Origin of the sequence: Kitasatospora sp. NPDC090308 (genome assembly GCF_044769485.1) — a bacterium.
GTDB classification, from domain to species: domain Bacteria; phylum Actinomycetota; class Actinomycetes; order Streptomycetales; family Streptomycetaceae; genus Kitasatospora; species Kitasatospora fiedleri.
In genome coordinates this window covers 1-56,776 of the sequence record NZ_JBIVXY010000014.1, presented here as the reverse complement: position 1 = coordinate 56,776, position 56,776 = coordinate 1, and the positions used below count along the sequence as shown (strand labels likewise).

At 74.9% G+C, this 56,776-nt stretch carries 46 protein-coding genes, 1 tRNA gene and 1 pseudogene; 30 read left to right on the top strand and 18 right to left on the bottom strand.

Annotation, left to right across the window (positions count from 1 at the left end; genetic code table 11):
• Positions 1-251: 251 nt before the first annotated feature.
• From ACIQVD_RS26770 to ACIQVD_RS26745, 6 genes are all read left to right on the top strand, one after another.
• Positions 252-1,442 (top strand): ROK family transcriptional regulator, encoded by a 1,191-nt coding sequence (locus ACIQVD_RS26770; protein ID WP_402291952.1) that lies wholly within the window; start codon positions 252-254, stop codon positions 1,440-1,442.
• Between the two features lie 98 nt (positions 1,443-1,540).
• Positions 1,541-2,914, top strand: a complete 1,374-nt coding sequence (locus tag ACIQVD_RS26765) for an ABC transporter substrate-binding protein (protein WP_400692386.1) — start codon at positions 1,541-1,543, stop codon at positions 2,912-2,914.
• Position 2,915: 1 nt separating this feature from the next.
• Positions 2,916-3,872, top strand: coding sequence for a carbohydrate ABC transporter permease (locus tag ACIQVD_RS26760; protein ID WP_400692388.1), 957 nt, complete (start codon positions 2,916-2,918; stop codon positions 3,870-3,872).
• Positions 3,873-3,876: 4 nt separating this feature from the next.
• The gene (locus tag ACIQVD_RS26755; protein WP_400692390.1) at positions 3,877-4,770 is read left to right on the top strand and encodes a carbohydrate ABC transporter permease; all 894 of its coding nucleotides are present in this window, start codon (positions 3,877-3,879) and stop codon (positions 4,768-4,770) included.
• Between the two features lie 8 nt (positions 4,771-4,778).
• A complete protein-coding gene (locus tag ACIQVD_RS26750; RefSeq protein ID WP_402292013.1) occupies positions 4,779-6,059 on the top strand; it encodes a 6-phospho-beta-glucosidase in 1,281 nt (426 codons plus the stop codon).
• A gap of 61 nt (positions 6,060-6,120) precedes the next feature.
• On the top strand, positions 6,121-7,140 hold the full coding sequence (locus ACIQVD_RS26745) for an N-acetylglucosamine kinase (protein WP_400692393.1): 1,020 nt from the start codon (positions 6,121-6,123) through the stop codon (positions 7,138-7,140).
• 219 nt (positions 7,141-7,359) lie between these two features.
• Here the strand turns inward: ACIQVD_RS26745 and ACIQVD_RS26740 are convergent, their stop codons facing one another.
• From ACIQVD_RS26740 to ACIQVD_RS26715, 6 genes are all read right to left on the bottom strand, one after another.
• A complete protein-coding gene (locus tag ACIQVD_RS26740) occupies positions 7,360-9,990 on the bottom strand; it encodes a hypothetical protein (protein WP_402291951.1) in 2,631 nt (876 codons plus the stop codon).
• A 92-nt stretch (positions 9,991-10,082) separates the two neighbouring features.
• On the bottom strand, positions 10,083-11,159 hold the full coding sequence (locus ACIQVD_RS26735) for a UDP-N-acetylmuramate dehydrogenase (RefSeq protein WP_402291950.1): 1,077 nt from the start codon (positions 11,157-11,159) through the stop codon (positions 10,083-10,085).
• On the bottom strand, positions 11,156-12,250 hold the full coding sequence (locus ACIQVD_RS26730) for a serine hydrolase domain-containing protein (RefSeq protein ID WP_402291949.1): 1,095 nt from the start codon (positions 12,248-12,250) through the stop codon (positions 11,156-11,158). The genes ACIQVD_RS26735 and ACIQVD_RS26730 overlap by 4 nt, the downstream gene beginning before the upstream one ends.
• A complete protein-coding gene (locus tag ACIQVD_RS26725; RefSeq protein ID WP_402291948.1) occupies positions 12,247-13,539 on the bottom strand; it encodes a UDP-N-acetylglucosamine 1-carboxyvinyltransferase in 1,293 nt (430 codons plus the stop codon). The genes ACIQVD_RS26730 and ACIQVD_RS26725 overlap by 4 nt, the downstream gene beginning before the upstream one ends.
• Positions 13,540-13,541: 2 nt before the next feature.
• Positions 13,542-14,282 (bottom strand): hypothetical protein, encoded by a 741-nt coding sequence (locus ACIQVD_RS26720; RefSeq protein ID WP_400692408.1) that lies wholly within the window; start codon positions 14,280-14,282, stop codon positions 13,542-13,544.
• Positions 14,283-14,542: 260 nt separating this feature from the next.
• Entirely contained in the window at positions 14,543-15,859 is a 1,317-nt protein-coding gene (locus ACIQVD_RS26715) for a helix-turn-helix domain-containing protein (RefSeq protein ID WP_402291947.1), read from the bottom strand.
• Positions 15,860-16,067: 208 nt separating this feature from the next.
• Between ACIQVD_RS26715 and ACIQVD_RS26710 the strand changes: the two are divergent.
• From ACIQVD_RS26710 to ACIQVD_RS26700, 3 genes and pseudogenes are all read left to right on the top strand, one after another.
• Positions 16,068-16,832, top strand: a pseudogene (locus tag ACIQVD_RS26710) (protein phosphatase 2C domain-containing protein); the annotation flags it as partial.
• A 939-nt stretch (positions 16,833-17,771) separates the two neighbouring features.
• On the top strand, positions 17,772-18,299 hold the full coding sequence (locus ACIQVD_RS26705) for a hypothetical protein (RefSeq protein ID WP_402291946.1): 528 nt from the start codon (positions 17,772-17,774) through the stop codon (positions 18,297-18,299).
• A gap of 176 nt (positions 18,300-18,475) precedes the next feature.
• Positions 18,476-19,012 carry a hypothetical protein gene (locus ACIQVD_RS26700; RefSeq protein ID WP_402291945.1) on the top strand — a complete coding sequence of 179 codons (537 nt, stop codon included), beginning with the start codon at positions 18,476-18,478 and terminating at the stop codon, positions 19,010-19,012.
• A 6-nt stretch (positions 19,013-19,018) separates the two neighbouring features.
• Here ACIQVD_RS26700 and ACIQVD_RS26695 read toward each other — a convergent pair whose 3' ends face one another.
• Together ACIQVD_RS26695 and ACIQVD_RS26690 are read right to left on the bottom strand one after the other, a co-directional pair.
• Complete coding sequence (locus ACIQVD_RS26695; RefSeq protein WP_402291944.1) at positions 19,019-19,711, bottom strand: transposase family protein; 693 nt, start codon at positions 19,709-19,711, stop codon at positions 19,019-19,021.
• A gap of 523 nt (positions 19,712-20,234) precedes the next feature.
• On the bottom strand, positions 20,235-21,068 hold the full coding sequence (locus tag ACIQVD_RS26690) for an alpha/beta fold hydrolase (RefSeq protein ID WP_402291943.1): 834 nt from the start codon (positions 21,066-21,068) through the stop codon (positions 20,235-20,237).
• Between the two features lie 106 nt (positions 21,069-21,174).
• On the opposite strand from ACIQVD_RS26690, the gene ACIQVD_RS26685 reads away from it, so the two are divergent.
• Positions 21,175-21,618, top strand: a complete 444-nt coding sequence (locus tag ACIQVD_RS26685) for a MarR family winged helix-turn-helix transcriptional regulator (RefSeq protein WP_400692425.1) — start codon at positions 21,175-21,177, stop codon at positions 21,616-21,618.
• Positions 21,619-21,805: 187 nt separating this feature from the next.
• On the top strand, positions 21,806-22,420 hold the full coding sequence (locus tag ACIQVD_RS26680) for a hypothetical protein (protein WP_402291942.1): 615 nt from the start codon (positions 21,806-21,808) through the stop codon (positions 22,418-22,420).
• Positions 22,421-22,539: 119 nt separating this feature from the next.
• On the opposite strand, the gene ACIQVD_RS26675 is transcribed toward ACIQVD_RS26680, so the two are convergent.
• Positions 22,540-23,112: a nucleosidase gene (locus ACIQVD_RS26675; protein ID WP_400692431.1), complete on the bottom strand. Its 573-nt coding sequence runs from the start codon at positions 23,110-23,112 to the stop codon at positions 22,540-22,542.
• A 705-nt stretch (positions 23,113-23,817) separates the two neighbouring features.
• On the opposite strand from ACIQVD_RS26675, the gene ACIQVD_RS26670 reads away from it, so the two are divergent.
• From ACIQVD_RS26670 to ACIQVD_RS26625, 10 genes are all read left to right on the top strand, one after another.
• The gene (locus ACIQVD_RS26670) at positions 23,818-25,101 is read left to right on the top strand and encodes a hypothetical protein (RefSeq protein WP_402291941.1); all 1,284 of its coding nucleotides are present in this window, start codon (positions 23,818-23,820) and stop codon (positions 25,099-25,101) included.
• Positions 25,102-25,116: 15 nt separating this feature from the next.
• Complete coding sequence (locus ACIQVD_RS26665) at positions 25,117-26,097, top strand: glutamate ABC transporter substrate-binding protein (protein ID WP_402291940.1); 981 nt, start codon at positions 25,117-25,119, stop codon at positions 26,095-26,097.
• 320 nt (positions 26,098-26,417) lie between these two features.
• Positions 26,418-27,776 carry a hypothetical protein gene (locus tag ACIQVD_RS26660; RefSeq protein ID WP_400692518.1) on the top strand — a complete coding sequence of 453 codons (1,359 nt, stop codon included), beginning with the start codon at positions 26,418-26,420 and terminating at the stop codon, positions 27,774-27,776.
• Complete coding sequence (locus ACIQVD_RS26655; protein WP_402291939.1) at positions 27,769-30,225, top strand: tetratricopeptide repeat protein; 2,457 nt, start codon at positions 27,769-27,771, stop codon at positions 30,223-30,225. The genes ACIQVD_RS26660 and ACIQVD_RS26655 overlap by 8 nt, the downstream gene beginning before the upstream one ends.
• 2 nt (positions 30,226-30,227) lie before the next feature.
• A complete protein-coding gene (locus ACIQVD_RS26650; RefSeq protein ID WP_402291938.1) occupies positions 30,228-31,517 on the top strand; it encodes a PP2C family serine/threonine-protein phosphatase in 1,290 nt (429 codons plus the stop codon).
• A 38-nt stretch (positions 31,518-31,555) separates the two neighbouring features.
• Complete coding sequence (locus ACIQVD_RS26645) at positions 31,556-32,884, top strand: VWA domain-containing protein (RefSeq protein ID WP_402291937.1); 1,329 nt, start codon at positions 31,556-31,558, stop codon at positions 32,882-32,884.
• Between the two features lie 43 nt (positions 32,885-32,927).
• Entirely contained in the window at positions 32,928-34,433 is a 1,506-nt protein-coding gene (locus ACIQVD_RS26640) for an FHA domain-containing protein (RefSeq protein WP_402291936.1), read from the top strand.
• A 202-nt stretch (positions 34,434-34,635) separates the two neighbouring features.
• Positions 34,636-35,553 (top strand): ABC transporter ATP-binding protein, encoded by a 918-nt coding sequence (locus tag ACIQVD_RS26635; RefSeq protein WP_400692447.1) that lies wholly within the window; start codon positions 34,636-34,638, stop codon positions 35,551-35,553.
• Positions 35,550-36,680: an ABC transporter permease gene (locus tag ACIQVD_RS26630; RefSeq protein ID WP_402291934.1), complete on the top strand. Its 1,131-nt coding sequence runs from the start codon at positions 35,550-35,552 to the stop codon at positions 36,678-36,680. Before ACIQVD_RS26635 ends, ACIQVD_RS26630 begins: the two co-directional genes overlap by 4 nt.
• Before the next feature lie 81 nt (positions 36,681-36,761).
• Positions 36,762-37,172, top strand: a complete 411-nt coding sequence (locus tag ACIQVD_RS26625; protein WP_400692452.1) for a globin — start codon at positions 36,762-36,764, stop codon at positions 37,170-37,172.
• A 66-nt stretch (positions 37,173-37,238) separates the two neighbouring features.
• Here ACIQVD_RS26625 and ACIQVD_RS26620 read toward each other — a convergent pair whose 3' ends face one another.
• The 5 genes from ACIQVD_RS26620 to ACIQVD_RS26600 all read right to left on the bottom strand — a co-directional run bounded on the left by ACIQVD_RS26620 (position 37,239) and on the right by ACIQVD_RS26600 (position 42,748).
• Positions 37,239-37,931: a hypothetical protein gene (locus tag ACIQVD_RS26620; protein ID WP_402291933.1), complete on the bottom strand. Its 693-nt coding sequence runs from the start codon at positions 37,929-37,931 to the stop codon at positions 37,239-37,241.
• Between the two features lie 44 nt (positions 37,932-37,975).
• A complete protein-coding gene (locus ACIQVD_RS26615) occupies positions 37,976-38,419 on the bottom strand; it encodes a thioesterase family protein (RefSeq protein WP_100840325.1) in 444 nt (147 codons plus the stop codon).
• 115 nt (positions 38,420-38,534) lie between these two features.
• Positions 38,535-40,199 carry an energy-dependent translational throttle protein EttA gene (gene ettA / locus ACIQVD_RS26610; protein WP_400692457.1) on the bottom strand — a complete coding sequence of 555 codons (1,665 nt, stop codon included), beginning with the start codon at positions 40,197-40,199 and terminating at the stop codon, positions 38,535-38,537.
• 213 nt (positions 40,200-40,412) lie between these two features.
• Positions 40,413-41,846, bottom strand: coding sequence for a Cys-Gln thioester bond-forming surface protein (locus ACIQVD_RS26605; RefSeq protein WP_402291932.1), 1,434 nt, complete (start codon positions 41,844-41,846; stop codon positions 40,413-40,415).
• Between the two features lie 272 nt (positions 41,847-42,118).
• Complete coding sequence (locus ACIQVD_RS26600) at positions 42,119-42,748, bottom strand: single-stranded DNA-binding protein (protein ID WP_402291931.1); 630 nt, start codon at positions 42,746-42,748, stop codon at positions 42,119-42,121.
• 749 nt (positions 42,749-43,497) lie between these two features.
• On the opposite strand from ACIQVD_RS26600, the gene ACIQVD_RS26595 reads away from it, so the two are divergent.
• Positions 43,498-43,570, top strand: a tRNA-Arg gene (locus ACIQVD_RS26595).
• Positions 43,571-43,676: 106 nt separating this feature from the next.
• On the opposite strand, the gene ACIQVD_RS26590 is transcribed toward ACIQVD_RS26595, so the two are convergent.
• Positions 43,677-44,291: a TetR/AcrR family transcriptional regulator gene (locus ACIQVD_RS26590; protein ID WP_100840328.1), complete on the bottom strand. Its 615-nt coding sequence runs from the start codon at positions 44,289-44,291 to the stop codon at positions 43,677-43,679.
• Positions 44,292-44,341: 50 nt separating this feature from the next.
• On the opposite strand from ACIQVD_RS26590, the gene ACIQVD_RS26585 reads away from it, so the two are divergent.
• The 3 genes from ACIQVD_RS26585 (at position 44,342) to ACIQVD_RS26575 (ending at position 46,602) form a co-directional block, all read left to right on the top strand.
• Positions 44,342-44,902, top strand: a complete 561-nt coding sequence (locus tag ACIQVD_RS26585; protein ID WP_400692465.1) for a GNAT family N-acetyltransferase — start codon at positions 44,342-44,344, stop codon at positions 44,900-44,902.
• Between the two features lie 161 nt (positions 44,903-45,063).
• Positions 45,064-45,900 (top strand): enoyl-CoA hydratase/isomerase family protein, encoded by an 837-nt coding sequence (locus tag ACIQVD_RS26580; protein ID WP_402291930.1) that lies wholly within the window; start codon positions 45,064-45,066, stop codon positions 45,898-45,900.
• 84 nt (positions 45,901-45,984) lie between these two features.
• Positions 45,985-46,602: a hypothetical protein gene (locus ACIQVD_RS26575; RefSeq protein ID WP_402291929.1), complete on the top strand. Its 618-nt coding sequence runs from the start codon at positions 45,985-45,987 to the stop codon at positions 46,600-46,602.
• 94 nt (positions 46,603-46,696) lie between these two features.
• Here ACIQVD_RS26575 and ACIQVD_RS26570 read toward each other — a convergent pair whose 3' ends face one another.
• Positions 46,697-47,914 carry an acyl-CoA dehydrogenase family protein gene (locus ACIQVD_RS26570; RefSeq protein WP_400692471.1) on the bottom strand — a complete coding sequence of 406 codons (1,218 nt, stop codon included), beginning with the start codon at positions 47,912-47,914 and terminating at the stop codon, positions 46,697-46,699.
• A gap of 155 nt (positions 47,915-48,069) precedes the next feature.
• Here ACIQVD_RS26570 and ACIQVD_RS26565 point away from each other — a divergent pair, with 155 nt between their 5' ends.
• Both ACIQVD_RS26565 and ACIQVD_RS26560 read left to right on the top strand, forming a co-directional pair.
• Positions 48,070-48,726 carry a TetR family transcriptional regulator gene (locus tag ACIQVD_RS26565; RefSeq protein ID WP_400692474.1) on the top strand — a complete coding sequence of 219 codons (657 nt, stop codon included), beginning with the start codon at positions 48,070-48,072 and terminating at the stop codon, positions 48,724-48,726.
• 105 nt (positions 48,727-48,831) lie between these two features.
• Complete coding sequence (locus tag ACIQVD_RS26560; protein WP_402291928.1) at positions 48,832-50,040, top strand: glycoside hydrolase family 5 protein; 1,209 nt, start codon at positions 48,832-48,834, stop codon at positions 50,038-50,040.
• A gap of 73 nt (positions 50,041-50,113) precedes the next feature.
• Here the strand turns inward: ACIQVD_RS26560 and ACIQVD_RS26555 are convergent, their stop codons facing one another.
• Positions 50,114-52,141: a M3 family metallopeptidase gene (locus tag ACIQVD_RS26555; protein ID WP_400692480.1), complete on the bottom strand. Its 2,028-nt coding sequence runs from the start codon at positions 52,139-52,141 to the stop codon at positions 50,114-50,116.
• A gap of 319 nt (positions 52,142-52,460) precedes the next feature.
• Here ACIQVD_RS26555 and ACIQVD_RS26550 point away from each other — a divergent pair, with 319 nt between their 5' ends.
• On the top strand, positions 52,461-54,149 hold the full coding sequence (locus ACIQVD_RS26550; RefSeq protein ID WP_400692483.1) for a bifunctional 3'-5' exonuclease/DNA polymerase: 1,689 nt from the start codon (positions 52,461-52,463) through the stop codon (positions 54,147-54,149).
• A 15-nt stretch (positions 54,150-54,164) separates the two neighbouring features.
• Here the strand turns inward: ACIQVD_RS26550 and ACIQVD_RS26545 are convergent, their stop codons facing one another.
• On the bottom strand, positions 54,165-55,346 hold the full coding sequence (locus tag ACIQVD_RS26545) for a PP2C family protein-serine/threonine phosphatase (RefSeq protein WP_400692486.1): 1,182 nt from the start codon (positions 55,344-55,346) through the stop codon (positions 54,165-54,167).
• Between the two features lie 347 nt (positions 55,347-55,693).
• Here ACIQVD_RS26545 and ACIQVD_RS26540 point away from each other — a divergent pair, with 347 nt between their 5' ends.
• Positions 55,694-55,912, top strand: a complete 219-nt coding sequence (locus ACIQVD_RS26540; RefSeq protein ID WP_400692489.1) for a heavy-metal-associated domain-containing protein — start codon at positions 55,694-55,696, stop codon at positions 55,910-55,912.
• Between the two features lie 100 nt (positions 55,913-56,012).
• Positions 56,013-56,776 (top strand): cation transporter (locus tag ACIQVD_RS26535; protein WP_402291927.1); only part of this gene is annotated, 764 nt, incomplete at its 3' end.

Below are 56,776 nucleotides of genomic sequence, written 5' to 3'. Positions count from 1 at the left end.
GTTAATACACCGCGGCCGGCCCGGGCCGGGGGGGGGGCGGGCCCGGGGGGGGGGGGGGGGGGGGGGTGGTTCTCCCCGCGCCCCCGCCCCCGTCCCTTTTCCCCTTCCCCGCTCCGCCCGCGCCCGCTGCCCGCGCGCCGTCCGCGCGCCGCAGTCAACGAACAGGTCACGGACCGTTGACATCCACGGCTCGCGATTGGAAACTTTCCTAACAGTTGGCCGCAACCGCGTACGCAGAGGAGGATCGGGCCGTGACCACCCGAAAGACACCCCGTTCCCCGCTGGCCGGTACGCCGAGCCTGCTGCGGGCCATCAACGATCGTGCCGCGCTGGAGCTGCTGCTCGCGAACGGCCCGCTGTCCCGCACCCAGATCGGAAGCCTGACGGGGCTTTCGAAGCCGACCGCCTCGCAGCTGCTGGCCCGGCTGGAGGCGGTGGGGCTGGTGGTGCCGGTGGGCACGACCGCCGGCGGGCCGGGGCCGAACGCCCAGCTGTACCAGGTGAATCCGGCCGCGGGCTACGTCGCGGGCGTGGATGTGACCAGCACGACGGTGCGGGTCGCGGTCGCGGACGTCACCGGGACGACGCTGGCCGAGCACCGGGTGCCGACCAAGGGCTGGCCCGCGGCGGAGACGGTGGCGCGGGTCGCCGAGGCGGTCGCCGAGACGGTGCGCCGGGCGCAGCTCGCGCCGGGCTGCCTGCGCGAGGTGGTGGTCGGGATCGGTGGCGCGCCGGACCCGGTGACCGGGAAGCTGCGGTACGCCTCGCACCTGCCGGGCTGGCACTCGCCGCGGCTGGTGGAGGAGCTGGAGCAGGCCCTGGGCGCGCCGGTGTCGATCGAGAACGACGTGAACCTGGCCGCGGTCGCGGAACAGGCCGGCGGGGCGGCGGCGGGGTGCGAGGACTTCGTGCTGCTGTGGGCCGAGGAGGGCATCGGCGCGGCGATCGTGATCGCGGGCCGGCTGCACCGGGGTTTCACCGGGGGCGCGGGCGAGGTCGGCTACATGCCGGTGCCGGACGCCCCGGTGTCGTTGAGCTCCCGCCGGAAGGTGACCGGCGGGTTCCAGGACCTGGCCGGTGAGCCCGCGGTGCTGGCGCTGGCCCGCCGGCACGGGCTGCGCGGCGCCGACGCGGCGCAGGCGGTGGCCGGGGCCCTGGGCAGTGCCGAGGGCGAGGCCTTCCTGGCCGAGCTGGCCGAGCGGCTGGCGGTCGGGCTGGCGGTGATCGCCTCGGTGGTGGACCCGGAGCTGGTGGTGCTCTCCGGGGGGACGCCGACCGCGGGCGGTGAACGCCTGCGGGAGCTGGTCCAGGAGGCCCTGGGCCGGATGTCCATCCCGCGGCCGGAGGTGCGGCTGTCGGCCGTGCCGGGGTCGCCCGTCCTGACCGGCGCGCTGCAGCGCGCGCTGGCGAGCACCCGGGACGTCCTGTTCAGCACCCACTGACGCACTGACGCACGTTCGCACCCACTCCCCTTCCCCCCACGCGGGGTCGCCGGGCCCTGCCGCCCTGCCCTCGCCCCCTCCCCCAGGAGCGCCCTTCCGTGGACACGACCCGCAGATCCCCGCTCGCCCGCCGCCCGCTGGCCCGCCGCCCGCTGGCCGCGCTCACCGCGGCGGTCTGCACGACGCTGCTGGCCGCCGCCTGCACCGGCACCAACTCCGGTGGCGGGCAGGACGGTTCGGCGTCCGGCCAGGACGTGACGATCACCTTCTGGCACGGCTGGAGCCAGGACAACGAGGTGAAGGCGATCAACGACAACGTCGCCGCCTTCGAGAAGCTGCACCCCAACATCCACGTCAAGGTGGTCGGGAACATCGCCGACGACAAGGCCCAGCAGGCGCTGCGGGCCGGCGGCCCGGACGCCCCGGACGTGGTGTCCTCGTTCTCCACCGACAACGTGGGCCGGTTCTGCGCCTCGCACGTCTGGGCCGACCTCGGGCCGATGCTGCGGAAGGACGGCGTCGACCCGGCGAAGACCTTCCCGGCGGCGATGCTGGAGTACAGCCGCTACCAGGGCGACCAGTGCGCGCTGCCGCTGCTCGGCGACGCCTACGGCCTGTACTACAACAAGACCGCGTTCGCGGCGGCGGGCATCACCGCGCCGCCGAAGACCTTCGGCGAGTTCGCCGAGGACGCCGCCAAGCTGACCGTCCCGGACGGCGACTCGTTCAAGCAGCTGGGCTTCATGCCGAACTACCACGGCTACGAGACGGCGATCGCGCACTACCTCGGCCAGTACGGCAGCACGTACTTCGGACCGGACGGCAGGTCGAACGTGGCCACCGACCCGACCGTGACCGCGGCGCTCACCTGGCAGAAGCAACTCGTCGACAGGCTCGGCGGGTTCGACAAGCTGGAGAAGTACCGGACCGGGTTCGGCGACGAGTTCAGCGCCAAGAACCCGTTCACCACCGGGCAGGTCGCGATGAGCCTGGACGGCGAGTGGCGCACCGCCTCGCTGGCCGAGGACAAGCCGGACTTCGAGTGGGCCACCGCTCCGTTCCCGGTGCCGGACGACCAGGCGGCGGCCTACGGGCGCGGCTACCAGACCGGCACCATCGTCGGCATCGCCAACGGCTCGAAGAAGCAGACCGCGGCCTGGACCTTCGTCAAGTACCTGACCACCGACACCGACGCGGTGGTGTCCTTCGCCAACGCGATCCACAACGTGCCCAGCACCCTCGCCGCGCTGGACTCGCCGAAGCTGGACGCGGACCCGAACTTCCGCACCTTCGTCGACATCGCCAAGAACCCGAACTCCTCCACCACCCCGGCGAGCATCAACGGCGGCGCGTACCAGGTGTCGCTGCAGAACCTCAGCTACGCGGTGGAGTCCGGGCAGCAGACCGACCTCGGGGCGGGCCTGACGGCCACCGCCAAGGAGATCGACGACGCCGTCACCCAGGCGAAGTGACATGGCGACCGTGAGCTCCGCCCTCCCGCCGGCGCTGCGCCGCAAGCGCCGGCGGGAGCGGGCCAGGACACTGGCCTTCCTCTCCCCGTGGCTGGTCGGGTTCGGGTTCTTCTTCCTGTACCCGCTGGTGTCGACGGTCTACTTCTCGTTCACCAGCTACGACGGGTTCCTCCCGCCGACCTTCGCCGGGCTGCGGAACTGGGACTACGTCTTCGACAAGTACCCCTTCTTCTGGAAGGGCCTGGGCAACACCCTCTGGCTGGTCGCGGTGATGGTCTCGCTGCGGGTGGTGTTCGGGCTCGGCGTCGGGCTGCTGATCACCAAGGTGAAGTCCGGCGCCGGGTTCTTCCGCACCGCCTTCTACCTGCCGTACCTGGCCCCGCCGGTGGCCGCGACGATGGCGTTCGCGTTCCTGCTGAACCCGGGCACCGGGCCGGTCAACCACCTGCTGGGCGAGCTCGGCCTGCCGCAGCCCGGCTGGTTCACCGACCCGTCCTGGTCCAAGCCCGCCCTGACGCTGCTGGCGATCTGGGGCGTCGGCGACCTGATGGTGATCTTCATGGCGGCGCTGCTGGACGTGCCGACCGAGCAGTACGAGGCCGCCGAACTGGACGGCGCCGGGAGCCTCCAGCGCTTCCGGTACGTGACGCTGCCGAACATCTCGCCGATCGTGGTGTTCGCGGTGGTCACCGGCGTGATCCAGACCATGCAGTACTACACCCAGGCGATCGTCGCCGGGAAGGTCGCCTCCGGCGTGATCGGCGGCTCCGGCCAGCAGTTCGAGCCCGGCTACCCGGCCGGCTCCACCTGGACGCTGCCGCAGATGGTCTACAACCTCGGCTTCCAGCGCTTCGACTACGGCTCCTCCTGCGTCGTCGCACTCATCCTGTTCGCCCTCTCGATGGCGTTCACCGGCGTCCTGCTGCGCCGCAAGTCCGGTTTCCTGGCGGAGGACTGACCCCATGGCACTCGCTTCCACCCTCCCCCGCCGGCGCCCGCTGCCGGCCCCCGCCGCCGCCCGGGCCGCCCGCCGCCGCGCCGCCCTGCACTGGGTCGCGGTGCACTCCACCGCGATCGCCGCCGCGCTGTTCTTCCTGCTGCCGTTCGTGTTCGTCTTCCTCACCTCGGTGATGACCGACCACCAGGCGCTCACCTCCGACCTGTGGCCGCAGCACTGGCAGTGGTCGAACTACCGCAAGGTCTGGGACACCCCCGGCTTCCTCACCTGGTGGCGCAACACCCTGCTGTACGCGGGCGTCGGCACCGTGCTGACCGTGCTCTCCAGCCTGCCGGTGGCGTACGCGCTGGCCCGGTTCCGGTTCCGGGGCCGCAACCTGGCGCTGATGGCGGTGGTCGCGATGATGATGCTGCCGCCACAGGTCACGGTGATCCCGATGTACCTGTTCTGGGCCAAGCAGCTGCACCTGACCGGCACGCTGTGGCCGCTGATCGTCCCGATGGCGTTCGGCGACGCCTTCACCGTCTTCCTGCTGCGCCAGTTCCTGCTGACCATCCCCAAGGAGTACGTCGAGGCCGCCCGGATCGACGGCTGCGGCGAACTGCGCACCCTGCTGCGGGTGGTGCTGCCGATGGCCAGGCCGGCGATCGCCGCCGTCGCGCTGTTCCAGTTCTTCTCCTGCTGGAACGACTACTTCGGCCCGCAGGTCTACGCCTCCGAGAACCCGGGCGCCTGGACCCTCAGCTACGGCCTGGAGTCCTTCAAGGGCGCCCACCACACCAACTGGAACCTCACCATGGCGGCGACGCTGCTGGTGATGGCACCGGTGATCGTTCTGTTCTTCTTCGCGCAACGCGCCTTCGTCGAAGGCGTCACACTGACAGGGGTCAAGGGCTGATGTCCGCACTGAAGTTGGCAATCGTCGGCGGCGGTTCCACCTACACGCCGGAACTGATCGACGGGTTCGCGCGGCTGCGCGACACCCTGCCGATCCGCGAGCTGGTGCTGATCGACCCGGCGGCCGACCGGCTGGAGCTGATCGCCGGCCTGGCCCGCCGGATCTTCGCCAGGCAGGGCCACGGCGCCACCGTCACCACCGCCACCGACGTCACCGCGGGCGTCCGGGACGCCGACGCGGTGCTGCTCCAGCTGCGGGTCGGCGGGCAGGCGGCCCGCGACAAGGACGAGACCTGGCCGCTGGAGTGCGGCTGCGTCGGCCAGGAGACCACCGGCGCGGGCGGCCTCGCCAAGGCGCTGCGCACCGTCCCGGTGGTGCTGGACATCGCCGAGCAGGTCCGCCGCACCAACCCGGACGCCTGGATCGTCGACTTCACCAACCCGGTCGGCATCGTCACCCGCGCCCTGCAGACCGCCGGGCACAAGGCCGTCGGCCTGTGCAACGTGGCGATCGGCTTCCAGCGCAAGTTCGCCGCCCACCTGGGCGTCGACCCGGAGCTGGTGCGCCTGGACCACGTCGGCCTGAACCACCTGACCTGGGAGCGCGGCGTCACCCTGCTCGACGCCCCCGGCGCCGCCACCGGCCGCGAGGTGCTGCCGCAGCTGCTCGCCGAGCACGGCCCGGAGATCGCCGCCGACCTGCACCTGCCGCTGCCGGTGGTCCGCCGGCTCGGCGTCGTCCCCTCCTACTACCTGCGGTACTTCTACCAGCACGACGTGGTGGTCGAGGAGCTGAAGGTCAAGGGCTCCCGGGCCGCCGAGGTCGCCGCGATCGAGAAGCAGCTGCTGGAGATGTACGCCGACCCGGCCCTGGACACCAAGCCCGAGCTGCTCGGCAAGCGCGGCGGCGCGTTCTACTCCGAGGCCGCGGTGCAGCTGATCGCCTCGCTGCTGGGCACCGACGGCCGCACCACCGTCCAGGTGGTCAACACCCGCAACGACGGCGTGCTGCCGTTCCTGCCCGACGACGCGGTGATCGAGGTCCCGGCCGAGGTCGACGCCGCCGGGGTCCGCCCGCTGCCCCAGCGCCCGGTCGAACCGCTCTACGCGGGCCTGATCGCCAACGTCACCGCGTACGAGCACCTGGCGCTGGACGCCGCGCTGCACGGCGGCCGGGACCGGGTCTTCGACGCGCTGCTCGCCCACCCGCTGGTCGGGCAGATCGAACTCGCCGACCAGCTCACCGACCGGCTGCTGGCCCACAACCGCGACCACCTGAGCTGGGCGTGACCGGCACCATGGCGGAGTACCACCGCACCACCACCGAGCACCACCACGGGGGGACCGGCCGATGAGCCACTCCGCACACCTGCCCGGCGTCCTCGCCATCGACGCCGGCAACAGCAAGACCGACCTGGCCCTGGTCGGCGCCGACGGCACGGTGCTGGCCACCGCCCGCGGCGGCGGCTTCCAGCCGCAGCACACCGGCCCGGAGGCGGCCGTCGCCGCGCTCGCCCCGCTGGTCGACGACCTGGCCCGGCAGGCCGGCGTCGAACCGCGCCCCGACGGGCGGCCGCTGACCGACCACGTCAGCGCCTGCCTGGCCAACGCGGACCTGCCGATCGAGGAGCAGCAGCTGCACGAGGCGATATCCGGCCACGGCTGGGGCGCCTCCGCGCACGTCGCCAACGACACCTTCGGCCTGCTGCGGGCCGGCACCGACGGGCCGCTGGGCGTCGCGGTGGTCTGCGGCGCGGGCATCAACTGCGTCGGCCTGCGGCCCGACGGGCGCACCGCCCGCTGGCCCGCGCTCGGCCAGCTCACCGGCGACTGGGGCGGCGGCGGCGGGCTCGCCGCCGAGGCGATGTGGCACGCGGCCCGGGCCGAGGACGGCCGCGGCCCGGCCACCCTGCTCTCCCCCATGATCGGCGCGCACTTCGGACTGGCCGGGGCCAACGCCTTCGCCGAGGCCATGCACCTGGGCCGGATCGACCGGGCCCGGCTGCACGAGGTCGCCCGGGTGCTGTTCGCGGCCGGCACCGCGGGCGACCCGGTCGCGCTCGACCTGATCGACCGCCAGGCCGACGAGGTGGCCCGGCTCGCGGTGATCGCGCTGACCAGGCTGGACCTGCTCGACCGGCCGGTGCCGGTGGTGCTCGGCGGCGGGGTGCTGGCCTCCCGGCAGCCGCTGCTGCTCGACAACCTGACCGCCCGGCTGGCCGCGGACGCCCCGCTCGCCGAACCGCGCGTGGTGGTCGCCCCACCGGTGCTCGGCGCGGCCCTGCTGGGCCTGGACCACCTGGGCGCCGACCCCGCCGCGCACCGCCGGCTGCGGGACGGGTACCCGACCGCCCACCCGATAGCGGCCTGACCGGCCGGACCGGCCGGACCGGTCGGACCGGCCGGACCGGTCGGACCGGCCGGACCGGTCGGACCGGTCGGACCGGTCGGACCGGTCGGACCGGTCGGCGGCGGCCCGGGCGCCGCCCCCGCGACCGCCGCCGGCGGGAACGGTCGAGGCACCGCACATGCCCCGACCGCTCCCGCCGGCGGTTCCGTCCTCCCGCAGGGCGCGGATCGGCTCCGCGGGTCAGCTCCGGCGGGTGCGCTCCCGTCGGACGTGCCCCCGTCGGGCGGCCAGCAGCACCGCGCCGCCGATCAGCAGCAGCACCGCGACCACACCCGCGGCGGCGGCCGGCGCACCGGTGCCGGGCAGCTCGGGGCCGTGGTGGTCGTCGTGGTGCGGGGGCTTCGGTGTCGGGCTCGGGCTCGGGCTGGGGCTGGGGCTGGGGCTGGGGGCGTCGACGGTGACGGTGGCGCTCGCCGTGTTGTCGGACGGGTCGGTGTCGGTCTGGTCGAGGCCGGTCAGCGTCGCGGTGTTGGTGTGGGTGCCGGGCGCGGTGGCGCGGGCGGTGAGGGTGAGCCGGGCCTGCGCGCCGACGGCCAGGTCGCCGATCGTCCAGCGGCCGGTGGCCGCCGCGTACCCGCCGGTGTCGGGCTCGGCGCGGACCGGTTCCAGGCCGGGCGGGAGCAGGTCGGTGAGGACCAGGCCGGTGGCGGGCGCGGGGCCGTCGTTGGCGGCGGTGACGGTGAACACCACCTGCCCGCCGAGCCCGGGGCGCGGGTGGTCGACGCTCTTGCCGACCACGATGTCGGTGTCGGTGAGCGGCCGGACGGTGGCGCTCGCGGTGTTGTTCGCCGTCACCGGGTCGTCCTGGTCGGCGGCCGTGACGGTGGCGGTGTCGGTGGCGGGCGCGGCGGCGTCCAACCGGACCGACAGGGTGAGCCGCACGGAGCCGCCGACGGGCAGCGCGGGCACCGTCCAGCGTCCGGTGGCCGGGTCGTAGGCGGTGCCGGGGGCGGCGGTCGGGGTGAGCAGCGTGGTACCGGCGGGGACGGGGTTGTCGACGACGGCGTTGGTCGCGTCGGCCGGGCCGTCGTTGCGCAGGGTGACGGTGAAGGTGGTGGTGGAGCCGACCGGCAGCACCTGCGGGTCGGCGTCCACGGTGACGGCGAGGTCGGCGACCGCGACCACCGGGACGACCGCGGTGGACGGGGCGGCCTCGACGGACTGCCCGATCGGGGAGACCGCGGTGGCGGTGGCGGTGTTGCTGAACGAGCCGGCCGCCAGGTCCTGTTCGGTGACGGTGTGGCTGCCGGTGCAGACCACCGAGCCGCCGGGCTCCACCACCGAGGCCGGGCAGGCCAGGTCGGTGATCCCCGGGTCCTGGACCACCAGGGTGGAGAGGGTGGAGCCGCCGGTGTCGGTGGCGGTGAAGGTGTAGTCGACCACCTGGCCGACGGTGTGCGGGCCGGGGGTGACGGCCCGCTTGTCGAGGGTCAGCGCCGAGACCAGCGGCACGGTGACGGTGACCGGCCCGGCGGCGACCGGGTCGCCGATGGCCGGGGTCGCGGCGGCGGTCGCGGTGTTGACGACCCGTCCGGCGGCGACGTCCTGTTCGGTGACGGTGTGGCTGCCGGTGCACACCACGGTCGAACCGGGCGCGGGCGCGGGCGGCAGGGTGGTGGCCGGGCAGCTCACCGGGGCCAGCCGGTCGTCGCTGACGGTCAGCGAACCCACCTCCACCGCACCGGCGTTGGTGACCACGTACTGGTACGGGATCACCGTCCCGGCGGTGATCACCGCGGGCAGCGGCGGGCCGGTCCGGTCGACCTGCTTGACCAGGTCGAGCGCGCCCAGCGGCAGGATCGAGGAGGCCGTGACGTTGCGGATCAGGTGGACGTCGGTGGAGCCGCCGGTGGAGGCGCTGAACCCGAACTTGTAGGTGGACGGCAGTCCGGCCGGGGCCGGCCGGTCCAGCACCCGGTGCCAGCCGGTGCCGTCCTGGAAGTCGATCTGGACGATCACCCGGGGGTCGGGCGCGGGCGTGATCTGCACGTTGACGGTGCGCTTGGCGACCGCCGGGTCGGTGGTGCCGAACGGCGCGCCCAGGCTGCCGGGCAGCGTGGTCGCGGCCCGCGGCGGGGCACCGGCCGGTGCCTCGGTGGTGGACGCCAGGTAGCAGTAGCCGGAGATGCCGGCGCCCGGGCCGCGCAGGGTGACCGCGTTCGGCGCGACCGGGCCGTCCTGCTTCACCGGCGACTGCTGGCCGGTCGGGCAGTCCGCGCCGCGGTTCTCGCCGTCGTTGTAGAAGTTGCCGTACATGTCCAGGCCCACGCCCAGGTAGCCGCCGACCACGCCGGGGCTGAGGTTGCGCTGCGCGTAGCCGAGGCTGCCGCCGTCCGCGCCCTTGGAGTCCAGCGGGGTCGCGCCGTCCACCAGGTAGAACCCGATGCCGTCGCCGGGCTGCGCGTTGCCGCCGTACTGGTACTGCTCGAAGGTCACCGACAGGCCCGCCGAGGCGGGCACCGGGCGGCGGTACAGCATCGAGCCGCCGACGAACCCGGCCGCGTCGTTGAGCTGGAGGTAGCCGGGCGTCACCCCGGGCACCGGCGCGGCCGGGGTGCCGCCGGCCGGGCAGGACGGGACGGGCGCGGTGCCCGGCGCGGGCGTGCTCCCGGGGGGCGCGCCGGTCAGGCAGGTGTCGCCCAGCGGCTCCCAGGACGGGTCGGCGATCGAGGCGCCCGCGAAGGTCTCGTCGACGATCACCGTCCCGCCGGTCGGCGGGTCCGCCGCCGCCCGCGGCCCGGCCACCAACGGCCCCGCCGCCAGCAGCAGCGCCAGCATCCCCCGCGCCACCCCGCGCACCCGTCCCGCCATCCGCTCTCCCACCGCACCTCGCGCCCCGTCCGCCCCGGTCGGGGCCGCACGAGCCTAGGCACCCGGCCCGCCCCCGCCCGCCCAGTGCGCCATCAGTGGGCGCGCCGAGCCGCGCCGGGCCGGGGACTCCCGTCCGGGGAGGCGCCGCCGACCGCGACGGGTTCGGGGTGCAGCACGACTCCGGTGGCCGCCTCGACCCGGGCCGCGAGGTCGGCCAGGACGCGGGTGAACCCGCTCGCGGTGGCGCCGTCGTGGGCGGTGAGGGTGAGGGCCCGGTGCGGCGAGCAGCGGATTCCGTCGGCGATCCGGTGGCCGGGGCGGCAGCCGACGAGTTCGAGCAGCCAGCCCGCGCTCGCCCGCAGCCGCCCGTCGCCGTCGGGGTGGACGGGGCAGCCGGCCGCCGACCAGCGGGCGGCCGCGACGGCGGTGACGGGCGGGTTGAGGAAGACCGAGCCGACCTGGCGGGCGTCGTGGCCGTGCGGGTCGAGCAGCAGGCCGCGGCGGCGGCGGTCGGCCAGGACGGCGCGGGTGACCTCGGCGACGGGCGGACGGTCGCCGGGACGGGCCCCGAGTTCCTCGGCGAGCGGACGGTGGGCGACGGGGGCGGCGGGGCCGCGGGTGAGGCGGACGGTGACGGTGAGGACGGTCCAGCGGCCGGGGTCGTCCTTGAAGCGGCTGTGCCGGTGGCGCAGGCGGCAGGCCCGGGCGGGCAGGGTCCGCAGCAGGCCGGTGTCCCAGTCCCAGGCGGTCAGGTGGTCGAGGACGTCGGAGAGCTGCTGCCCGTAGGCCCCGGTGTTCTGGACGGGGGCGGCGCCGACGGTGCCCGGCACCCCGGCCAGGCACTCGATCCCGGCCAGCCGCTCGGCGGCGGCCCAGGCGGTGAGGTCGGCGAGCGGGTGCCCGGCCTGCACCGCCGCCAGGACGGTGCCGTCGTCCTGCTCCTCCGCGGTGATGCCCCGGGTGTCGAGCACCGCGACGGTGCCGGCGTGCCCGGCGTCGGCGGCGACGACGTTGCTGCCGTGGCCGAGCACGAGCGGGCGGCGCTCTCCCCGGTGGTGGACGGTGCGGACCAGTTCCGGCCAGTGGCCGGGGTCGCGGAGCCGCAGCGGCTCCGCGATCGGGCCGCCGAGTCGCAGGGTGGTCAGGTCGGCGAGCGTGCTGCCGGTCACGGGGCGGCCTCCCGGGGGTCGGCGTCGACCGCGGCCAGGGCGAGGGCGCGCAGCGGGGCGAGGCGGGTGCGGTTGTCCCGGTGGTGGTAGACGGCGTTGGTGCACAGGGCCAGGTAGCGGCCGGTCGCCGGGGAGAGGTAGAGGCTGGTGCCGGTGAAGCCGTGGTGGTGGGCGGTCCGGCCGTCCCCGGTGACGGTCCAGGCCAGGCCGCGGTGCAGCCCGTCCCCGATCGCGGCGGCCGGGCGCAGGCTCACGGCCAGCCAGCGGCCGAGCGTCCCGCCGTCGGCGTGGGAGCGCAGCAGGGCGGCGGCGAAGGCGGCGAGGTCGGCGGGGGTGCTGAAGACACCGGCGTGTCCGGCGACCCCGCCGAGCAGGGCGGCGTTGTCGTCGTGCGGGATGCCCCACAGGCGGGGGGCGCCGGGCAGGCGGCGCTCGGTCGGGGCGAGGCGGGCGGAGCGGGTGAGCGGGCCGTAGGCGGTGGCGGCCAGGCCGAGGGCGTTCCACCGGCTCGCGGCGAGGTCGTCCAGGCGGCGGCCGAGGACGTGCGCGAGGGCCAGGCCGAGCAGGACGAATCCCCGGTTGATGTAGCGGTGCTCGGTTCCGGGCTCGGCGATCAGCGGTTCGGCGCAGAGCAGTTCGGCGAGCGGCTCGGTGCGGCCCCGGTACTGGTCGAGGCGGGTGTCGGCGCGCAGTCCGGAGGTGTGGGTGAGGATCTGCCGGGGCGTCACCCGCCCGCCCGGGGCGTCCGCGCCGATTCCCGGCAGCAGGTCGCGGACGGGGGTGTCCAGGGTGAGGGGCGGCCGGAGCGAACTGCCGGTCACCGTCCAGGTGGCCAGGACCTTCGTCAGCGAGGCGACGTCGTACACGGTGTCCGGTCCGGGCGGGGCGTCCCCGCACTCGGGGGCGACGACGCCCGCGGTCAGGTAGCCGGGCGCGGTGTCGGCGGTCCCGTGGGCGATGACGCCGCCGGGGACGGTGCCGTCGGCGGTCAGCAGGTCGAGCTGTTCGTGCAGGGCGGCGAGCACGGCCGGCTCGAACGGTGTCGGGGCGGTCCGGGTCGGGGCGGTCCCGCTGGGGTCGAGTGGGATCACGGGCACTCCTGATCAGTCGTCAATTCGGCTCCGAGGAGGGAGAGTTTGGTCAGCAGTTCGCCGTACCCGCGCCGCAGGTGGTACAGGCCCCGGACCGTGGAGGTGCCGTCGGCGGCCAGGGCTGCGAGCACCAGGGCGGTCGCCGCCCGGATGTCGTCCCCGGTCACGTCGGCGGCCCTGAGCGGGGTGCGGCCGCGGACGGTGATCACCGGACCGTCGGCCCCGACACCGGCGCCCAGGGCGGCCAGCGGGGCGAGGTGGCTGTCGCGCCGGGGGTAGACCCGCTCCTCGATCCGCGAGGTGCCGTCGGCCTGGGTGAGGTAGGCGGTCAACTGGGGCTGCACGTCGGTCGGGTAGCCGGGGTGGGGGCCGGTGGCCAGCCGGACGGGGCGCGGCCCGGCCGGTGCGGTGACGACCGTCCCGCCGTCGAGGGGGTCGAGGCGGAGACCGGCGTCGGCGAACGCCGCCAGCAGCCCGTCGGGGAACGCGGCGGCGGGGAAGCGGGCGAGGTGGACGGTGCCGCCGGTGATCGCGGCGGCCAGCGCGAGCGTCGCGGCCTCCAGCCGGTCCGGCGGGACGGTGAACTCCCCGCCCGCGATCCGGTCCGCGCCGGTGACGTGCAGGGCGGCGCGGCCCTGCCACTCGATGCCGACCCCGGAGCGGGCCAACAGTGCGGCGGTGTGGGTGACTTCGGGTTCCACGCTGGGGTTGAGGACGGTGGAGGTGCCCCGGGTGCGGGCGGCCAGCAGCGCCGCGGTGACCGTGGCGCCCAGGCTCGGCCCCCAGCCGCCCGTCCCCGCGTCGGTGACGAACGGCCGGCGGTGGCCCGAGGTCCGCGCCCGCACCAGGCCGCCGTCCAGTTCGACCTCGGCCCCGGCCGCCGCCATCGCCGCGAGGTGCCGGTCGATCCGGCGGACGCAGAAGGCGTCGCCGCCGGGGACGGGGAAGGTGACCCGTCCGGCCCGGGCCAGGAGCGCGCCGGCCAGGACCGCGGTGGTCCGGATGCGCCGCCCGAGGCGGTCGGGGACGACCGGCAGGTAGACGTCGGCGGGGCGGGTGGTGAACGCGTCGCCGCTGACGGCGGTGCGGGTTCCGGTGCGGTTCAGGATCTCGGCCACCACTCCGGTGTCCAGGATCGCGGGCGCACCGTGCAGGGTGAGCGGTTCGTCGGCGAGGAGCGCGGCGGCGTACAGGTGCAGGGCGGTGTTCTTGCTGCCCTGCACGGGCACGGTGCCGGCGAGACGGCGGCCGCCGGTGATGTGCACGGCGCTCGCGTCGGTGGTGGGCACGGTCACCTTCCCTGGCTGCCGACGGGGAAGAAGCCCCCGATCTGGGTCCGGGGGTGGAGCAGGGTGTGTGCGCCGATCAGGGTGGCGGGCTGGAGCACGGTGCCGGCGGGAACGATCACGCCGTCGCCGATCACCGCGCCGAACTTGGTCTGGCCGGTGTGCACCCGGTGCCCGTCGAGACGGGCGCACACCTCCTCGGTGGCCGGTTCGGTGACCGGGCCGGAGGTGGTGCGCAGGCCCGTGGTGGAGACGAACGCGCCGATGTTGACGCCGGTGCCGAGCACGGAGTCGCCGACGAAGCCGGCGTGCTTCATGAAGACGCCGCCGACCAGCAGCGAGCGGGTGACCTCGGCGCCGAACCCGATCCGGCAGCCGGGGCCGACCACGGTGTTGTCGCGCACCCGGGCCCCGGCCCCGACCACCGCGCCGGGACAGACCAGTACGGGTCCGGTGACGTGGGCGCCCGCGGCGACGACGGCCCCGGCGGCCACGATCACCCGGCCCCGGACGGTCGCGCCGGGCTCGACCGTCCCGGCGGTCTCCGGCAGCGGGACGCCCAGCCGTCCGGCCAGCAGTTCGGCGACGGCCGGCTTGATGTCGAACACCGTGGGGCAGCGGCGCAGCAGGTCCCGCACGACCGGGTCGGTGACCCGTGCGGTGTCGATGTAGTAGGCGGGGGCGATGCGGTGGTCGATGCGGTCCGGGGCGGTGGCGGTCGTGGGCGCGTCGGTGAGCCGGGACACGGCCGGTCTCCTCTCGGGCGAACGAGTGGAAGGTGAGGCGTTCCCCAGTGAACCCCCGGGCCGGCGGCCGGTTCCGCAGCCCGGCTACGGGCCGTGGTCCGGCTGCGGGTCGGTCGGCTGCGGGTCGGTCCGGCTGCGGGCCGTAGCCGGGCTACGGATCGGCCTGGTCGGCGCCGCTGCTCCGGCGGGGGGCCGGTCGGCCGTGACCCGTGGTCCGGCTGCGGGTCGGCCGGCTGCCAGCCGGGGCTCCGGCCGCGGGTTCAGGCGGTCGGCACGCCCGCGCGGGCGGCGAAGTCGCGGATGCCGGGGAGGGTGCGGTCGTGCCGGAGCAGGCCGGTGGCGAGGGCGCGGACCGCGCTGCGGCGGACCTCCTGCGGGGCGGCCTGCTCGGCGGCCAGCAGGGCCCGGTAGCAGCGTTCGGGCTTGCCCCACTGGTCGAACGCGCGGGCCACGTCGACGAAGAAGCGGGCCTGCCGCTCGGCGGTCGGCAGGGCGGCCGGGTCGATCGTGGCGGCCAGGGCGATCGCCTTGCCCGCGTCGCCCAACTCGTAGTGCACGGACAGTTCGTGGAGGGCGACGCCCCGGACGCCGTCCACCTGGCCGGAGGCCCGGCCGGCCGCCGCCGCGCTGTCGGCGGCCTCCCGGATCAGGGCGTGCGCGTAGGAGCGGTCGCCGGACTTCGCGGCGGTGTAGGCCGCGGTGGCGTACAGGTCGCCGCGGGCGGCCAGCCGGGCGCGTTCGGGCACCGTGCGGTCCGCGCGCAGGTCCTCGGCCGCGACCACCGCGATGTCCGTCGCGCGGGCCAGGCCGCCCTGCCGGCGCCAGGCGCTGGAGACCATCCGCTGGGCCTCGGCGACGACCAGCGGGTCGCCGCCCAGCCGGGCGGCGGTCAGCGCGCGGTCGGCGGTGACGGCGACCAGGTTGTCCGTGCCGACCTTGATGCACAGCCGCACCGCGAGGTTGTAGAGCCGGGCGACGTTCCGGGCCCGCTCCTCGGACCTGCCGACCAGTTCGGCGGCGGCGATCCGGCCGGGCAGCGCGCGGGCCAGGTCCTCGTACCGCGCCGCCCTGAACTCCTGACGCGAGGTCAGCAGGTCGACCGCGACGGTCTCCCGGGTCGGCTCGCGGTGGGGCGCCGGGACCCGCCCCGCCCCGTACAGGAGGAGGTCCTCCAGCCCGTTCAGCGGCGTCCGCTGCTCGGCGTGCGCGGCCTGCGGGCCGATGGCGGGGGCGAAGAGGGCGGCAGCCGCCAGGGTCAGGAACGGGCGGCGTCGCACATCGTCCTCCTCGGCAGCGGAAGTGCTCGTCAGCGTAACGGAGGCGCTCTTCCGGGTACGTGATCGCGGCCGACCGGCGGCGGGCTGCGGCAGCGCGATCAGCTCGGACAGCTCGGCGCCCAGCGCCCCGGCCAGCCGCTGGAGCAGCGTCAGGTCCTTGACCTGCTGCATGTCCCGTTCGACCTGGGACATCCAGTCCTCGCTGCGGCCGAGTTCGGCCGCGAGCCGGATCTGCGTCCAGCCCAGGCCGGCCCGGCGCTGCGCGATGAACCTGCCGAACGTGACCCCGCTGCCCCGCACGTCGCCTCCCGGAGCGTGTCCCCCCTCGTCGAGAACCGCCAACGTACCGGCGGACGGGCACCCGACCCGCCGGAACCCGCGGGGTTTCCCGGGGACTCTTTGCGGAAAGGGCGCGGCCTCCCGTGGCCGGCCCGGGATTGGCCTTCACCTTCGGGGAAGGGCCGGCATCGGTGGGGCCGGCCGGACGGGCCGGTGCGAGGAGGGCGGGATGGAGCTGCTGACCGTCGGGGCGTGCGCCCGGGCGGCCCGGCTGTCGCCGAAGGCGCTGCGGCTGTACGACGAGCCGGGGTTGCTGCGGCCGGTCGAGGTCGATCCGGTGACGGGCTACCGGCGGTACGCGCCGGGGCAGTTGGAGCGGGCCCGGCTGGTGCTGTGGTTGCGCCGGCTGGTGCTGGAGCTGGCGCCCACCCGGGCGGCCGAGGAGGTCGCCCGGTACTGGGAGCGGGTGCGGGCGGAGACCGAGGCCCGCCGGGAGCTCGCCGCACTCCTCGTCGACCATCTTCCGGGAGAGCGGGACGACATGACGGGGAGATGACGGAGAGGGACAGGGTGAACGGGACGGGTGCGCTGCGGATCCGGTACGCGGCCCGTTCGGACGCGGGGCTGGTCCGGGAGCGCAACGAGGACGCCGCGTACCCGGGGCCGGGGCTGGTCGCGGTCGCGGACGGGATGGGCCCGGAGGGCGGGGGCGGCCTGGCGAGCACGGCCGCGATCGTCGCACTGCGCGAACTGGATTTGCCTGCCCGGGAGTTGCCCGCCGGGGAGCTGCCGAACGCGTTGGAGGACGCGCTGGCCGGGGTCGGCGGAAAGGTGGGGGCGGCGGCCCGGCCGCCCGGCGCGGGGACGACGCTGACGGCGGTGCTGCGGTCGGGCGCGGCTAGCGCTGGTGCACATCGGCGACAGCCGGGCCTACCTGTTGCGCGGCGGCGAGCTGTACCTGGCCACCCACGACCACACCCCGGTGCAGTCACTGAGTCTTTTCAGGGCGGCCACCGATTGAGTGACGGCCGGGTGCTCGGGATGAGGGCAGAACGAACGAGGCCTCCGGCCGGTTGATCGACAGGATGGTCCAGCGCATCCGGGCGCTGGCCACGGGTGCGGGGGCGGAGCACGCCGCGCCCGGCCAGCCCCGGACCGGCAGGCCGCGACGGCGGCCGGGTTGCTGCCCGCACCCGGCCGCCGGGCCCGGGTGGGCGTGACCCGGGCCCAGCAGGGGCGGTTGGGAGAGCATGACGCACCCTTCCACCCCTTGCCCTCCTGCTTCGCGGCGGCCCGGCCTGGGCTCCGGGCTGACCGCCCTGCTGCCCACTGGCGAGCTCGCTGATCCTGCCGCATCCGCCGGCCACCGCGCGGCCGAGCAGCTCCTGCTGCTGCGCGAGGCGGCGGTGCCGGTGCCGGTGCTCGCCGCCGCAGTGGAGCTCCTCGCCCTGCTGGCCGACAGCGATGACGCGGTGCCCCCCAGGCCTCGGCCCAGGTCGCGGCCAGACTGCGCGCCGCCACCGAGCAGGGCGCAGCCGACCCGCTCCGCTGAGGCGGAGCCGATGAAATTGTGGCGGTGCGCAGCCCGCCGACACAGGCCGGCGGGCCGGCCCCGGGTCAGATCAGGCAGGGTCCGGAGCGGGCATCCGAGCAATGCCGTTGCTTTTGCGCGCGTGTTATCGGCGGTAGACCGTCGACCAGGACGATCGCGATTGCTCCTAGTGCCTTTCGGTGCCTGTGGCGCGGCCCTCCACCGCCTTGTGGCCTGGTCCGCGTCTCGGGCACCACGCGTTCGGACAGCTCTCACGGTCCTGCCAGCCCCAGGTGTTCCGCACTCACGACACGCACAGGGTAGGCAACCACCTGCCAGCCAACCGTCTGTTGCTGGCGAAATCGCTGGTCACTGGGCAGCCGGGCACGACAGGATGCCGTCATGGATGCCGCATTCACCCTGGCTTGGCAGCACTCCGTCGGCCTCGTCTTCCCCGAGAACCTGCCCAGGGCTGCTGCCGAGCTGATGGCCGAGGGCCAGGACTCCCCGGCCCTGCGGGACCTGGCCGGACGGAGCGGCAACGAGGACACCGCCGAACTCCAGGGCTTGCTTCAGGAGGCCATGGGCGAACTCTGCGTCCCGGTCCCGGACGGCGAAACGGCTGAGCGGTGTCTGCTCCACCATCTGGCAGCCCGGCTGACCGCTGGAGACATCACCCCCAAGGACGTGGCCGCCACCCTCTGGTACGGCATCGCGGACACCGGAACCGACCTGGAGTCGCAGTTCGCCAGGGCAGCCACCGAGGAGGACTACCTCGACGCTATGGAGACCAACCAGCCCGAAGCGTTCCGCTCCTGGGAAAATGCACTGCGAGCTGCCGCCATCACCCTGGCAGCGGCCGAGAACAATCCGCTCAAGGCGGTGGAGATCCAGCCGGACCGAGCCCTCCCGGGGGCTGATGCCAAATGACACCTTCCAGGTTTGCTTTCGGGCCCGACGGCACCTGAGCCGGAGCTGCGGTAGCAGCGTGGGACAGGACGGCGGCCGGGCCGGGCAGACCGACCAGCCCTTCCCCGGGCAACACCCGAAACCAACCGAACGGACCCCACCGTGACCCACCACACCAAGCGGGGGTTGGGAGGGGCATGGACTCACTGTGCTTCGGCCCGCCCCGCCTCGACCACTACCCGGACGAGGACGGGCAGCAGGATCTCCAACTCGGCCACCAGGCCGCCTTGGACGCCCTGTACGAGGTGGACGAGCGGGAGGAACGGGCGCTGGAGCGGGCCCGGCAGGCCGGGCAGAAGGCCGCCCGCTGGCTGCGGGAGCCGGCCGGGCGGCAGGCCCAGCACGCCCACGTCCAGGCGCTCCTGAACGCCGCCGAAGCCGTGGAGGTGGCCAGCGGGGCGGCGGTGGTCCCGGGCGGGGACGGCGAGGCCCTGGACGGGCTGTACCGCTCCTGGCTGCTCGCCCCGGCCGTGATCGGCCCGGCCTACAACCACGACGCCGACCAGGACCGCCAAACGCTGCCGGAACTGAGCGAGGCGGAGCGGGTGGCGGCGGTGGCGGTGTGCGCGCTGGCCGCCTCGATGCCGGGCACGGTCCTGGGGTACTGTCCGCCCGAACTCGACACCCTCACCAGCGCTCTGGAAGCCGCCGTGCGCACCACACACAGGAATTGAGCCTTTTCAGCGTTGCAGCTCGAGGGTGAGGACTGCTTTGGCTGCTGACGTCAGCCAGTTCGGGCTGCAGCGTGCGTGTCGGAAGATTCGCCAGCGTTTGACTGTGGCCACGCCGCGTTCGACGGGGTACCGGAGTCGGGCGTGGGCCCGGTTCAACGACCGCTGTGCGGGGCCGAGTTCCTTGCGGGGCGGGCGTCTGGTCGGCACGGCGAAGGTGCCGCCGGCGCCGGTGTACGCCATGTCGGCCAGGGCCGGGACGCGGAGCCGGACACAGGTCTGCACGATGCGGCGGGTGCGGACGGCGGTCAGGTCGTGGGTGCGACCGGGCAGAGCTCGCGAGAGCCACACGAGTCTGCCCGTCGGATCGGTGATGACCTGCAGGTTCACGCCGTGGCGGCGGTGCTTTCCCGAGTAGTCGGCACGGCCGTCGCCGACGCGGTCGCACTCGGCGAGGGTGCCGTCGACAAGGACGTACTCCGCATCGGTCTCGCGCAGGGCGCGGGTCAGGCCGGGTGCCCTGCGAGCAAGGAGGTCGGTGACCTGGTGGACGTAGGCGCGGGCGGTGCCGACCCTGCTCCGGAAGCCGGCCGCGATCTGGGCGAGCGTGTCGTGCTTGCGCAGATAGACCAGCGCGACCAGGGCGCGTTGCGAAGGACGGAGCTTGCACCGGCGGTCACCCTCCCGGGTGACGATCAGCATGGTGACCCACTCGACGAGCGCGTGCGGCAGGACAGGTAACCACCAGGGCTCCCCGGCAACAGAGTTGAGACGTCAGATACCTCGCTCAACTGCCCGGGAGTCCTGTCCGTTCTTCCTTGCCCCACGACCGCGGACCGTCACCCGATCGGTAACCGCTCTGAAAACGCTCACTGGTGGACGACGGTCGGCTCACCCTGGCGGAGGCCGCCTCGCACCCGCAACGCACGCTTCTGGTAAGGGCGTTGAACGGCCCCGGAGACAACCGGCCGGACGTGTCGCTGCACACCGCCCGGGTCGGCGACCGCTACCTGCCCTGCTCGGACGGCCTGTCCCGGACCGTTCCCGAGGAGGCCCTGCACACCGCCCTGAGCGCGATCGCCGCACCCGAGCAGGCCGTGCAGCAGCTGATCGCGCTGGCCGACCGGGCGGGCGGGCCGGACGACATCGCCTGCGCGATCGCCGACGTGGCGGCGGAGCCGGTGGGCTGGGACGGCGGGCTGGGACGGCGAGTTGGGGCGGCGGGTCAACTCGCTTGCGGGAGGAGCTGCTTGAGGCGGGCGGCCCAGGCCCGGGGGTGGCTGGTGTTGCCGTTGTGGCCGCCGGGCAGCAGCTCGACCGGGGTGTCGAGCAGGGCGCCGAGGGCCTGGGCGCAGCGGCGGTCGAAGACGGCGGGCGGGGTGGTGCGGCCGGCGGCGGGCACGATCCGGGTGGTGGTGGCCCGGACGGCGGCGAGGTCGAGGACGTCCTCGACCACGGCGGTGAAGTCGTGCCGGACGAGCCGGTCGAAGCCGGCCGCCCGCCGGGCGTCGACCGGCTGCGGGGTGAGGCCGGGCTCGGCGTCGGCGGCGGTCGGGTCGATGCCGAGCACCCGGGCGATCTCGGGGAGGGTCGCGGTGAGGCCGCCGCGCCGGTACAGCTCCTGGAGTGCGAGGAGTTCGCGCCGGTGGCGGGCGGCCTCGGCGGGGGCCAGCAGGCCGGGCGCGACGGGTTCGTGGGCGATCAGGGTGTGCAGCAGTCCGGGCCACCGGGCGGCGAGGTGCAGGCCGATCACGGCACCGAAGCTGCAGCCGAGCATCAGCGCGGGCCCGTCGGCGACCGCCTCCAGCAGCCGCCGGACGTCGTCGGCGTGCTCGGCCAGGCTCGCGCCGCGCCCGGGGTGGTCGAGGCGGCTGCGGGACAGGCCGCGCCGGTCGTAGGTGAGCACGGTGTAGGTGTCGGCCAGGTGCGGGACGAGGTCGACGGTGCGGTCGGCGTCGCCCTCGCCGCTCTGGGCGATCAGCAGCAGCGGACCGGTGCCCTCGGTGCGGTGGTGCAGGACGGCGCCGGGTACGGCGAGCGTGCCGGTGACGACGGACATCGGGTCCCCCTCCGCGGCGGTCGGTCCGCCGCTCTTCCCCTCACCGTAATCCATCGAACTAGATACATCAAGATGGATACATCTAGTTCGATGTACCATCGGGCCCGTGGATGGAGTCGAACTGTTCCTACTGGGCCGCACCCTGATGAAGATCGGCGAGGACGCCCTGCCCGAGCCCCCCGGCGGCAACGGCCGCCACCCCGGCAGCACCCGCAACACCCTGGTCGCGGCCAGCGACGTCGCCGCCCACCCCGGCACCACCGTCGGCGAGATCGCCGCCCGCACCGGGCTGCCGCAGAGCCAGATCTCCACCGCGGTGGCCCGCCTCAAGGAGGCGGGCGCGGTCCGCACCGACCCGGACCCGGCCGACCGGCGGCGCACCCTGGTCCGCCCCGCCGAACGCCCCTCCGCCCGGGTCGCCGCCGTCCGCGCCACCGGCGTCGAGGAGGCGCTCGCCGCCGCGCTCGGCCCGGACGCCGGACCCGAGCGGCTCGCCGAGGTCACCGCGGCGCTGACCGTCCTGGCCCGGCACCTGTCGGTGCGCGGCTGACCGGGGCCCGCGCGCACCGGGCCCGCGCACCGGGCCCGGGAACGGGGCCTCCGCAGCGGCTTCCGCACAGGTGACGGTACGTCACCGCGCCGACGAGTTCCCTGGTCCGGTATCGGTTGAGTGAACATCCGGCCGCGGTGCCGGGGATGCCCGTTCTGTCCGTTGAACCCGCCCGGTGGGGTTGTTAGTGTCGCGCGCTCACAGCGCGTCCGACGGGGGCGTGCGCCTGGAGTACCGGGAGCAGCGCCAGATGGCGATCCGCAAGTCCACGATGCAGGAGCAGGTCGCCGCGGCGATCGCCGCGATCGAGCCCAACGACCGTCCGGTGACGACCTTCCACACGGTCACCGGCCCGAGCCCGTGGCTGACCCAGCAGTTCGGTCTGATCGGCCAGCTGTTCGTGAAGTACTACTTCGTGACGCTGACCCAGCGGGTCGTCGTCATCCACCGCGCCTCCCGGGTCAGCAACCGTCCGCTGGAGCTGCTGCACGTCATCCCGCTCGACCAGGCCCGCGCCTCGATCAGCGACGTGCGCCGGAACGCGCTCTGGAGCTCGCTGCGCTTCCTGATCCCGGGCGAGCCGCAGCCGACCCGCCTGAACATCCACCGCTACTGGCGGACCGAGATGGACGCCTTCACCGGCGGCCTGCTCGGCGGCGGCCCCGGCGTCCCCGGCCAGTACCCGCCGGCCCAGGCCCCCGGCCAGTACCAGCCGGTCCCCGGCCAGGCCCCGTACCCGCAGGCTCCGGCCCAGGCCCCGGGCCAGTACCCGGCGCCGGGTGCCAACCCGTACCAGAGCTGATCCGCGCCGGTGAGCCGGTAACCGCTCACGCCGCCGGGGCGCCCGTCCGACCGTCGAACGGTCCGGACGGGCGCCCCGGCGTTTTCGCGGGTCCGCCGGGCGAACGGGGTGTCGGGGCGTCAGCCGAGGTGGGCGCGGGCCCAGTCGGCGAGCAGGCGGGCGCAGTCGTCGACGGACTCCTGCCAGCTGCGGACCGCGCCGTCCCCGGCCTCGTCGCTGACGTGCTTGATCAGCCGGACGGGGAGCTGGGCGCGGCGGGCGACGGTGGCGACCGCGTAGCCCTCCATGTCGACCAGGTCGGCGCTGCGGGCCAGCAGGTCGCGGTCGGCGTCGGCGGAGACGAAGCGGTCGCCGGTGGCGAGCACCGGGCCGGCCGGGGCGAGGTCGATCGGGCCGTCCATCCGGTGGCCGGTGAGCTGTTCCAGCAGCGGGGTGTCGAGGTCGTGCTGGAGCACCCGGCCGATCTCGTGCGTCCCGGCCAGGCCGGGCCGCAGGGCGCCCGCAGTGCCCAGGTTGACGACGGCGGCGGGCCGCTCACCGCCGCCCAGCAGGCCGGCCAGCGCGGCCGCCGCGTTGAGCTTGCCCATGCCGGTGAGCAGCACCGGCAGGCCGCCGTCGAAGTGCGCGGCCTCCTCGGGCAGGGCGACGACGAGCAGCGGGCGGTCGGGGGTGACGGTTCCGGTCAGGCGCATGACGCCCAGCTTACGAGGGCGCCGGGACGGTCGGACCGGGGCTACGGGGCGAGGGCGACCCGGCCGGGACGGGACGGGACGAGGCCAAGGTGAACAAACTAGGGCCAGGGTGACCGGGACAGCAGGACAACAGGGTCGGAAGAGACCGGGGCCGGGACGGCCGGGCCGAGGACGGCTGAACGAGAACGGCCGGGACGGCGGGACGGAGACGGCCAGGCCGAGGGTGGTGGGACTCCGGCCGGGGAGGGCCCAGTCGTAGCTGCGGGACCAGACGAAGTCGGGTCCGGAGCGGCGAAGTCGGAGGAACGGGAACGGCCAGGCCCGGACGCCGGAATCGGAACGGCGAGGCCGGGACGGCCGGGACGGCCGGGACGGCCGGGACGAGGCTACGGGGCCGGAGCGACCGGATCGGGGTGAGGACGGCCCGGCCCGGGCGGCAGGATCGGGCGAGGTCGGGGCCGGTGGGGCACAGATCGGTCACCGCCCGGCGAACTCCAGACCAACTCCGGCCCGGGGGCCGCCGGGCGTGGTGATACTGCCCGGAGACGGGGCCGGTGGAGCCGAGGGGGAACGGTGGCCGCACAGACACAGGGGGGCGTCCTCGCGCCGCCGCCCGGCCGTCCGCCGGGAGCGGTGCCGGGCCGGGGGCCGGGCGGGGGGCCGGGGCGGTCGTTCGGGTCACTGTCCGGGTCGCTGTCCGGGTCGTTGGCGCGGCTGCGGCTGGCCGCCTGGACTCCGCCGGGGCGCCTGCGCACGGCGGGGGCGGTGCTGGTGGCGCTGGCGCTGCTGTTCGGGATCACGGCGGCCTGGCAGTCCGCCGACCGGGCGGCCGCGGCGCGGCAGTTGGCGTCCCGCAGTGAGCCGCTCAGTCAGGACGCGGCGGAGCTGTACCGTTCGCTGGCCGACGCCGACGCCACCGCCGCCGCGGGCTTCCTGATGGCCGCGGCCGAGCCGCCCGAGGTGCGCAAGCGCTACCAGGACGACCTGGCGACCGCGTCCCGGCTGATCCCGCAGGCCGCCGCGCGCAGCGGCACCTCGTCCGACGCGCAGCGCCGGCTGGCCGAGCTGGGCCAGCAACTGCCGCGCTACGCGGGCCTGGTGGAGACCGCCCGGGCGATCAACCGGGAGGGCCTGCCGCTCGGCGGCGCGTACCTGCGCTACGCCTCCGACTACCTGCAGAAGACCGTGCTGCCGAACGCGCAGCAGCTGGCCGACACCGAGGCCGCCGCGCTGGACGGCGACTACGACGCGGCCGCCGCCGTGCCCTGGGCGGCGCTGGTGCTGGGGGTGCTGCTGCTGGGCGCACTGGGCCGCTACCAGGTGGTGCTGTTCCGGCGCACCAACCGGGTGTTCAACCCCGGGCTGTTGGCCGCCTCGGCGGCGGTGCTGGTCGCGCTGGTGTGGACGGTCGGCGGCACCGCGGCGGCCGGCAGCGGCCTGCACGAGGCCCGCACCCAGGGCATCGACCCGCTGCGCCGGTTGAACCAGGTCCGGGTGGTGGCGTTGCAGGCGCACACCGCGGAGAACCTCAACCTGGTCTCGCGCGGCGCCACCGAGGCGTACAACGACCGCTGGGAGGAACTGACGCGGACCCTGGCCGGCCCGGCCGACAGCGCCGGTTCGGCGGTCGGGCTGCTCGTCGCGCCGCCGGACCGGGCCCGGCGGCAACTGACCGACGCCCAGCACCGGTTCGACGAGTGGCAGCAGCGGCACGCGGCCGCCGCCGAGCTGGACGCGGGCGGCGACTACGAGGGGACGCTGCGCACGACCCTGGCCCCGGGCCGGGACGACACCGCGGAGGCCGCGTTCAACGCCACCGAGCAGCAGTGGGAGCAGGCCGGACGGGCCGAGCAGGCCGCGTTCGACTCCGCCGCGGGCGGCGTCGACGGGGGGCTGGCCGTCCAGGCGGTGGCGGCGGCGCTGCTGGCCGCGCTGGCGGCCGGCGGCACGGTGCGCGGCATCGGGCGCCGACTGGCCGAGTACCGGTAACGGGGGGAGCGAAGGATGCGCAGGGCGAGGACCGGAACACTGGTCGCGGTCGCGGCACTGGTGGCGGGCCTGCTGGGCGCCGGCGGTCCGGCCGCCGGGGCGGGCGGCGGCGCGGGCGGGGGCACACCGGCCCGGGCGGCGGACGTCGCGGTGAAGGTCGCCGCTGACGTCGCGGGTGCCGCTGGCATCGCGGGCGTCGCGGGCGTCGCGGCGGACGACTGCGACACCGGGGCGTCGCTGCCGCCCGGGCAGCGGGTCGGGGCGAAGATCCAGGAGATCCGCAAGCGCGGCCGGCTGGTGGTCGGCGTCGACCAGAGCGCCTACAACTGGGGCTACCGCGACTCGCAGACCGGCAAGATCGAGGGCTTCGACATCGACCTGGCCCGCGCCGTCGCCAAGTCGGTGCTCGGCGACCCGGGCAAGGTGGTGCTGAAGACCATCTCCACCGCCGACCGGATCAACGTGCTCAAGGACCACCAGGTCGACCTGATCGCCCGGGCGATGACCGTCACCTGCGAGCGGAAGAAGCAGATCGCCTTCTCCGCCCCGTACTTCAAGGTCTCCCAGCGGGTGGTGGCGCCGAAGGCCGCGCACGCCACCAGCGTGGCGCAGGCGCTCGGCGGCAAGCGGGTGTGCGCGGCGCTGAACTCCTCCTCGCACACCGAGCTGAAGGCGGACCCGCACGGCGCCGCCTCGGTCGTCACGCCCGACAACCAGTTGGACTGCCTGGTGCTGATGGAACTCGGCGAGGCGGACGCCACCCTGTCGGACAGTTCGCTGGCGGCGGCGATGGTCGCCCAGGACCAGACCATGGAGCTGGCCGGGGAGTCCTTCCTGCCCACGTACATGGGCGTGGGCATGAACCAGGACGACACCGACCTGATCGCCTGGGTCAACCAGGTGCTGGTCGAGTGGCGCGGCGGCGGCTGGCAGGCCAGTTACGACACCTGGCTGCGGCCCAGCATGGGGGTGCCCGACCCGTACCGGCCGTGGTGACCACCGAGGCTCGGGCCGGTGCTCGGGCCGGTGCTCGGGCCGGTGCTCCGGTCAGGACGCGGGCCGGTGCTCGGACGGCCCGGACGGCCCGGGTGACGGCGGTGGCGGTGGCGGTGACCGCGGCGGTGGCGGCGGGACGGAACCGGACCGGTTCCCCTTCCCGGACCGGGAATCCGGGGGACCGGCGTCCGTGCGGTGCCGGGCGTCGGGGAGACTGGCGGCCCACGGGCCGTCGCTCCGACCGCCCCAGGACCGACGCCCCGTCACCACGACCGTGGCCGAGAGGAGGAACCGCGTTGGCTGGAACGACCCGCCCGGTGATGAACCGTGAGGAGGTCGATCGCGCGCTGGCCCGGCTGGGTGCCGAGCGCGACGCGGTCGAAGCGGCACTGCTGGCGCTCCAGGACCACCCGGGGCTGCGGCTGTTGACCGGTGCCGAGCTGTCCGGGCGCACCCGGGAGCGCTGGGAGGTCGCCGAGGGCGGCGTCGCCCTGCTGTGGGCGCTGTTCGACCGCTACGCGGAGGCGCTGGCCTCCGCCCGCGCGGTGCGCTCCCGGCGCACCCGGCCGACCGCCGCCGAACTCGCCGAGCTCGCCGAGCTGCTCTCCGGCCGCTCGGTGACCGTCTCCGGCGGGCGGCTGCCCCACCCGTCGGGTCAACTCGGCTCCTCGGCCCGGCTGGTGGAGCAGGTCACGCTCGCCGAACTGCTGGATCGGATGAACGGCTGGTACGCGGTGGTGGTCGAGGTGGTGAGCGCCGTCGACGCGGTCTGGTCGGCGCTGCCCGCCCGGATCGACCTGCTGCTGGCCGAACTCGGCCGGGTCCAGATGCTCGCGGTCTCGGTCGGGGTGCGCCCCGGCGGGCACCCGCTGGCCGACGACCTCGCCGACCTGGCCCACCACCTGGGCGCGCTGCGCGCCCAGGTGGTGGCCGACCCACTCGCGCTGTGGCGTCCCAGCCGGGTGCCCGCGCAGCGCGGCCGGGCCGACGAGGGCACCACCTGGGCCTCCCCCATCGGCGTCGTCGACACCGCCGGGTTCGACCGGATGGGGCGCCGACTGGACGACATACGCGTCGAGTTGGAAGGGCTGCTGCGGCTGCGCGACGAGTCCCACGAGCGGCTCCAGCAGGTCGCCGACCTGCTCCAGCGCGCCGACCTGACGCTCGCCGAGGCCCGCCGGGCCCGCGGCGAGGTGCTGGCGAAGATCGCCTCGACCGAGGTGCCCGCCGTGCCCGGCCCGCACTCCGGGCTGCGCGAGGCGATCGGGCAGGCCGTCGAGTTCCAGCAGACCGGCCAGTGGTACCGGCTCGGCCCGCTGCTGGACGCGCTGGAGGACGCCGCCGCCAAGGAACTCGGCCGGGCCCGGCAGTCGCTCACCGAGGTCGCCCAGCCGCTCGCCGTCCGGGCCGAGCTGCGCGGACGGCTGGAGGCGTACAAGGCGATGGCCGCCCGGCTCGGCCTGGCCGAGGACCCCGAGGTGGTCGAGCGCTTCGAGAAGGCGCGCTGGCTGCTCTGGAGCGCCCCGTGCGACCTGCGGGCGGCGGCCGAGGCGGTCGGCCGCTTCCAGCAGGCGCTGCGCGCGTCCGAACGGCAGTCGCCACCGCAGGCGCGTCAGGAACCGGAAACGCCGTCGCCGCAGGTCCAGGACACCGAGCAGGGGGAGGACACCGATGGCTGACGCATGCGCCCGCACGGGCTGCGCCGGGGAGATCGACGCCGACGGGTACTGCACCGAGTGCGGCCTCGCCCCCGAACGGGGCACCACCCCCTCGGCGGCCTCCGTCGCCCCCGCTCCCGGTGGTCCGTGCGGGCGCGGCGACTGCCCGGGCACCGTCGACCCGGACGGCTACTGCGACGAGTGCGGCCTCGCCGCCGCACATGCCGTGAAAGCACCCGCCCCGCTCCCCGGGCCGCGCAGCGGTTCCACCCCGTCCGGCCCGGCGTCCTCCGGCCCGGTGTCCCCCGGTCCGGCCCCGTCCGGCTCCGCGCCGTCCGGCCCGGGTGCCTCGGGTGCCTCGCGCGGTTCGGCCGGCCGGTCCCGGTCGAGCCGTTCGGCGCGCGGCGGTTCGGTGTCGGTGCGCAGTTCGCGGGGCGGCACGGGCACCGCCCGGCGCGGCAACCTGGGGGCGGGCCTGGTGGCGATCGCCCCGGTGCCGGCCGCGGACCCGGCGCGGGCGGTGCTGGCGAACCCGGAGGTGCCGGAGCGCAAGCGCTTCTGCTCGCGCTGCGACCAGCCGGTGGGCCGGGAGAAGGACGGGCGGCCGGGCCGCCCGGAGGGCTTCTGCACCAAGTGCGGCACCCCGTACTCGTTCAGCCCGAAGCTGGGGCGCGGCGACCTGGTGGGCGGCCAGTACGAGGTGATGGGCTGCCTGGCGCACGGCGGCCTGGGCTGGATCTACCTGGCGGTGGACCGCCGGGTGAACGACCGCTGGGTGGTGCTCAAGGGCCTGCTGGACACCGGGGACGAGGACGCGCTGGCGGTGGCGATCGCCGAGCGGCGGTTCCTGGCCGAGGTCGACCACCCGAACATCGTCCGGATCATCAACTTCGTCGAGCACCCGGACGCCCGGACCGGCGTCGCCGACGGCTACATCGTGATGGAGTACGTCGGCGGCAAGTCGCTGAAGGACATCGCCGACGAGCGCCGCGCCGCGGACGGGCGGCGCGAGCCGCTGCCGGTCGAGCAGGCGCTGGCGTACGCGCTGGCGGCGCTGCCCGCGCTCGGGTACCTGCACGCCCGCGGGCTGGTGTACTGCGACTTCAAGCTGGACAACGTGATCCAGTCGGACGACATGCTCAAGATCATCGACCTGGGCGCGGTCCGCCGGCACGACGACGACGGCCCGATCTACGGCACCGTCGGCTACCAGGCCCCGGAGATCGCCACCGCCGGCCCCTCGCCCTCCTCCGACCTGTACACGGTGGCCCGCACGCTGGCCGTGCTGACCTTCGACTTCCACGGCTACACCGACCACTGGCGGCACGAACTGCCGGGCCCGGACGAGGTGGAGGTGTTCGCCCGCTACGAGTCCTTCCACCGCCTGCTGGTGCGCGCCACCGATCCGGACCCGGCCCGCCGGTTCGGCTCCGCCGAGGAGATGGCGGGGCAGCTGATCGGTGTGCTGCGCGAGGTGCTGAGCCTGCAGGACGGGCAGGCCAGGCCCGCGCCCTCCACCCTGTTCGGGCCGGAACTGCGGGTGGTCGACACCGAGTTGGCCGAGCGTCCGCCGCAGGCCCGGGCCGCCGCGCTGGCGCTGCCCGCGCCGCTGGCCGACCCGGCCGACCCGAACGCGGGCCTGCTGGCGGCGCTGCCCGCCGCGCCCGCCGAGGCGCTGGCCGTGCTCCGGGCGGCCGGCGCCGGCTCGACCGAGCTGCGGCTGCGGGAGCTGCGCACCCACTTGGAGCTCGGCGACGCCGCGGCCGCCGCCGGGGTGCTGGCCGCCCTGGAGGCCGAGCACCCCGGCGAGTGGCGGGTGGTGTGGCACCGGGGGCTGACCGCGCTCGCCGCCGACCGGGCCGCCGAGGCCCGCGACTCCTTCGAGGCGCTGTACGACGCGTTCCCCGGCGAGAGCGCGCCCAAGCTGGCGCTCGCGGTCTGCGCCGAGCTGCTCGGCGACACCGCGGCCGCCGCCGGGTACTACGCCCTGGTCGGCACCGTGGACCGGTCCTTCGTGAGCGCCGCGTTCGGGCTGGCCCGGGTCCGGCTCGCGGACGGCGACCGGGCGGGCGCGGTCGCCGCGCTGGAGGCCGTGCCGGAGAGCTCCGCGCACTGGACCGCCGCCCGGATCGGCGCGGTCCGGGCCCGGCTGCGCGGCCGGGCCGCCACCGAGCCGCTGGCCGCCGAGCTCGCCGAAAGCTCCGACCGGCTGGCGGCGCTGACCCTGGACGCCCGGCGGCACGAGGAACTCGCCGTCGAGGTACTGGACTCGGCGCTGAACTGGGTGCTGGCGGGGGCCGCCGGGAAGCCCGCCACGCTGACCGTGCTGGGACATCCCGCCGCGGAACGGGAACTGAGGCTCGCCCTGGAACACTCCTACCGAATGTTGGCGCGGTTGTCCGACCGGGCCGAGACGAGGATCGAGTGGGTGGAACGGGCCAACCGGGCCCGCCCCAGGACATGGGTGTGAGCATGCCGCAGCAGACCGAGTGCCCGAACTGTGCCGAACCGCTGGGGCCCCAGGACGCCTTCTGCGGGGCCTGCGGCACCGCCCTGACCGGACCGCCGACCCTGCGCGACCTGCCCGTCGTGCCCAGCTGCCCGCACTGCGGCTCCGCCGAGCTCGCGGACGGCTGGTGCCAGCGCTGCGGGCAGGCCCAGCCGCGCGAACGCGACCACCAGGAGCTGGAGTTGACCGGTGTCGCGGCGGTCTCCGACCGCGGCCTGCGGCACCACCGCAACGAGGACGCGTTCACCGTCGCCGCCGCCGAGGGCCCGGACGGGGCGTCCGCCGTGCTCGCCGTGGTCTGCGACGGGGTGTCCTCCTCGTCCCGCCCGGACGAGGCGTCCGCCGCCGCCGTCACCGCCGCCGCCGACTCGCTGGTCGCCGCGCTGGCGGTCGGCCGCGAGCCCGGACAGGCGATGCGCGAGGCGATCGGCGCCGCCAACCGGGCCGTCACCGCGCTCGCCCACGACGGCACCGCCCCCGACGGCCGGCACAGCAACGCGCCGGCCTGCACCTACGTGAGCGCGGTCAGCTCCGGCGGCCTGGTCACCATCGGCTGGGTCGGCGACACCCGCGCCTACTGGATCCCGGACGACCGCGAGTCCGCCGAGCCGTACCGGCTCACCGAGGACGACTCCTGGGCGGCCCGGATGGTCGCCGCCAACCTGATGGCCGAGGCCGAGGCGTACGCCGACCCGCGCGCCCACGCCATCACCGGCTGGCTCGGCGCCGACGCCGAGGACCTCGACCCGCACACCGTCAGCTTCACCCCGCACGTCCCCGGGGTGCTGCTGATCTGCACCGACGGCCTGTGGAACTACGCCGAGGCCGCCACCGACCTGGCGTTCTTCGTCCGGACCGACGCCCGCACCGAACCGCTGGCCACCGCCCAGGAGCTGGTGCGGTTCGCGGTCGAGCGCGGCGGGCACGACAACATCACCGTCGCGGTGCTGCCGATCGACCCGCCGACCGCGCCCGCCGTCCACGACGCCACCCTGCTCGACGTGCCGCTGCCGCGCGCCGCCGACCCGGACGCCACCGTCCCGCTGCGCCCGGTCGCCGCCGCGGTTCCGGCGGCCCCCGCCGCACCGCCGGCCGCACCGCCCGCACCCGTCGCCCCGCCCGCGCCCGTCACCCCGCCGGCCGCACCGCCCGCACCCGTCGTCCCGCCGCTGCCCGCCGCCGCGCCGACCGCCACCGTGCCCGATGCCGCCGCGCCGGCCGGGGCGCCGGGTGCCGGACCGGCCGGGAACTGACCTTCCGACCCTCCGCGCCCTCGACAGGAGCTCTCCGCATGGCCTCGTTGTCCAAGCCAGACGCGCCCCGGTTCGACGTCGACGTCTTCCAGAACGAGTACCTCGCCCAGGGCGCCCGGGAGGTCAACGCCATCGTCACGGTGACCGCGACCGGCGGCGGTACCTCCGGCGGGCGCCCGATCGGCGTCTCCGGGCCGGACGCCGCCGTGGTCCTGGTGATCGACTGCTCCGGCTCCATGGAGCACCCGGACGGCAAGATGCGGCACGCCCGCGAGGCCACCGCCGCCGCCATCGACGAGCTCCGCGACGGCGTCGCCTTCGCGGTGGTCGCCGGCACCCACGAGGCGGGTGACGTCTACCCGGGCGACGGCCGGCTCGCCGTCGCCGACCGGTCCACCCGCGAGCAGGCCAAGGACGCGCTGCGCCGGCTCAGGCCGTCCGGCGGCACGGCGATCGGCAGCTGGATCACCAAGGCGCGACAGCTGTTCGCCTCCCGCCCGGAGGCGTCCATCCGGCACGCCGTCCTGCTCACCGACGGGCGCAACGAGCACGAGCGGCCCGCCGACCTGCAACACGCCCTGGACGCCGCCTCCGGGTACTTCACCGCCGACTGCCGCGGCGTCGGCACCGACTGGGAGGTAGCCGAGCTGCGGAAGATATCCTCCGCGCTGCTCGGCACCGTCGACATCGTCGCCGAGTCCTCCGGCCTGGCCGAGGACTTCCGCGCGATGATGTCCGCCACCATGGGCAAGCAGGTCGCCGACGTCGCCCTGCGGGTGTGGACACCGGCGAACGCCCGGGTGAAGTTCGTCAAGCAGGCCGCCCCCGCCGTCGAGGACCTCACCGGCCGCCGCACCGACGCGGGCACCCGGGCCGGGGACTACCCGACCGGTTCCTGGGGCGACGAGTCCCGCGACTACCACGTGTGCGTGGAGGTCCCGGCCGCCGCCGTCGACAGCGAGATGCTGGCCGCCCGGATCAGCCTGGTCCTGCCGCACCCCGACGGCACCGCCGAGGTGCTCGGCCAGGGGCTGGTGCGCGCCGTGTGGACGGACGACCTGGCCTCCTCGACCCGGATCAACCCGCAGGTCGCGCACTACACCGGGCAGGCCGAGCTGGCCGACGCCATCCGCGGCGGCCTGGAGGCCCACCGGGCGGGCGACTTGGACCGCGCCACCGCCGAGCTGGGAGCCGCCGTCCGGCTCGCATACGCCAGCGGCAACGAGGGCACCCTCAAGCTGCTGCGGAAGGTGGTGGACGTGGTCGACGAACGGGAGGGTACCGTTCGGTTCCGTAAGAACGTGAGCGAGGCCGACTCGATGACACTCGAGACCCGGTCGACCAAGACCGTGCGCGTGAAGAAGTGAGCCGGACACCCGCCGGACCCGAACCTGCTGGAGTGGGGACCTGATGCCGATCTGCCCTAGGGGACACGAGTCACAGGCCGAGGACTGGTGCGACTACTGCGGCTTCCCGATGACGCCGCCGCCCGGCCTGGCGATCCCCGGTTTTCCGAACGGTCCGGCCCAGCCCGGCGCCCAGGGCCAGCCCGGTGCCCAGGGCCAGCCCGCCGGCGGCCAGCACCGCCCCGGCGGCCCCGCCGCGCCGCCGTCGGCCCCGCCCGCGTACACCTCCTCCGGCTACCCGCCGGTCGGCCCGGGCAGCACCCCGCCGTCCGGCACCCCGGCCGGTGGCGGCGGCTACTTCGAGCCGCGCCGCACCCAGACGCCGCCCGCCGGCACGCCCACCGGGCCCGCCGCGGGCGCCCCCGGCGGGCCCGGTGCCCCCGGCCCGTACGGCGCTCCGCCACCGCCCCCGGCCACCACCGGCCTGGTCACCTGCCCGATCTGCCGCAGCCCGCAGACCGGCCGGTACTGCGAGGAGTGCGGCTACGACTACAACCTGGCCACCTCCGCCCGCCCGCCGGGCACCGCGCCCGCCCCGCAGCAGCAGCATCACCACCAGCAACAGCAGCAGCAGGGCTACGGCTTCCCGCCGCCCGCCGCCGCGCCCCCGGCCCCGCCGACCGGGTTCGACCCGCCGGCCCCGCCGCAGTCGCCGTACGAGCGTCCGCAGCCGCAGCCGCAGCAGCACCAGCAGCCGTACGAGCAGCAGCGGGCCCCGTACGAGCAGCCGCACGCCCAGCAGCAGCCGTCGCAGTCACAGCAGTCACAGCAGTCGCCGCAGTCGCTGTACGAGCGTCCCCAGCAGCAGCACCAGCAGCCGCAGCAGCACGCCCCGCAGCAGCACCAGCAGCCGTCGCCGTACGAGCGGCCCGGCTACCCGGGTGCGCAGGCCGCCCAGGCCGCGGCCTCCGCGCCGTCCGCGCCGTCGTTCGACAAGCCCTCGGCCGCGGGGTTCCCGGACGTCGACTACGAGCGCACCGGCCCGGTGTACGCCGAGCCGTCCGCTCCCCCGGCGGGCCACCGCTCGCAGCCCGGCCCGGACTCCGGGACGTCGTTCCGGCTCACCCCGCCCGGGCAGCCGGGCGGCGCGCCGCAGCAGCGGTCCACCTGGTTCGCCGTGGTGGCGCCCGACCACGACTACTTCACCGACATGATGACCCGCAGCGGCCCGGAGGCGGCCGGCCTGTACTTCCCGCAGTACACCTCGGAGCGGCGGATCCCGCTGACCGGCCGCGGCCAGCTGCGGATCGGGCGGCGCAGCCAGCAGCGCGGCACCGTGCCGGAGATCGACCTGTCGGTCGCCCCGGAGGACCCGGGCGCCTCGCACCACCACGCCCTGCTGGCCGAGCAGCCGGACGGCAGCTGGGTGGTGGTCGACCAGGACTCCACCAACGGCACCACCATGAACGGCAGTCCGGACACCCTGCCGCCGCACACCGCGATCCCGCTGAACGACGGCGACCGGATCCACGTCGGCGCCTGGACCACCATCACGGTGCACCTGGCCTGACCCCGCACCGGCGGCCCGCCCGACAGTCGGCCCGCCCGACAGCCGGGCAGCCGGACCGCGTGCTGACGCGGCGTCACAACCGGCCCGTGCCGGGGGAGTTCGCCCCCCGGCGCGGGCCACCGCGTCCGCCCGGCCGTCCCGGAAGCTCAGGATTCGCACAAAAATGCTCGTGGGGCGGCCCCGACCGCCTACGCTTCGCCCCATGAGCGATGCAATAACCGCTGACGGGATCCGGAAGCGGTACGGGGATGTCCAGGCCGTGGACGGGGTCTCACTCTCCGTCAGGACTGGCGAGTTCTACGGCCTGCTCGGACCGAACGGCGCCGGCAAGACGACCACCTTGGAGATCCTGGAGGGCATCCGGGAGGCCGACGAGGGGCGGGTCGAGCTGCTCGGCCTGTCGCCGTGGCCGCGCAACCCGAAGCTGCTGCCGCGGATCGGCGTGCAGTTCCAGGCGTCCGCGTTCTTCACCAAGCTGTCCGCGCGCGAGACCATCCGCACCTTCGCCTCGTTCTACGGCATCGGCCCGAAGGCCGCCGACGCGATGCTGGAGCGGGTCGGCCTGACCGAGTCCGCGAACGTGCTGACCGACAAGATGTCCGGCGGCCAGGCCCAGCGCCTGTCCATCGCCTGCGCGCTGGTGCACGACCCGGAGCTGGTGTTCCTGGACGAGCCGACCACCGGCCTCGACCCGCAGGCCCGCCGCAACCTGTGGGACCTGCTGCGCGACATCAACGCCGAGGGCCGCACCGTCCTCCTGACCACCCACTACCTGGACGAGGCGGAGATCCTCTGCGACCGCGTCGCGGTGATGGACCACGGCCGGGTGCTGAAGACCGGTGCCCCCGCCGCGCTGGTCCGCGAGATCGACGACACCGTCCGGGTCCGGATCGAGTCCGGGCAGTTGAGCGCCGAGCTGGCCCGCGAACTGCTCACCGCCGCGGGCGCGGTGTACACCAACCTGGAGGACGACAGCGTCACGCTGGCGCTGTCCACCGCCGAGCCCGGGCCGGTGCTGTCCGTACTGGCCGAGCAGAACGCGCTGCGCGGCCTCGAAGTCCGCGGCGCCACCCTGGAGGACGTCTTCCTCCAGCTGACCGGACGGGAGTACCGGGCATGACCGCCACCGAACAGGCCCGTACTCCGGCCCCCGCGCCCGCCGGCGGGGGCGAGCGCGAGCGGGCCAACGCCTTCGTCGGCCTCTCCCGGGTGATGCTGCTGGGCTTCGTCCGCGACAAGGGCACGCTGTTCTTCACCCTCGCGCTGCCGCTGATGTTCCTGCTGCTGTTCGGCGTCCTCTACAAGGGCGGCGGCAGCACCCACGTGAAGGTCGCCGAGATCGGCCGGGTCAAGGTGCTGGACGACGCCCGGGCCCACGCCGAGGGCGCGCTGGAGGCGCTGGAGATCACCACCGACCTGAACGAGGCGGACGCCCTCGCCAAGGTCAGGAAGGGCGACCTGGACGGGCTGGTCACGGAGCAGCCGGACGGCACCCTGGTGCTCCGCTTCAGTCAGGCCGACCAGGTCAAGTCCGCCACCGTACAGGGCATCGTCAACGCCCTGGTGCAGGGCGCCAACCAGGCGGCCTCGAACGTCGCGCCGAAGTACACCCTGGACGCCTCCAAGGTGGAGGACGACTCGACCAAGCCGATCCAGTACCTGACCCCGGGCCTGCTCGCCTACGCCGTCGCCATGGGCGCGGTCTACGGCGCGTCGTTCACCCTGGTCACCTGGCGCAAGAAGCGGGTGCTGCGCCGGCTGCGGCTGGCGCCGATCTCGGCGGGCACCATCGTCGGCGCCCGGGTGCTGGTCAGCGTGCTGGTCGCGCTCGCCCAGACCGCGCTGTTCCTGCTGGTCGCGCAGATCGACTACTTCGGGCTCAAGCTCACCGGCAACTGGTGGCTGGTGTTCCCGCTGGTGGTCTGCGCCACCCTGGCGTTCATGTCGATCGGCCTGGTCACCGGCTCGCTGGCGAAGACCGAGGAGTCGGCGAACGGCATGAACCAGCTGATCATCCTGCCGATGTCCTTCCTCGGCGGCGCGTTCATCCCGCTGGACTTCGCCCCGGGCTGGCTCCAGGACATCTCCCGGGCGCTGCCGCTGCGCTACCTGATCGTGCCCGCCAAGTCGGTGCTCAGCCAGGGCGGCGGCCTGGCCGAGGCGCTGCCCGCGATGGGCATCCTGCTCGCCTTCACGGCGGTGCTGTGCGCCGTCGCCTGGCGCTTCTTCAACTGGGACGACGCGTAGCCGCTCCACCGCCCCGGGACGGGGGTCGTACGCCGGAAGTCCCGGTGTACGGCCCCCGTCGGCGTCTGCGACCATGGACGGGTGACTGACACCGGGCGCGAGACCACCACCGCACAAGAGGAGACCTTCTACCAGCAGGTCGGCGGCGAGGCGACCTTCCGCAGGCTGGTGCACCTCTTCTACCGCGGTGTCGCCCAGGACGAGCTGCTGCGCCCGATGTACCCGGAGGAGGACCTCGGCCCGGCCGAGGAGCGCTTCGCCCTGTTCCTGATCCAGTACTGGGGCGGCCCGCGCACCTACAGCGACCGCCGCGGCCACCCCCGGCTGCGGATGCGGCACGCCCCGTTCCGGGTCGACCGGGCCGCGCACGACGCCTGGCTGGGCCACATGCGCGCCGCCCTGGACGAGCTGGCGCTGCCCGCCGAGGCCGACCGCGAGCTGTGGAACTACATGACGTACGCCGCCGCCTCGATGATCAACACCGCGGGCTGAACACCCCGCCGGAGCGCTGAGATCCGGAGCGTCGCAGCCCGGAGCGTCGCGGCCCCGCGGCACGGTTCAGCCCAGCGGGCTGAGCCCCAGGCCCGCACCGGGCGCGGCCGCCGTGCGCAGCACGACGGACCCGGCGGGCGCGTCCAGCCGCAGCCAGGCCCCGGTCCGGTGGGCGGAGAGCGGGGTGCCGGGGCGCAGGAACCCGATCGCGTGCGCGGCGTGCGCGGCCCGCAGCGGCAGGCCCTCGGCGGCGCCCAGCGGCCGGGACCAGATCTCGTCGGCGATCGCGTCGACCGCCTGCCTGGTCCGGTGGTGGTCCGGCACCTCGGCGGTGCGCCGCTTGAACTCCTCGACGGCGGCGAGCACTTCGCCGACCACCCGGTCGACCGGCGGCTGCCCGAGCGGCTGCCAGCCGGAGCGCGGCGGGAGCAGCCCGGCCCAGGACGGACCGGTGACCGGCGCGGGCAGCCCGAGGGCGGCACCCGCCTCGTCCACCGACTCCAGCAGCTGCCCGGCGGAGACGGTCAGGTCGGCGGCCGTGTCGAGCCCGGTCAGCCGCACGGTGCGGACCGCGAGCACCGCGGCCCCGCCGAGCGGCAGCCGGCCGAAGACCGCCAGCACCCCGCCGCCGTCCGCGCCCGGCACCGCCTGGAGCCGGACCGCCGCGGCCCGGTCGAAGCGCAGCAGCCGTCCGAGGAAGGCGCTCAGGTCGGCGCCCTCCCGCCGGTCGGCGAGGTCGAGTCGGGTCTGCACGGTCACCGGGGTCAGCTCGTTTCGTCAGCGGCGGGTGTCGGCTCGTCCCGTCAGGCGGCGCAGCCGGCGGGCTGCTCGTCCATGAAGCGGCTCAGGAACTCCCGCTCGACGGGGCTGATCCGGCGCGGCCGGCCCTCGGCCAGGTTGTAGGGGACGACCACGGTGGAGGCGGTGACGTACACCGTCTCGGTGCCGTCGGCGGCGACGTCCTTGATCTCGTAGGAGACGGTCAGCGAGGCGCCGCCGATCTTCGTCACCCGGGTCTCGATGGTGACCGGCTCGGGGCGGTGCACCAGCGGCCGCTTGTAGTCGATCTCGTGGCGCGCCACCACCGAGCCGCCCGCGAACTCACCGGCACCGGCCTCGGCGGCCTGGGTGAACATGAAGTCGATCCGGGCCTCCTCCAGGTAGCGCAGGAAGACCACGTTGTTCACGTGGCCGAAGGCGTCCATGTCGGACCACCTCAGGGGGCAGGCGTAGATGTGGCGAGCCACGGCGTTCTCCTCGAATTCTCCGTACCCGTGGGTATCCGTGCGGGCAGCCTACGGGCGGGCGGCCCGGCAGCCCGCCCGCGGGGGCAGTCTGCCGGGCCGGGGTTGCGCCCGGGTGTCAGTCGCGGGTCAGCTTCTTGTAGCTGGCGCGGTGCGGGCGGGCCGCGTCGGCACCGAGGCGCTCGACCTTGTTCTTCTCGTAGGACTCGAAGTTGCCCTCGAACCAGAACCACTTGCTCTCGCCCTCGTAGGCGAGGATGTGGGTGGCCACCCGGTCCAGGAACCAGCGGTCGTGGGAGATGACCACGGCGCAGCCGGGGAACTCCAGCAGCGCGTTCTCCAGCGAGGACAGGGTCTCGACGTCGAGGTCGTTGGTCGGCTCGTCGAGGAGCAGCAGGTTGCCGCCCTGCTTGAGGGTCAGCGCCAGGTTGAGGCGGTTGCGCTCACCGCCGGAGAGCACGCCGGCCGGCTTCTGCTGGTCCGGGCCCTTGAAGCCGAACGCGGACACGTACGCCCGGGACGGCATCTCGACCTGGCCGACGTTGATCCAGTCGAGGCCGTCGGAGACGACCTCCCACAGGGTCTTCTTCGGGTCGATGTTGGAGCGGGTCTGGTCGACGTAGCTGATCTTGACGGTCTCGCCGACCTTGACGGTGCCGCTGTCCGGCGTCTCCAGGTCCTGGAGCATCTTGAACAGGGTGGTCTTGCCGGCGCCGTTGGGGCCGATCACGCCGACGATGCCGTTGCGCGGCAGGGTGAAGCTCAGGCCGTCGATCAGGATCTTGTCGCCGAACGACTTGTGCAGGTCATCGACCTCGATGACGACGCTGCCCAGGCGCGGGCCCGGCGGGATCTGGATCTCCTCGAAGTCCAGCTTCCGCATCTTGTCCGCCTCGGCCGCCATCTCCTCGTAGCGGGCCAGGCGGGCCTTGGACTTGGCCTGGCGGCCCTTGGCGTTGGAGCGGACCCACTCCAGCTCTTCCCTGAGCCGCTTGGCGCGCTTGGCGTCCTTCTGGCCCTCGACCTTGAGGCGGGTCTGCTTGGTCTCCAGGTAGGTGGAGTAGTTGCCCTCGTACGGGTAGGCGCGGCCGCGGTCGAGTTCGAGGATCCACTCGGCGACGTTGTCCAGGAAGTACCGGTCGTGGGTGACGGCGACGACGGTGCCGGGGTACTTCTCCAGGTGCTGCTCCAGCCAGTTCACCGACTCGGCGTCCAGGTGGTTGGTGGGCTCGTCGAGCAGCAGCAGGTCGGGCTGCTCCAGCAGCAGCTTGCAGAGCGCGACGCGGCGGCGCTCGCCGCCGGAGAGCTTGGTGACCGCCCAGTCGCCGGGCGGGCAGCCCAGGGCGTCCATGGCCTGCTCCAGCTGGACGTCGAGGTCCCAGGCGTTGGCGTGGTCCAGGTCCTCCTGGAGGGTGCCCATCTCGGCGAGCAGTTCGTCCGAGTAGTCGGTCGCCATCAGCTCGGCGATCTCGTTGAACCGGTCGAGCTTGGCCTTGATCTCCTTGACGCCGTCCTGGACGTTCTCCAGGACCGTCTTGGACTCGTCCAGCGGGGGTTCCTGCTGGAGCATGCCGACGGTGAAGCCCGGCGAGAGGAAGGCGTCGCCGTTGGAGGGCTGGTCGAGGCCCGCCATCATCCGCAGCACGGTCGACTTACCGGCGCCGTTGGGGCCGACGACGCCGATCTTCGCCCCGGGGAGGAAGCTGAGCGTCACGTCGTCAAGGATGACCTTGTCGCCGTGTGCCTTGCGCACCTTGCGCATGGTGTAGATGTATTCCGCCACGTTGAGATCGCTCCGGCGTCGTCGTGAGTAATCGGCTTGCAGCCTTCCATTGTGCCGTAAGGCCGGGACCGCCCCGAACGCCCGGCTGGGCGCCCGCGGGCCCGCCGGGCCGCCGGCTGCGGGGGCCCGGTACGCGAACGGCCCCGCCGCCCGGGCGGGCGGCGGGGCCGTCCCCCGCCCGGCGCGGAGGCCGGGCGGGTTTCAGCTCGTCGTTCAGGAGGTGCGGCTGTGGCGGCCGCGGCGGCGCATGCCGTAGACCGCGGCACCGCCGGCGACGACCAGCACGCCGGCCAGGGTGGCGGTCAGGCCGGTGCCCATGCCGCCACCGGTGGAGGCCAGCTCGGGGCCGGTCGGGCTGGGCGACGGCGCCGGGGAGGCCGGGGCCGAGGCGGACGGCGTCGGGGTCTGGGTGGCGCTGTCGGTCTTGCAGTTCAGCAGGCCGGTGAACTGCTTGGAGAAGCCGCCCGGGCCGGTGACGGTGAAGTCGTACTTGGTGTCCTCCTCGACCGGCAGGGTCACGGCCTCGGTGCCGTTCGGCTTGACCGTGTACTCCTTGCCGCCGACCTTGAAGGTCGCGGGCTGGTCGCCCTTGTTCCCGAGGGTGACCACCAGGGCGCCCTTGGTGCAGTCGATCGCGGCGTCCGCGGTCGGCACCGCGCCCTGCGGTGCCCAGGAGAGCGTGGCGAGGGCGTTGACCTTGACCTTGTCGGCACCGGCCAGGATCAGGGTCTGGCTGTGCTTGCCGTTGTCGTCGCCGACGAAGGCCCGGCCGATCTTGATGGTCGCGGTGGCGTCGGCGTTGACGGTCGCGGTGCCCGCGTCGGTGCCGGCCGGGACCTTGGCGAACAGCTGGTCGCCGCTCTTGGCGTTCTTCACCGCGGCGCCGTTCTTGTCGACGAGGGTGACGCCCGCGTCGGTGCCCTTCTTGTCCAGCGCGACGGTGACGTTGTCGGTGGTGCCGCCGGTGGTGACGGTGATCGGGCCGAGCAGGTCACCGCTCTTGCCGGCCCCGGAGCCGGGGTTGAGGGCCAGCGAGGGCTTCGGCTCCTCGGCGCCGCCCTTGGCGTCGGCCTGGGCGATCAGCCAGTCGGTGAACTTCTTGGTCTTCTCGTGGTCGTCGCTCTGCTTGGTCGGCACGTTCGGGTCGGAGTAGTGCCAGATCGCGACCTGGGTGGCCGCGGCGGCGTCGTCCTTGGTGAGCCCGGCAATGCCGGAGGCCTTGCTGAGCGCGCCCTCGTCGACGTTCGGGAAGGAGTGCTCCAGCAGCCACTGGATCTTCGGGCCTGCCTTGGCCTTGGCCTTCTCCGGCTGGGACAGCGAGGTCGAGGCCCAGTCGGTCTCGTGGTAGGTCGCGTCCTTGAGCGTGTCGTTGAGCAGGTCGATGCAGTACACCTGGAGGACGGTGTCGGTGCCGATCACCTTGAGGCTGAACTGCCCGGCGGTGACCGGGAGCCAGCGACCGGGGCGGACCTCGTGCTCGATCTGCTCCCCGTAACGGATGCCGCCGTCCAGCTTCGCCTTGACCCCCGTGGCGGGGTCGACCGCAGCCGCCGTACCGGCCGCGAGCAGGCCCGAACCGACCGCGAGGCCGGACGTGAGCATGACAGCGACGATGCGGGAGACGGCCCGCCCCTGCTTGTGGAACATGTGGGATCCCTCCGGGCGGCGACGTGCCTTCTGGCAACCCGCCCCCTGCAAAGCGGCACCCCCTGTGGCACCGCTGCACGTGTGTGGACCAGACGCATCCTATTGACACGACCCGACCGCTCCAGGCCCGTAGCGAATCAGGACAATATCGTGGCTGTTCTGTTATCAAGGAGCTGGTTGCCGGAGCGAGTTGATGAGTCGACATAAAGCCACGAGGCGCCTCCGCGGCAATCAGGATTGCACTCCCCGGCTCAAGAAGTGCCCCGATTAGGTCAGTTCAGAACCCCCTCCGCCACATCCGCACCCCCTTCCCCAGCCACCCCACCGGCCCCGCCCCCGGTCTCGGCGGCCTCCTCCGCCCGGCGCCGGGCCGCGACCGCCGCCACGATCCAGTCCGGAACCGCCTCCTCCACCAGCCGCACCGCCCGCTGCCCGCCCTCCGCCGACGCGGGCACACGCGCGGGCACGGACGCAGACGCAGGCACGGACGCGGGCGCGGATGAGACGGCCGCCGAACCGCCGCGCACCGGCTCCGACTTGCCCTCCAGCGCGCGCCGGAACACCGAGGTGCCCCGCACCAGGTCGTGGCCGACCGAACGGGCCTCGATCTCCACCTCCGTCCGCCGGCTCCCCTCCTCACCCCACTCGCGGACCCGCAGCCGCCCGCTCACCAGCAGCGGATCCCCCTTGTTCACCGAACTGACCAGGTTGACCGCGAGCCGCCGCCAGGCCACCACCGTCACCCAGGTCGTCTCGCCGTCCGTCCAGTCGCCGCGCTCGCGGTCGTAGCGCCGCTCCCGCGCGGCGAGCCGGAAGTTCGCCACCGGCACCCCGCCGGACGTCTCCCGGTACGTCACGCCCGACGCGGCGTTGCCGACCATCGTCACCAGTGCCTCGTCCATTCCGACTCCTCCGCTCCCGGCCGTGGCGGCCGACGGTCTCTCCCGGCGGAATCCCCGCCGGGAAAGATCCTCCGCCTTCCGGAAAATCCGCACCAGGGCCTTCCGCGCCCCTGTGGAAAACCCGGCCCTGTGGAAAACCGGGGTAACTCCAGCGAGTGAATTCACGCGCTTTTCGGTCGGAAATTGACCATTTGAATGCCGTGCCCACGACAACAATCCGGGCACCCCGGACGAATGCCGCCCTGCGCCCGCATCCGGACCCGCCCCGCGCTCCCCCGGCCCCGATCCGACCCCGGCCAGACCCCGGCCCCGCACCCCGTCCACCGCAAGGACCGTTCGGACACCTGCGCCGACCACCCCTTCCGGTGACCGCCCGCACACCCTCCGGACACCCCGGGTCCAGCGGCGAAACCACGAACGGGTGGCCCGCGACTCGCCCCGTCCATGTCATCCGACCGATGGAACCCCTAAACGCGCCCCCACCCGCGGCCCGTGCCGGGCGATTGATCCCGCCGAATCCATAACGGGTGGGGTCGCAGCCCCGTAACGACTGCACAACGTCCCGCTCCGAGAGCCGGTAGACCGCTGCACTCCACGGGACTACCTGCGATTATCGGACCGCCCCGCGGAGGCCGACACACCCCGGTCCGGTCTTCGAAGTCCAGGGGGCGGAACTGAACACCCGTATCCTGTCCCGGAACATCCCGTCCCGGCCCAGGCCCGGCAAGCGGGCCGACGTCAGCACCCCGGCCCCCATAGCTCAGCGGATAGAGCACCCGCCTTCTAAGCGGTAGGTCGCAGGTTCGAATCCTGCTGGGGGCGCCCACACACTCCGACCGGCCGCGACACCACCGGACGAGCCCTCCCGCACCGCACCCGGCACGCACCGGCCCACCGTCTCGCCCCGCCTGCCCGTTCCCGGCGGGGTTCACTCCTCCCCCGCCGCCAGGTCCGCCAGGAACCCGTCCAGCAGTGCGCGTTGGCGCGCCGGCGGGAACTCCGCGGGGGCGAACAGCGCCTGCACCACCAGCCCGAGGACGAAGGACTGCGCCCGCGCGGCGAGGTCCTCGGCCGGGCGGCCAGCGGGCAGTTCGCCGAGTTCCTGGGCCTCCGCGCAGAGTTCGGCCATCCGCCGGCGGGCCCGGCGGTAGCGCTCGGCGTGCTCGGCGGTGAGCGCGTCGTCGCCGAGGGCGGCGTCCCAGGAGCCGACCCAGACCCGGTTGTCGGCGGCCCCCTGCGCGTCCAGCGGCAGGACGTCGAGCAGCACGGCGCGCAGCACGGGCAGGCCGCGGGCGCCGGCGGCGGCCTCGGTGGCGGGCCGGTGGCGCTCGGCGGCCTGCTGGTCGAGGACCTCCAGCGCGTGGGCGACCAGCGCCCGCTTGTGCGGGAAGTAGTGGGTGAGCAGGCCGGTGGAGGCGCCGAGTTCGGCGGCCACCGCGCGCAGGGTCAGTCCGCCGAAGCCGCGGTCGGCGAGCACCCGCCGCACCGCCTCCGAGACGTCGCGCCGGCGGGCTTCGTGATCGCCCCGTGCGGGTGGAGTCATGCGCGCTAGGGTACCTACCAAACGTTTGTTATGTACCCGAGGGGATGCCGATGTACGCCGTAGCGCTCGCCGAGGACGCCGAACTGCGCCCGCTGGAACCGTGGCAGGCCGCGGAGTTCCTGGAGCACATGGACCGGGCCCGGGCCGGGATCGATCCGTGGATTCCGTGGGCGACCCGCAGCACCGATCCGGATTCCGCCCGCGCGACGCTGCAGAAGTTCGCCGAGAAGCAGGCCGCCGACACCGGCCGGATCCACGGAATATGGCTGCGCGGAACGCTGGTCGGCGGCGTGATGTTCGTCCAGTTCGACGCGGCGGGCGGGGTCTGCGAGATCGGCGTCTGGACCGAGCCGGCCGGGCAGGGCCGCGGCCTGGTCTCCGCCGCCGTCCGCCACCTGCTGGACTACGCGCTGCTCGAACGCGGCCTGTACCGCGCCGAGTGGTGGAACAGCACGGTCAACCTGCGCAGCCGGGCCGTCGCCCGGCGCCTGGGCATGACGCTGGACGGCACCCTGCGGGGCCACACCGAGCACCTGGGCGTCCGGCTGGACCTGGAGGTCTGGTCGATGCTGGCCCCGGAGTGGCGGGCCGCCCGCACCACCGCCGGCTGACCCGCCGCCCTCGCCGCCCGCTGACCCGCCGCCCGCCGTCCTCGGCGCCCCGCGAGCACCGCCCCCACCCCGCCGCCCGGTTGACGCGGATCACATGGCCCGCCCCGCGCCCGCGTGAAAGGCTGACGGCCCGTCCGGCACCGTCCCCCGAGAGGCCCGCCATGCCCACCGTGCCCGCGCGCACCACCCATCCGCTCGACCGCCGGGGCCCCGGGGACGTCGAACTGCCCACCGGCGCGGCGGGCCTGCGCTGCTGGGTCGGCCCGGACCGGGTGGCCACGCTGCTGCTGGAGCGCCCGGAGCGGCGCAACGCGGTGACCGGCGCGATGTGGCGGGCGCTGCCGCGGGTGCTGGCGGTGCTGGCCGCCCGCCCGGACGTCCGGGTGCTGGTGCTGACCGGTGCGGGCGGCGCGTTCTCGGCGGGCGCGGACATCGCCGAGCTGGCCGAGGTGTACGCCGACCCGGCGTCCGCCGACGCCTACCACGCCGGGAACGTGGCCGCGGAGGAGGCGCTGGCGGCGTTCCCGCGCCCGACCCTGGCGGTGGTGCGCGGCGCCTGCGTGGGCGGCGGCTGCCAGTTGGCGCTGGCCTGCGACCTTCGGCTGGCCGCCGAGGACGCCCGGCTCGGCATCACCCCGGCGAAGCTGGGCGTGGTCTACCCGGCGGTCCCGACGCTGCGGCTGGCCGCGCTGGTCGGCCCGGCCCGGGCCAAGTACCTGCTGTTCTCCGGCGCGTTGCTGCCGGCCGCCCGCGCGGAGCTGTTCGGTCTGCTGGACGAGGTCGTCCCGTCCGCCGAACTCGACCACCGCGCGCGGGAGTTCGCCCGGCTGCTGGCCCGCCGCTCGCCGCAGACGATCGGCGCGGTGAAGGCCGTACTGGCCGCCGGCCCGGCGGACGCGGCGGCCGCCCTGGCCCCCTGGGAGCGCGCGTCCCGGACGTCCCCAGACGTCCGGGAGGGCCTGGCCGCGTTCCTGGAGCGCCGCGAACCCGAGTTCTAGCCGGGTACCCGGCGGTTCGGCGGTGCTGAACAATCGCTGGTGATCTGATCACCGAACGGGCCCCGTCCCGACCGAAGGAGCAGCATGTCGACCTCCAGCCCCGCCATCGAGGCCGAGGACGCCCCTCCCGCAGCGAGCGGCTGGGCCCGCCGGATCACCGACGGGGTCGAGCCGAAGAACGTGATCATCGTGGTGCTGCCGCTGATCGGCGTGGTCCGCTACGGCTGGTCGGGCCTGGGCTGGGCGGTGTTCGCGGCGCTGTTCGCGGCCGTGATACCGACCTGGTTCATCCGCAGCGGGATGCGCCGCGGCAGCATCGAGGACCGGCACGTCGGCCGGCGCCGGCGCCGTCTGGTGGTGCTCCCGTTCGTCATGGGCTCGGTGCTGGTCAGCCTGCTGGCGATGGTGTGGCTGGACGCCCCGGCCGACATGACGGCGATGGTGCTGGCGATGTTCGCCTCGCTGGTGCCGATCATGGTGATCACGGTGTGGTGGAAGGTGTCGGTGCACACCGCGGTGCTGTGCGGCGCGATCGTCTGCACCGCGGTCGCGCTCGGCCCGTGGTGGCTGCTGGCCCTGCCCGGGGTGGCGCTGGTGGGGTGGTCCCGCGTGGTCCTGCGGGACCACACCCGGGCCCAGACGGCGGTTGGCGCACTGGTGGGGGCGGCCGCCGCCGGGCTGACTTTCTGGGCGGCCCGCTGACGGGCCGCCCGGCGCGGCGGAGCGCCCGGCGGTGGCGGCGGTACTGGTGGGTGCCGCCACCGCCGGGCCGTTCGTGTCCCGGGGGGCGGGCCGCTCAGCGGATCGGCGCCCCCGAGATCGCCCGGGCGATGACCAGGCGCTGGATCTCGCTGGTGCCCTCGAACACGGTGTAGATGGCGCTGTCGCGGTGCATCCGCTCGACCGGGTACTCGCGGGTGAAGCCGTTGCCGCCGAGGATCTGCATGGCCTGCGCGGTGACGAACCTGGCGGTCTCGCCGGCGTACAGCTTGGACATCGAGCCCTCGGCGCTGGTGAACGGCCGGTTGTTGACGGCCATCCAGGAGGCCCGCCAGACCAGCAGCCGGGCGGCGTCGATCCGGGTCTTCATGTCGGCGAGCTGGAAGGCGACGCCCTGGTTCTCGATGATCGGCTTGCCGAACTGCACGCGGGTCCCGGCGTAGTCGAGGGCGACCTCGTACGCGGCCCGGGCGATGCCGATGGCCTGCGCGCCGACGGCGGGGCGGGAGGCTTCGAAGGTGGCCATCGCCGCGTTCTTGCCGCCGCCCCTGGTGCCCTCGCGGGCCCGGGCGAGGCGGGCGTCGAGCTTCTCCTTGCCGCCGAGCAGGCAGTGGCCGGGGACGCGGACGCCGTCGAGGACGACCTCGGCGGTGTGCGAGGCGCGGATGCCGTGCTTCTTGAACTTCTGGCCCTGGCTGAGGCCCTTGGTGCCGGGCGGGATCACGAACGAGGCCTGGCCGCGGGAGCCGAGTTCGGGGTCGACGGTGGCGACGACCACGTGGACGTGGGCGATGCCGCCGTTGGTGGCCCAGGTCTTGGTGCCGTTGATCACCCACTCGTCCTTGGCCTCGTCGTAGACTGCGCGGGTGCGCAGCGCGGAGACGTCGGAGCCGGCGTCGGGTTCGGAGGAGCAGAACGCGGCGACCTTGACGTCCTCGGGGGTGCCGAACATCTGCGGGGCCCAGGTGCCGATCTGCTCCTCGGTGCCGTTGGCGAGCACGGCGACGGCGGCCAGCGTGGTGCCGGTGATGGCCAGCGCGATGCCGGCGTCGCCCCAGAACAGCTCCTCCATGGCGATCGGGATGCCGACGCCGGACGGGTCGAAGAACTGCTGGGCGTAGAAGTCCAGCGAGTAGATGCCCAGCTTGGCGGCTTCCTGGATGATCGGCCAGGGGGTCTCCTCGCGTTCGTCCCACTCCGCGGCGGCGGGGCGGATGACGTCGGCGGCGAAGCCGTGCAGCCAGTCGCGGACGGCGATCTGGTCCGGCCCGGGGTCGAGCGAGAAGGTGGTCATGTCGGCCTCCAGGAGACGGTCGTGCGGGCCGGAGGGTCCACGCCACTGCGCTGTTACCTCCGGTAACATGGCGGCGAGTCTGCTACCGATAGGTAACCGGTGTCAACGCCCGCCGATCCGCCGATCCGCCTACCCGCCCGCACGAGGAGCAGCGCATGACCACCGACCCCCGCACCGGCCCGCCCGCCGACCCCCGTACCGCCGCCCGCACCGAGCCCCGCCGCGAGCAACTGCTCAACGCCGCCGACCGGGTCGTCCAGCGCGAGGGCCCGGGCGCCAGCATGAACGCGATCGCCGCCGAGGCCGGCATCACCAAGCCCATCCTCTACCGGCACTTCGGCGACCGGAACGGCCTGATCGGCGCGCTGACCCAGCGCCACACCGCCGGGCTGCTGACCGCCGTCCGCGCGGCGCTGAACGAGCCGCTGGAGCGCCGCGACCGGGTCGAGCACGTGCTGGACGTCTACCTGGCGGCGATCGAGTCCCGCCCGCAGGTGTACCGGCTGCTCACCCACCCCGAGCCCGGCGACCCCACCGGGGCGGGCAACGCGCTGGCGCCCGCGCTGCGGCAGATCGCCGAGGAGATCACCCGCGCCATCCAGCAGCAGGTCGACCTCGGCCAGGACGGCCCGCTGCTCTCCGAGACCTGGGGGCGCTCGATCACCGGCATGGTGCTGGCCGCCGGCGACTGGTGGCTGGAGACCCGCCCCTGCCCGCGCGCCCGGATGGTGCAGGCCCTCGCCGACCTGCTGTGGGGGCGGCTCTCCGCCGCCGCCGACCTGCCGCCGATGCTGGCCGCCCCGGAGTCCTGACCCCCGTACGCCGCGCCGAACATGAGCCTGTCTCACCTCTTGTGCGGCGGGGGCGGCTCCGGCAGGATCGGCGCACCCCGCCCCCGCCCGCCGTGAGGTGCCCCCGTGCGCGTCCTCCGCTCCGCCGCCGCCCTGCTGCTCACCGCCGCCGCCGTCCTCGGCACCGTCTCGGCCGGCCCGCCCGCCGACCCCGGCCGGTCCGCCGCCCGCGGCCCGGCCGACGCCCGCGAGGTCTCCGCCACCACCCTCGCCGACGGCCGCACCGTCCTCACCGACCGCCGCGGCCGGGTCCTGGACCTGCGCGGCTTCAACCTCGACAAGTACGACGAGACCACCGAGGCCGACCTGCGCGCGCTCTCCGCCGCCGGCTTCCGGCTGGTCCGGATCGCGGTCTCCTGGTCCCGGCTCGAACCCGCCCGCGGCCACTACGACCGGGCCCAGCTCGCCCGGCTGCACCGGCTCCTGGACTGGGCCGCGAAGTACCGCCTGTACGCGGTGGTCGACTTCCACCAGGACGTCTACGGCCAGCACTTCCTCGGCGGCGACGGCGGCGCCCCCGCCTGGGCCACCCGCGACGACGGCCTGCCCTTCACCCCCGACCCGGACGACTGGTTCGCCGGCTACTTCCAGCCCGCCGTCCAGGCCGCCTTCCGCCACCTCTACGACGACCCGGACCTGCGCCGCGCCCAGGCCGACCTGTACACCACCGTCGCCCGCGAACTGCGCGGCGCGCCCGCCCTGCTCGGCTACGACCTGTTCAACGAGCCCTTCGGCCCGGTCGCCGGCGACCCCGCCGACCCGGCCGTCCTCGCCGCCGCCTCCGCCGCCCTGGAGCGGGGCCGGCTCGCCGCGATGTACCGCCGCCTGATCACCGCCGTCCGCCGGGCCGACCGCGACGCCTGGCTATTCGTCGAACCCACCGTCCTGGTCGGCCAGGGCGTCCCCACCCGCCTGCCCGGCTTCGCCGACCCCCGCCCCGGCGCCGACCGGATCGGCTACGCCCCGCACTTCTACGACACCGCCGTCGAGGCCGGCCGGGACTGGGACCCGTCCGGCGGCTTCGTCGAGGCGTACACCGCCGCCGTCACCGCCTACCCCCGCGCCCACCGGCTGCCCGTCCTGGTCGGCGAGTGGGGCCCGCCCTCCGCCGCCACCCCCGGCAACGCCGAGCTGATCCGCCGCCAGCTCACCGCCATGCGCGCCTTCGCCGCCGGCTGGACCATGTGGTACTGGTGCCGCGGCGACGGCGGCTACTGCGCCCTCACCCCCGACGGCCGCCCGGCCCCCGGCTACGGACCGGTCTTCACCGCCTAGCCCCACCCCGCACCCCCGCGCCCCCGCGCCCCGGCCGGGGCGCGGGGAACCGCCCGGACGACCGGGCGCGCCCCTAGTCGAGCCCCCGCCGGACCAGCAGCGGCCCGATCTCCGGCTCCCGCCCCAGCACGTCCCGCACGCACTCCAGCGCGTCCCGGCTCCCGCCCCGCGACAGCAGCCGCTCCCGGAACAGCTGCCCGCTCTCCCGCGCGTCGCGCCCGCCGGAGCCGAACCACTCCACCGTCTCCGCGTCCAGCACCTCCGACCAGATGTACGCGTAGTACCCGGCGCTGTACCCGTTCGAGAACACGTGGTTGAAGTACCCGGTGCGGTAGCGCGGCGGCACCGCCGCGACCGCGATGCCCGCCTCGGCCAGCGCCCGCGCCTCGAACTCCTCCGCGTCCGCGACGACCGGGTCGTCCGCGCCGCGGGTGTGCCAGGCCCAGTCGAGCAGCGCGGCCGACAGGTACTCGACGGTCCGGAAGCCCTGCCCGTAGTTCTCGGCGGCGAGCATCCGCTCGACCACGGCGGCGTCCAGCGGCTCGCCGCTCTCGTGGTGGCGGGCGTAGTTGGCCAGCACCTCGGGCCGGGTCATCCACATCTCGTTGACCTGGGACGGGAACTCGACGAAGTCGCGCGGCACCTCGGTGCCCGAGAACGACGGGTACTCGACGTCCGAGAACAGCCCGTGCAGCGCGTGCCCGAACTCGTGGAACAGGGTGCGCACCTCGTCCCAGCTGAGCAGCGCGGGCTCGCCGGGCGCCGGGCGGGCGATGTTGAGGTTGTTGACGACCACCGGGCGGGTGCCCAGCAGCCGCGACTGGGCGACGAGTTCGTTCATCCAGGCGCCGCCGCGCTTGGACTCGCGGGCGTGGAAGTCCCCGATGAACAGGCCCAGCGCCGAGCCGTCCGCGTCGAACACCTCGAAGACCCGCGCGTCGGGGTGGTACGCGGTCAGGTCGGGCCGCTCGGTGAAGGTCAGCCCGTAGGCGAGCCCGGCCGCGAAGAAGACGCCGTCGCGCAGCACCCGCTCCAGCTCGAAGTAGGGGCGCAGCGCCGCGGTGTCCACGTCGTAGCGCTCGGCGCGCACCTTCTCGGCGTAGAACGCCCAGTCGTGGGCGGCCAGGTCGTCGATCCCGTCGACGGCCGCGGCGGCCGTCAGGTCGGCGGCCTCGCGCTCGGCGTTGGCGACGGCGGGGGCGACCAGCCGGCCGAGCATCGCGCCGACCGCCTCGACGGTGCCGGCGGTCTCGTCGGCGACCACGTACGAGGCGTGGGTGGGGTGGCCGAGCAGGGCGGCGCGTTCGGCGCGCAGCGCGGCCATCTTGGCGGCGAGCGGGCCGTTGGTGTCCAGGCCGCGGCTCAGCGAGGCGGTGAGCAGGCGGCGGCGCAGGTCGCGGTCGGTGAGGCGGGCGAGTTCGGTCTGCTGGGAGAAGTTCTTCAGGCTGAGCACCCAGCGGCCGTCCCGGCCGAGCGCCCGGGCGTTCTCCGCGGCGGCGGCGATCTCGGCCTCGGGCAGGCCGTCGAGGGCGGCGGCGCTGTCCACCGCGACCGCGCCGGCCAGCGAGGCCGCGTGCGTGTTCCTGCGGAACGCGGCGCTGTCGGCGGCGAGTTCGGCGTTGATCGCGCGCAGCCGGCGCTGGCCGTCGGCGTCCAGGCGGGCACCGGCCCGGACGAAGGCGGTGTGCCGGCGCTCCAGCAGGCGCAGCGACTCGGCGTCCAGGCCGAGGCCGTGCCGGGCCCGGTGCAGGGCGTCGAGCCGGGCGAACAGCGCCGGGTCGAGGTGGATCGCGTCGGCGTGCGCGGCCAGCAGGGGGCTGATCTCGGCATCGAGCGCCTGGACGCCGGGGGTGGTGTCGGAGGAGTCCTGGTTGAAGAAGACCGCCGTCACCCGGCGCAGCACCGCTCCCGAACGCTCCAGCGCCACCACGGTGTTGTCGAAGGTCGGCGGCTCGGGGTCCGCGGCGATCGCGGCGACCTCGGCGAGCTGGTCGGCCATACCCCGCTCGAAGGCCGGGCGGTAGTGCTCTTCCCGGATCTCGGCGAAGGGCGGGAGCTCGTACACCAGGGCGCTGGGCGAGAAGAAGGGATTGTCGCTCATGTCGGCGAGATTACGGGCCCCCGGGCGTCGGCGGAACACTGGCACGGCAAGCCGCCGCCCGGCCCCGCCCCGCGCGCCCCACCCGCCCCGGCCCGCACCCCTCCCCCTGGCCCGCGCCCCCCCTCCGACCGCGTACCCCCCGGCCCGCGCGCCCCTTCACCCGCACGTCTCCCCCTCGTGCCGCGACGCCGGCTGTCACCCCCACCGGCTACCGTCGTCAGGTCCCGCCCCCGGGCCCCGGACGCCCCCGAGAAGCACTGAACAGCACTGAGCAGCACCGAGAAGCACCGAAACAGCTGGCCGAGAGGAGCCGCCGCCCGTGCGCTACGCCCTGGTGCCCGACCCGCACGGCCCGGGCGGCCGACTGCGGCCGCTCGGCGAGGACGGCGCGCCGCTGGGCCCGCCCGAGCGCGCGCCGCGGCTCGCCGAGGCGGTGGCCGCGGTGGAGGCCGCGCACGCCCCGCGCTGGGTGTGGCCGACGGCGGACACCGGGTACGGCCCGCTGCTGGCCGCCCTGCCGGAGCGGCTGGCGCGCTGCCACGACCTGCGGCTGACCGAGGCGCTGCTGCTGGGCCGGGAGGGCCGGTTCGGGGCGCCGCGTTCGCTGGGCGCGGCCTGGGCCCGGCTGCGCGGCCTGCCGGTGCCGGCCGACCTGCCGGAGGGCGCGCTGCCCGATGAGGACGGCCTGTTCGCCCCGGACCGGCTGCAACTGCCGCCGGGCACGGACCAGTTGGAGGCCACCGTGGCGGTCCACGCGGAGCAGCTGCGGCGGCTCGCGGCGATCGCCGACCCGGCGGCCCGCTCCCGGTTCCGGCTGCTGGTGGCGGCCGAGTCGGCGGGGGCGCTGCTGGCCTGCGAGATGGCGCACGACGGGCTGCCCTGGCGCTCCGACGTGCACGACGGGCTGCTGACCGAGCTGCTCGGGCCGCGCCCGGCGATCCCGGGCGCGCTGCCGCCGAAGCTCGCCGAGCTGGCCCTGGAGGTGCAGCACGCGCTGGGCGCCCGCCCGTTCAACCTGGACTCGCACACCCAGGTGATCAAGGCGTTCGCCGACCGGGGCGTCCAGCTGTCCTCGACCCGCTCCTGGGAGCTGAAGGCGGTGGACCACCCGGCGGCGGCCCTGATGGTGCGCTACAAGGAGCTGTCCCGGCTGCACGCCGCGCACGGCTGGGCCTGGCAGGCGGCCTGGGCGCGCGGCGGCCGGTTCCGCCCGGAGTACGTGGTGGGCGGCGTGGTGACGGGCCGCTGGGCCTCGCGCGGCGGCGGCGCGCTACAGATCCCGCGCACCCTGCGCGGCGCGGTGGTGGCCGATCCGGGCTGGCTGCTGGTGGTCGCGGACGCGGCGCAGCTGGAGCCCCGGGTGCTGGCCGCCCTGTCGGGGGACGCCGGGCTGGCCCGGACGGCCGCCGACGGCGACCTGTACGCGGCGCTGGCCGCGAGCGCGTTCCAGGGCGACCGGGACAAGGCGAAGCTGGGCCTGCTGGGCGCGATGTACGGCCAGACCGGCGGCGGCATCGGCCCGCTGCTGAACACGCTGCGCCGCCGCTACCCGGCGGCGATGGGGTACGTGGAGGCGGCGGCCCGCACCGGGGAGGACGGCGGGGTGGTGTCCTCCCGGCTGGGCCGGGCCTGCCCGCCGCCCTCGGCGGACTGGCTGGACCTGACGGAGGCCCCGGAGTCCGGCGAGGCGGGCGGCCGCTCGGCCCGCGCCCGCGGCCGGTTCACCCGCAACTTCGTGATCCAGGGCAGCGGCGCGGACTGGGCGCTGGCCCTGCTGGCGGCGCTGCGCCGCCGGCTGGCCGCGCTGCGCTCCGGCGACGACCGCCCGCACCTGGTGTTCTTCCAGCACGACGAGGTGGTGGTGCACACCCCCGCCGACCTGGCCGACGCCGTCGCCGCCGCCGTCGCCGAGGCCGCCGAGGAGGCCACCGCCCTGGTCTTCGGGGACACCCCGGTGCGCTTCCCGCTGAGCACCGCCGTGGTCGACTGCTACGGGGACGCCAAGTGAGCGCCCCCGCCCGGCTCAGGGCACCGCGTCCGGCGCGGGCCGGGTGACCAGCAGCAGCAGCGCGTCGTCGCCGAGTTCGCCGCCGGTGTGCGCCAGCAGGTCGGCGTACAGGCGGGCGACGGCGGCGTCGAGGTCGGCCAGCGAGCGCCAGCCGTCGCGGACCAGCGGCCCGGCGCGTTCGGCCAGCGGGTAGAACTCGCCGCCGGGCGCGCCCTTCGCCTCGATCACGCCGTCGGTGCACAGCACCAGCACGTCGCGCGGGCCGAACGGCACCGCGGTCGGGCTGGGCCGGCCGCTGACCAGGTGCCCGAGGCCGAGCGGCAGCCAGGGGTCCTCGGGTTCGAGCACCTCGGCCCGCCCGTCGGCGCGCACCCGCAGCGGCGGGACGTGGCCCAGGTGCAGCAGGTCGACGCTGCCGGGCTCGCGGAAGGCGGCGAACATCGCGGTGGTGAACTCCCCGTCGGGCACGTGCCGGCGCATGCTGGCCTCGATCCGCCCGGCCACCGCGGGCAGCTGCTCCTCGTCGTACGCGGCCTCCCGGAACGCGCCGAGCACCACCGCGGCGGTCTGCACCGCCCCGAGCCCCTTGCCGCGGACGTCGCCGACCAGCACCCGGGTGCCGTACGGGGTGTCCAGGACGGAGTAGAGGTCGCCCCCGATCCGGGCGGCGTCCGCGGCGGAGACGTACCGCACGGCCAGCCGCAGCGGCCCGACCACCGGTTCGGGCTGGCGCAGCAGCGCCCGCTGGGCGGCCTCCGCGACCGAGCTGACGGCGGCGAAGGCCGCGGCTCTTCGCATCCGCAGCTCGGCGATCCCGGCGCTGAGCGCGGTGACCGCGACGTAGCTGACCATCGCGCCGTACAGGAAGCGGCTGTCACTGAGGTTGTCGACCTCGTCGTAGCCGCTGAGGACGAGCAGCGCCATCAGGCCGAGGAAGCAGACCGCGAGCAGTTCGCGCGGGCGCAGGGTGAGCGCGGCGACCGACGGGACGACGACCATCAGCGGGGCCAGGTAGCGGTCCTGCCCGGAGAGGTAGTCGGCGAGGGAGACGATCGCGATGGCGAGCAGCGCGGGCCCGGCCCGGCGCAGCAGCGACAGGTCCTGGAGGTCGGCCGTCAGCAGGGCGTCGCGCTGCCGGCTGGGCGGCACTCCGCCGGTGCTGCCGGACGGCGTGCCGTCCCCGCGTCGAAAGTGCACCTACCGAACATATCGGACAGCGGGCCACCCTGCTCCGTCCGGGCGAAACGCCGGCGGCACCGGGCGCGGGCCCCGGGCGTCCGGCCGGGGCCCCGCGCCCGGAGTCGCGGCGCCCCGCCGGGCCTGGCCGTTCGGATGACGGCCGGGAGGCGGCCCGGCGTGGGGCCGCCCGCCGCCGCCGCTCCCGGCCCGGCGCGGACTACCCTCGGGGGCGGGCCGCGGACGTGCGGGCCGGAACGCGCCCCGCCCTCGGCGGAATACCCCCAGGGGGTACTGTGGTTGTCCGAGGCGCAGCACGCCCCGGGCCCGGCATCCGGCCCCGCCCCAGCACGTTCCGGGAGGTTCCCATGTCCAGCACCGTCACCTACACCGTCAGCGGGATGAGCTGCGGCCACTGCGAGAAGGCGATCGACGGCGAGGTCTCCGCGCTGCCCGGCGTCACCGCGGTCGCCGCCGACGCCCAGGCCGGCACCGTCACCGTCACCGCCGAGCCCGCCCCCAGTGACGAGCAGATCGCCGCCGCGGTGGACGAGGCCGGCTACGAACTGGTCGGCCGGGCCGCCTGACCCGCCACGGGGCGGCCCCGCGCCGCCCCGCCCGCCCGTCGGCGCACCGCAGCGCACCACACCGCACACCCGAGCGAACCCGAGCGAACCGGACGAGCTGATGAGCACCACCACCGACCCCGCCGCCCGCGACCGCGTCGAGCTGTCCATCGGCGGCATGACCTGCGCGTCCTGCGCCGCGCGGATCGAGAAGAAGCTCAACCGGATGGACGGCGTGCGGGCCAGCGTCAACTACGCGACCGAGAAGGCCCGGGTGGACTTCGGCCCCGGCACCAGCGTCGCCGACCTGATCGCCACCGTGGAGCGGACCGGCTACACCGCCGAACTCCCGCCCCCGCCCGCCGCGCCCGAGCCCGCCGACCCCACCGGGTCCGCCGAGCCCGACCCCCTGCGCGACCGGCTGCTGGTCAGCGCCGTGCTCAGCGTCCCCGTCGTGCTGCTCTCGATGGTCCCCGCCCTGCAGTTCGGCAACTGGCAGTGGCTGGCCTTCGCGCTCACCGGCCCGGTCGTCGTGTACGGCGGCCTGCCGTTCCACCGGGCCGCCTGGACCAACGCCCGGCACGGCGCGGCGACCATGGACACCCTGGTCTCGCTCGGCACCCTGGCCGCGTTCGGCTGGTCGGTGTGGGCGCTGTTCTGGGGCGACGCCGGGATGCCCGGCATGCGGCACGCCTTCTCGCTCACCGTCCGCGCCACCGACGCCTCCTCCGCGCTCTACTTGGAGACCGCCTCCGCCGTCACCACCCTGATCCTGCTCGGCCGCTGGCTGGAGGCCCGGTCGAAGCGGACCGCGGGCGCCGCGCTGAAGGCGCTGCTGGAGCTGGGTGCGAAGGACGTGGCGGTGCTGCGCGGCGGCCGGGAGGT

What these genes read in the sequence shown, in the direction of transcription:
- ACIQVD_RS26760 (WP_400692388.1), top strand. Translation starts at nt 2,916, where the DNA reads ATGGCGACCGTGAGCTCCGCCCTCCCGCCGGCGCTGCGCCGCAAGCGC.
- ACIQVD_RS26755 (WP_400692390.1), top strand. Translation starts at nt 3,877, where the DNA reads ATGGCACTCGCTTCCACCCTCCCCCGCCGGCGCCCGCTGCCGGCCCCC.
- ACIQVD_RS26745 (WP_400692393.1), top strand. Translation starts at nt 6,121, where the DNA reads ATGAGCCACTCCGCACACCTGCCCGGCGTCCTCGCCATCGACGCCGGC.
- ACIQVD_RS26740 (WP_402291951.1), bottom strand. Translation starts at nt 9,990, where the DNA reads ATGGCGGGACGGGTGCGCGGGGTGGCGCGGGGGATGCTGGCGCTGCTG.
- ACIQVD_RS26705 (WP_402291946.1), top strand. Translation starts at nt 17,772, where the DNA reads ATGGATGCCGCATTCACCCTGGCTTGGCAGCACTCCGTCGGCCTCGTC.
- ACIQVD_RS26700 (WP_402291945.1), top strand. Translation starts at nt 18,476, where the DNA reads ATGGACTCACTGTGCTTCGGCCCGCCCCGCCTCGACCACTACCCGGAC.
- ACIQVD_RS26695 (WP_402291944.1), bottom strand. Translation starts at nt 19,711, where the DNA reads ATGCTGATCGTCACCCGGGAGGGTGACCGCCGGTGCAAGCTCCGTCCT.
- ACIQVD_RS26690 (WP_402291943.1), bottom strand. Translation starts at nt 21,068, where the DNA reads ATGTCCGTCGTCACCGGCACGCTCGCCGTACCCGGCGCCGTCCTGCAC.
- ACIQVD_RS26675 (WP_400692431.1), bottom strand. Translation starts at nt 23,112, where the DNA reads ATGCGCCTGACCGGAACCGTCACCCCCGACCGCCCGCTGCTCGTCGTC.
- ACIQVD_RS26665 (WP_402291940.1), top strand. Translation starts at nt 25,117, where the DNA reads ATGCGCAGGGCGAGGACCGGAACACTGGTCGCGGTCGCGGCACTGGTG.
- ACIQVD_RS26660 (WP_400692518.1), top strand. Translation starts at nt 26,418, where the DNA reads ATGAACCGTGAGGAGGTCGATCGCGCGCTGGCCCGGCTGGGTGCCGAG.
- ACIQVD_RS26655 (WP_402291939.1), top strand. Translation starts at nt 27,769, where the DNA reads ATGGCTGACGCATGCGCCCGCACGGGCTGCGCCGGGGAGATCGACGCC.
- ACIQVD_RS26650 (WP_402291938.1), top strand. Translation starts at nt 30,228, where the DNA reads ATGCCGCAGCAGACCGAGTGCCCGAACTGTGCCGAACCGCTGGGGCCC.
- ACIQVD_RS26645 (WP_402291937.1), top strand. Translation starts at nt 31,556, where the DNA reads ATGGCCTCGTTGTCCAAGCCAGACGCGCCCCGGTTCGACGTCGACGTC.
- ACIQVD_RS26640 (WP_402291936.1), top strand. Translation starts at nt 32,928, where the DNA reads ATGCCGATCTGCCCTAGGGGACACGAGTCACAGGCCGAGGACTGGTGC.
- ACIQVD_RS26635 (WP_400692447.1), top strand. Translation starts at nt 34,636, where the DNA reads ATGAGCGATGCAATAACCGCTGACGGGATCCGGAAGCGGTACGGGGAT.
- ACIQVD_RS26630 (WP_402291934.1), top strand. Translation starts at nt 35,550, where the DNA reads ATGACCGCCACCGAACAGGCCCGTACTCCGGCCCCCGCGCCCGCCGGC.
- ACIQVD_RS26605 (WP_402291932.1), bottom strand. Translation starts at nt 41,846, where the DNA reads ATGTTCCACAAGCAGGGGCGGGCCGTCTCCCGCATCGTCGCTGTCATG.
- ACIQVD_RS26600 (WP_402291931.1), bottom strand. Translation starts at nt 42,748, where the DNA reads ATGGACGAGGCACTGGTGACGATGGTCGGCAACGCCGCGTCGGGCGTG.
- ACIQVD_RS26590 (WP_100840328.1), bottom strand. Translation starts at nt 44,291, where the DNA reads ATGACTCCACCCGCACGGGGCGATCACGAAGCCCGCCGGCGCGACGTC.
- ACIQVD_RS26585 (WP_400692465.1), top strand. Translation starts at nt 44,342, where the DNA reads ATGTACGCCGTAGCGCTCGCCGAGGACGCCGAACTGCGCCCGCTGGAA.
- ACIQVD_RS26580 (WP_402291930.1), top strand. Translation starts at nt 45,064, where the DNA reads ATGCCCACCGTGCCCGCGCGCACCACCCATCCGCTCGACCGCCGGGGC.
- ACIQVD_RS26575 (WP_402291929.1), top strand. Translation starts at nt 45,985, where the DNA reads ATGTCGACCTCCAGCCCCGCCATCGAGGCCGAGGACGCCCCTCCCGCA.
- ACIQVD_RS26570 (WP_400692471.1), bottom strand. Translation starts at nt 47,914, where the DNA reads ATGACCACCTTCTCGCTCGACCCCGGGCCGGACCAGATCGCCGTCCGC.
- ACIQVD_RS26565 (WP_400692474.1), top strand. Translation starts at nt 48,070, where the DNA reads ATGACCACCGACCCCCGCACCGGCCCGCCCGCCGACCCCCGTACCGCC.
- ACIQVD_RS26555 (WP_400692480.1), bottom strand. Translation starts at nt 52,141, where the DNA reads ATGAGCGACAATCCCTTCTTCTCGCCCAGCGCCCTGGTGTACGAGCTC.
- ACIQVD_RS26540 (WP_400692489.1), top strand. Translation starts at nt 55,694, where the DNA reads ATGTCCAGCACCGTCACCTACACCGTCAGCGGGATGAGCTGCGGCCAC.